This window comes from Pseudomonas sp. NY15356 (assembly GCF_048068175.1).
Taxonomy (GTDB): domain Bacteria; phylum Pseudomonadota; class Gammaproteobacteria; order Pseudomonadales; family Pseudomonadaceae; genus Aquipseudomonas; species Aquipseudomonas putida_K.
The window spans coordinates 1-56,001 of the sequence record NZ_JBLUPW010000030.1 but is presented as its reverse complement, the minus strand read 5'-3'; the positions used below and the strand labels follow the sequence as shown (position 1 = coordinate 56,001).

The window sequence follows — 56,001 nt, the reverse complement described above, 5'->3', positions numbered from 1 at the left end:
AGAATGGTGGCGAACAGCAGGTAGCCGGCCCAGCCGTGGGCCTGACGCAGCGCTGCGTACAGTTGCAGGTTGTGCGGGGCGATGGCCGGCAGTTGCAGCGGGCGCGGGTAGTCGCCGGCCGACAGCATGGCCCAGCCCAGCAGCGGCATGGCCAGCATCAGGGCATACAGCAGCAGGTGCGAGGCACCGGCGGCCAGGCGTTGGATCGCCGGCAGGTCATGTGGCAAGGGGGGATGGGGCAGCGCCAGGCGCAGGGCGATGCGCAACACCACCAGCACCAGCAAGGCCAGGCCCGTGGCCTTGTGCAGCTCGACCATCAGTGGATGGCGGGGCGACAGATCGCCGACCATGCTCACGCCGATGAACAGCATTGCCAGGATCAGCACGGCCATCAGCCAGTGCACCAGCCGGGCGAGGGGATGGAAGACAGTGACGGTCATGGACGGGCTCCGGTATCGAGGGACTCGCGGCTGCGGCGATTGAAGGACTCCGAGTACGCGGCCGAGCGGGCCGCCAGGATCGGGTCGGCGGAAGGCGTGATGCCCGGGGGCAGGATCAGCGGGTCGAAGTTGATGTCGCGGCAGGCGCCTTGCTCGGGCGCGTCGACCTGTTCGATGACCAGGGTGCCGGCATCGACGCGGCGCCTTGCGGCGGGCCAGGGGCGCGAGGCGTCGTCCTGCGGGTCGCCCGGCTCGGCGAGTACCAGGATCAGGCTCCAGCGCAGCGGGCCCTGGCTCAGGCGCTGTTGCAGATCGTGTTGCAGGAACTGCTTGTCGTCGATCTGCGCTGGCAGCGGGGCGAAGGGGGTCTGGGGCTCCAGCTGCCAGCGCACCGGATGGGCCTTGTCGCCGCCGTCCCTGAGCACGAAGGCATTGATGCTGTGATACTGGGTGCTGGCGAAGCTGTCGCTGGGTTTGTAGCTGGCGGCCCACTGACGGAAGGCCGCACTCTCCGGATGCGCAGCGAAGAAGGCTTGCAACTTTGCCGGGTTCGGTTTGCCAGTGGCCGGATCCGGCGCCATGGCCAGGACCTGTTCGTAGAACGCTTGCGGCGTGCCGATCGCGAGCACTGGCGGGTTGTTCATGCCGGTCCGCCAGATGTGTCCGTCATCGGTGCTGAACTGCAGGGCCAGGCTGCGTACCGGGATGCTGGTGTCCGGGGCGAACGGGTTGGCGCCACCGATGGCAAATCGGCCAATGACCGGCACCCGAGGCTGGCTGAACACCCTCGCGCTGGACAGCGGCTCGGCCAGCCCGCTGCTCTGGAAATAGCCGCTCACGCACAGGCCTTTGGCGTGGTTCTTGCGATAGCCAGGGTAATGGCCGGCCTGGGCTTCGAAGGTGTCGATGATGCGCTGAGGCGTCAGCGCCGGGGCGCCGATCCAGCCGGCGGCGTAGGCGAAGCCGGCGCCCAGGGCCAGCAGGGCCGCGCCGATGGCCGTCAGGCGCAAGGCCTTGGCCGGGCCGTGCAGAGGAGTGGTCATGGTCAGGTTCCACGCAGTGAATGAGCCGGTACGACGGGCTGGCCGGAGATTTATTCCCGCCGTGGGAATAAATGTCGTGCGGGCGCGTCTGCCCCTTTAGACTGACCCCCAAAGGCCCGGGACCTGACCATGCATGACCTGGATGAACAACAGTGGCGCGAACTGCTGCAACGGCTGCGCCGCTTCGCGTTGTGGCTGTGCCGTGAGTCGGGCAGCGCCGACGATCTGGTCCAGGCCACCGTCGAGCGCGCCCTGCGCCGCAGCGGGCAGCAGCGTGACGCCGACAGCCTGCGCGCCTGGCTGTTCACCATCCTCTATCGCCTGTTTCTCGACGGCAAGCGCCGCGAGCACCTGCATGCCCGCTGGCTGGCCTGGTTCGGGCGTGGCCAGGAGGACGCGGTGGGTGGCGAAACCGAGCGCATCGTCCTGGCCCATGCCGATCTTGCGGCTTTCGCCCGACTGTCCACCGAACAGCGTGCGTTGCTGTTGCTGGTGAGTGTCGAAGGGTTGAGCTACAAGGAGGCCGCCCAAGCCTTGGGCATCCCCATCGGTACGGTCATGTCGCGCCTGTCGCGTGCCCGTGCCGCCCTGCGCGACATGACCGAGGGCCAGCCCACGCCCCCGGCCTTGCGGAGACTGAAATGACCCTGTTGATTCCCACCGAACATGAGCTGCATGCCTACGTCGATGACCGGCTCGACCCGGTGCGCAGAGCCCAGGTTCAGGCCTGGCTGGCAGCCAATCCACAAGAGTCGGCGCGGGTGGACGCGTGGCGCAACGACGCCCGGCGCCTGCGCGCGGCCCTGGCCGGCTTCGAGCAGAACAGCACTACTACCGACTTGGACCTTGGCCAGTTCAGGCGGCGCTTGCGTCGGCGTCGCCAGCGGCAGTGGGCATCGGCTGCGCTGCTGCTTCTGGCGCTGGGCGTGGGTGGGTTCGGTGGCTGGCAAGCCCGTGAAGCGACGCTGGTGGTCGATACCCTGCCGATGGCGGACGCCGTGCAGGCCCATCGTCTGTTTGCAGGGGCGGCCACGCTGGATGTCCAGGCCGGCGACCCGCAGCGCCTGCAGGCTTGGCTCGAGCGCCACTTCGACCGCGTAGGGCAGTTGCCGGACCTCGGTGTCTACGGGTTCCAACCGGTGGGCGCCCGGTTGCTGAGCAACGAACAGGGCCCGGCGGCGCTGCTGGTGTTTCAGGACAACAAGGGGAAGCGCATCAGCCTGTTCCTGCGCTCGCCCAGCGAACGGTTTGCACGCATGCCCAGCGGGCAGCGGACGGAGGGGCAGCTCGAAGCGCGCTATTGGTCCCATGGCGCTTACAACTTTGCCTTGGTCGGCGCCGCCGACGATGGACGTGCCGATCAATTGCGTCAGGCGTTGGGTGTGAGCCTGTAGTCGCGGGCTCGCCAGGTGTAACTATTTAACGCGTGCCCCTGGACCGACCTCTCTAGCCTCACCGCTTCATTTCTCGGTGGGGGATTCGCGGTATGGGTAACGTCAGTGACAATGCGCAATCGACGGCGATGGACATGATGGCCATTGCGCAGCAGTTCCAGGATCAAATGATCGCCAAGCGTCTGCCCGACTGGATGGGCAAGGTCCGGACTTCTGATTTCACGCTATTGAGGGATGCGCTGGCCGAAGGGCTGCAAAGCCGTCAGCGATTGGCCAAGTGCTGGAGCAAGATCGAAAGCCTCGACAGCTTCTGCATCACGCGCTTGAACACTGCGCTGCAAGAGCAGTTCGACGCTGGTCTGGATGCAAAACAGCACTTCCTGCGCCAGTGGTATACCTACACGAGCCCTGAGCACAGTTATTACACCAGCCACTACCCGACGCCTGCGAGCGATTACTTCGACGTGTCACTGCTCAGCGCGGCAATGTCCAACTTCAGCAAGGCCCAGGCTGCCGAAGGCGGGCAGCATGTGCGTAACACGCTGGTCAATGGACCAGGTGTCACTGTCGAGACCCCCTCGGTAATGGAGTTTGCAAGGTTTTGCCGGGAACTGGACCTGGGGGGGCAGTACCAGAGCCACCTTGAAGCGGTACTCGAGGCCAAAGAGCAGCAGGAGGTCCAGGACTGCAAAGCCTTGCTGAAGATGCAATATCGCTCAAACCTCTTGGTGGATGCCTTCAAGGCTCACGCCGAAGGTGTGCTCAGGGACGCCGAGCTGGAATTGATCATCGGTCTGTATACCGACGGCAAGCTGGGGCGGCTCGAAGGCGCACCGGTGGTCGCCAAGCAGCTCAAGGCATTCGACTGTCACCTTCAGCAGATCGTGGTGTTGGACGTGATCGACGAAGGCCTGCTGCTCAACAGCAGCAAGCGGGTGCTGGTTTATATCCCAGGGGATCGACAAGGTGCCTGGTGCGTCGCCAAGGACCTGGAAAGCTTCGCCAGGAAGATCTTGGGCAAGCGCCTGCGTGATGAGAACTACCGGCAGTTCTTCGAGCGTTTCGTCCCCCAGCGCGACCGCCCAGCATTCTTTGCCAGCGTCAAACAGCGGGTGGGCGATGTGGCCGACTGGGCCACGCGAGAGCTGGACCAGCACATGAAGGCCTACCCGACGCCCTTGTTCGAGCACCTGGCGACGATGCGCATCCAGCAAATCAAGGACGATGCGGCAGTATTCGCCACACCCGTCGCGAGGATCGACGGTGATACTGCATTGGCCAAGAGCGAGCGCCGGCATGCGCAGGGAATGGCACTGTTGGCGCTTGCAGGGCTGTTCATCCCGGCCGTCGGTGCGGCCTTGCTGGCGGTGATGGCCTGGGAGCTGCTCAGCGAAGTGTTCCAGTCGGTCAAGGACTGGCGGGAGGGGGACACCAACGCGGCCCTGGACCATCTGGTGAACGTAGGTAAGGACATAGCCCTGCTGGCTGCTACGACTGCCGGGATCGCGGCGGCGCGGACGCTGTGGACGCGCAGCATCATCGTGGATGGTCTGGTACCGGCGATGCTCGAAGATGGCAGCGAAAAACTCTGGAACCAGGACCTGGCGCCTTACGTCAGCGAACCGCCACCTGCGCAGGCCATCGTCGATGAACGCGGGGTCTATCGCCTGGGCGAGCAATCCTGGATCGAGATGGAGGGGCATTACTACCCGGTCTACCAAGCGCAGGACAGCGAGGATTGGTACCTGGAGTCTTACGAGAACCATGCGCCACTGCTCGAACACAATGGTGCCGGTGCCTGGCGGCTGTGGAGCGAACGGCCTGCGGAATGGCGCGGCACCGAACGTATGTTTCGCAGGTTCGGTGCCACGTACGGCCGCCTGAGCGATCAGCAGATCCGACAGGCCCTGCTGGCCCATGGCCTGGAAGAGGACCATCTGCGGGCTGTGCATGTCTTTGCCACTGCCCCTGAGGCAGAACTGACCGATACGGTGCATCGCTTCGTGCTGACCAATCGCATCGTTGAGCTCAGGGATCGCTTGCAGGGAGGTGGAACTGTGACGGACCTGGCGCTGCTTCACGAAGCACTGGCCCTGCGAGGCGCGACAGGGCTGGAAGGCGAAGCCCTGGCCGAGTTGGTCTGGGATCAGCGACGGTTTTTGTTTCAGCGCCTTTACGACCAGAGCAATACGATCGAGGACGCTTCGGTGCAAGCGTTGCGTCGGGATTTCCCCAGCCTGCATCGGCTTGCTGCCGAGCAGCTCCTGAGTGAGGCAAGCGATGGTGACCGTGAGCTGTTGGCCCAGACCGGGCGGATCCCCTTGCTGATGGCCCAGGCTGCCCGGCAACGGGCGCTGCGTATTCGGGTGGCGCGGGTGTTCGAGGGGCTTTTCATCGACACACCGCAGACGCTCGATATGGCACGTGGCGTCATCAAACTGATTGATACCTTGCCGGGGGCGCCTCAAGGCCGGCATTGGGTGCTGTTCGAGGGGGACGGCCTGCTGGCGCCTCAGTCTACAAACGGGGCCATCGAGACGATCCACCTCAGCCACCAGGACGGCATGTTCGTATTGCGTGATGAGCGTGGCCATCCGCTTGACCAGCCCGGCGAGTTGTTCGACGTGTTGGCAGACGTGTTCACCCAAGCGCAGCGAGAGGCGATGAATATTGGCGAGCCGTTCGCCGAACAGCTTCGCGAGGCGTTGGCCAAGGACGTAGCCTCGCGCCGCCAGGACCTGGCCGAACTGATGGGGCGTGAACAGCCCACGCCTTCCTTCCTGGTGCCGTTTCGTCTGGACGATGGTCGGGTCGGTTATCCGTTGAGTGGAGGCCGGCGGCTCTTTGGTTTCGGCAGCCCCCGGTCGCTGAGGGCCAAGCTTCGGTACTTGTACCCCAGCTTCGGTGACAGGGATATCCAGGAATGGCTGCGAGCCATGCAGGAAGGTGGCAACAATCTACAGGATGCGCTTAACGACCTGGAGGATCAGCACGAACTGCTCACCACTACCCTGACGAGCTGGCAGCGAGAGGGGCTCCTTCACTATGAGCGCAACGCGCGCTACCTGATGCGTAAGGAACTGATCCGTTGCTGGCGCCAACTGATACCCGAGCAGCCCAAACCGTTGGAAGATCAGTTGCGTTACAGGTTTTCCCTCAGGGGGCTGGATGTGAGCCGTTTGCCGGGGCTTCCCGAGCCAATCAGTTTCCCACACGTTAGCGCGATCGACTTGCGTTCGATGGCGCTTGAACAGCTTCCCGACGGTTTCTTGAATGCTTTTCCGAACCTGCTTTCGGTGGAAATCACCCATTGCAAGCTGAAGCGGTTCCCGCAGATGACTGGTTTGCGGGGGCGCTTGCGAATTCTCGATCTCTCCGACAACAAGATCCGCCTGGATGCCGAGCAGGTAAAGCTGATCAACGAGTGCACAGCATTGGAATATCTGAACCTGTCACGCAACCCGCTGAAACTCCCATTTTCAATTACGGGAATGCCAAGGCTGACAACATTGATATTGCGTGATGCCCAGCTGGACTCAATGCCCGTTGGTGTGCAATCGCATCAAACGCTGTACGAACTGGACATGATGGGCAATAACCTTCTGGTGGTGCCTGAAAATCTTCGCGAGTCGCCGCTGTGGGACAAAGGCAGGGTACGTTTTTCAAGTAAGGCGCTGGAGCTTTGGGTGAAGCAAGTACGTGCCTGGTATCGGCCCGATGACGGCAGGGTTCCGGCGCGCTTGCTTTGGCTGGATCGTATCGATGCCAAGAACCGGGACGAAATGGCGCATCGCTGGCATCTACTGGTAAGCGATCCCGAATCCGAGGAATTCGTTCGGGTGTTGGAGCGCCTGGTGCAATCCAAGGACTTTGCCCTAGACCAAGCCTCACGCGACCTGGCTGACCGCATCTTCTCCCTGCTCGGCGCTATGGCCGAAGATGAAGCGCTGAACGCGCATTTGTTGGCACTGGCTCAGGAACCCAACTGTGGTGACAATGCCCTGTTGCGTTTCGTCGATCTGGAAAACTGGAAGCTGGCGTGGGACGCCGAGCATAATGAGTACGAAATCGATCCAGAACCTGGGCTGTTGCGCTTGGGGGGACAGCTTTGGCGGCAAAACGCGTTGGAGGAGTACGCCAGGCGTTTTGCCGCAAGCATGCCTGGTCCTGTGGATGAGGTCGAGGTGGTGCTCGCATTTCGGGTTCGTTTGTACAAGGACCTGAAGCTGCCGGGCCACCCCAGTCAAATACGTTTCGTAGAGGTGGTGGGCAACATTGAGGAAGGCGTCAAGAACGCCCGCGAAACCATTTTGGGAGGCCAGGACGAGGACACGCTTTCATTGTGGATGGTCAACCAGCCCTTCTGGAACAAGTACCTGGAGCATGCCTATGGGTCCAAACTCAAGCTGCCTCGAGAATACCGCAAGCAAGAGCAGGAGTTGTCCCGCCGCGGTGGGACCCGGCAGGAATTTGATGCGCTTCAGGCCCAAGTGAACCAATGGCGGCTCGACCAGCGCCTGGCGTTGACCAAGGCGGTGATGCGCCGACAGGCGTCGCAGTGGCAGCTCTCGACACCAGGCGAGCCGGTCTAGCCCAGCGTACGCTCCAGCGCGCCGAGCAACAGGCTCTGCATCAAGGCCAGCCCTTGGTCGCTGTCCAGCCCACGCCCGCTCAACTGCCCGGGCAGCTGATTGAGCAGCGTGGCCAGCACATGCCCGGTGGCTGCCAAGGCCTGGCCCTGCAACCGGGCCTGTGGCGCGATCAAGTGCAGCAGGCCCTTCTCGTAGCGTGCCCGTGCGCTGGCCAGACGGGCTTGCTGGTCTTCGTTCAGGCAGCAGAAATCCCGCTCGGCCAGGCGGAACTGCAGGGGGCGCTCCTCGTGCAACTGCCAATGTGCGGCAATCAAACAAGGCAGCACCGCCTGGCCGCGCGCGAGGGCGCGCCGGCCTTGATCAAGGGTCGCTTGCAGCTCTTCGTAGAGCTCCTCGATCAAGTCGTACAACAGGTCCTGTTTACTGGGGAAATGGTGATACAGCGAACCTGGGGTCAGGCCCACATGCGCCGCCAGCTCGCGCATGCTGACCTGACCAAAGCCTTTTTCGGCAAAGAGCGCCATGGCCTTCTCGCGGCGCTCTTCGAAGTTCGCACAGCGTAGGGCGGCGGTGACTGGCATGACGCACTCCCGATCAGTAGCTGAAGAAACCGCGACCGCTCTTACGGCCCAGGTAGCCGGCGGCGACCATTTCCTTGAGCAGCGGGGCTGGGCGGTACTTGCTGTCGTTGAAACCCTCGTGGAAGGCCTCCATGATCGCCAGCAAGGTATCCAGGCCGATCAGGTCGGCCAGGGCCAGCGGGCCGATCGGCTGGTTGCAGCCCAGGCGCATGCCGGTGTCGATGTCCTCGGCACTGGCCAGGCCTTCCTGGCGTACGAAGATCGCCTCGTTGATCATCGGCACCAGGATACGGTTGACCACGAAGCCTGGGCGGTTGCCGGCGGTGATGGGCGTCTTGCCCAGCTTCTCGGTCACCACCAGCGCCTGGGCATAGGTGCCGTCGCTGGTCTGCAGGCCGCGGATGATCTCCACCAGGGCCATCATCGGCACCGGGTTGAAGAAGTGCACGCCGATGAAGCGCTCCGGGTGCTCGATGCTGGCGGCAAGGGCAGTGACCGACAGCGACGAGGTATTGGTGGCGATCAGGCAATCATTGCGCACATGGGCGGCGACCTGCTTGAGGATGCGTTGCTTGAGCTCAAGGTTCTCGGTGGCTGCCTCGATCACCAGCTGCGTGCTGGCCAGCTCGGTGTAGTCGGTGCTGGTGCGGATGCGCGTCTTGGCCGCCTGGGCCTGGTCGGCTTCCAGGGTACCTTTGTTGACCTGGCGTTCCAGGCTCTTGCCCAGGGTCGCCACGCCGCGCTCCAGCGCCGCCTCGGACACATCGATCAGCAGCACCTGGTAGCCCGCTACGGCGCAGACCTGGGCGATGCCGTTACCCATGGTTCCGGCGCCGATCACGGCAATCTGTTGAATGTTCACGTCCAGGCTCCTCAAACGCGCTCGAAGACCACGGCGATACCTTGGCCGCCGCCGATGCACATGGTGGCCAGGGCATAGCGGCCCTGGGTGCGGTGCAGTTCATGGATGGCCTTGGTGGCGATGATCGCACCAGTGGCGCCGACCGGGTGGCCGAGGGAGATGCCCGAACCGTTCGGGTTGACCTTCTCCGGGTCGAAGTCCAGCGCGCGGGCCACGGCACAGGCCTGGGCGGCGAAGGCTTCGTTGGACTCGATCACATCCAGGTCATGAATGGCCAAACCGGCCTTTTCCAGCACCTTGCGCGTGGCCGGGATCGGGCCCAGGCCCATCAGCTCCGGCTCGACGCCAGCGTGGGCGTAGGCCACCAGCCGCGCCAAGGGCTTGAGGCCCAGGCGACGCACGGCGTCACCGGTGGCCAGGACCAGGCCGGCTGCGCCGTCGTTGATACCGCTGGCATTGCCGGCGGTGACGCTGCCGTCCTTCTTGAACACCGGCTTCATGCCGGCCAGTTGCTCGGCGGTCACCTCGGCGCGCACGTGCTCGTCGGTGCTGAACTGCACGCTGCCTTTGCGGGTTTTCAGCTCGATAGGGACGATCTGGCTGGTGAAACGGCCTTCGGCAATGGCGCGGGCGGCGCGGCGCTGGCTGGTCAGGGCCAGCTCATCCTGCATTTCCCGGGTGATGCCGTGCTTGGCCGCGACGTTTTCGGCAGTGATGCCCATGTGGAAGTGCTCGAAGGGGTCCTGCAACACGCCCACGGTATAGTCGATGCCTTGCAGGTCGCCCATGCGTGCGCCCCAGCGGGCTTGCGGCAGTAGGTAGGGGCCACGGCTCATGGATTCGGCGCCAGCGGCCAGGGCCACGTCGGCGTCGCCCAGCAGCAGCGTCTGCGCCGCCGAGACGATGGCCTGCAGGCCCGAGCCGCACAGGCGGTTGACGTTGAAGGCCGGGGTTTCCTTGGGCACGCCGGCATTCATCGAGGCGACGCGGCTGAGGTAGGCGTCACGCGGCTCGGTGGGGATGACGGTACCCATGACCACATGGCCGATGTCGGTGGCGGCCACCCCCGAACGCTCGATGGCGGCGCGGCTGATGGCGCTGGCCAGGTCTGCCAGCGGCAGGTCCTTGAGTGACCCACCGAAACCACCGATGGCCGAACGGACTGCGCTTACGACGTAGATCTCTGCGTTGCTCATGGAAGGCTCCGATTGCAAAGGCATGGCGGGACCGGCACAGGCTCTGCGAGAATGGCCGGCGTTCCCGGAATGGGTCGAGTCTAGGCAAACGCCTGGGCCGGGCCTATGCCGGATCTGTTCAGTAAACCTGGCATTTTTTGCCACCCAGCATAGACAGTGAAAACCAGCCATGCGCGATAGCGATTCGGTCGCGGTGTATTTCCTCAATGCCATGCTGCACAGCCTGCGCGAGCGCCCCGACGAGCGCGATGCCTACCTGCGCGCGGTAGGCATCGACCCGGCAGTGCTCGCGCAGCCCCAGGCACGGGTGCCGGCCAAGGCCTTCGCTCAGCTGTGGCTGGAGCTGATCCATGTGCTGGACGACGAGTTCTTCCATCTGGACAGCCACGGTATGCCCATCGGCAGCTTCGCGCTGATCTGCCGTGGCCTGATCCAGGAGCCCACCCTGGAAAAGGCCCTGCGCCAGTGCCTGGGCAATTTCGCCTTGTTCATGCGTGACCTGCGTGGCGCGTTCTCGGTGCGAGGTGGCCGGGTGGTGATCAGCGTGCAGTCGACCATCGCCGACCCGCTGACCCGGGTGTACGCCGAGGAGACCTTCCTGGTGCTGGTGGTCGGCTTGCTCTGCTGGCTCGCCGGGCGGCGCATCGCCATCGACCGTACCGAGCTTGCGGTGGCCCGCCCGGCCCAGGAGGACGACAGCCTGCTATGGGGGCCTGACCTGCGCCTGGGTAGCGGGCGTACCGAGGTGGAGTTCGACAGCGCCTACCTGCGCCTGCCAGTGGTGCAGGACCTGGCCGCCCTGAAGACTTTCCTGCGCAGCGCACCCCAGGGGCTGGTGATCCGCTTTCGCAACCAGAACGGCCTGGCGGCGGTGGTCTATCGCCACCTGCGTGCCCGGCGCTACGGCCAGTGGCCGACCCTGCAGGCCATGGCCGAACAGCAAGGCATCAGCGCCAGCACATTCCGTCGCCAGTTGGAGCGGGAAGGGCGCTCGTACCAGCAGATCAAGGACGAGGTGCGTCGGGCCATGGCCTTCGAGCGCTTGCGCGAAGGGGTACTGAGCATTGCCGAGATCGCCGAGCAGGCCGGCTTCCAGGAGCCCAGCGCCTTTCATCGAGCCTTCAAGAAGTGGACCGGGTACAGCCCGGGCAGCTATCGGGCGCGATTGGCCGGGCGTTAGGCGCAACGGCCTCGATGCGCCCGGGCGCGCGCCATCAGGCCGGCACCATGGCAAAGCCCACGCCGAAGCGGTTCCAGGCATTGATGGTGGCGATGGCCAGGGTCAGGTTGGCTACCTCTGCCGGTTCGAAGTGCGCTTGCAGGGCTTCGTACTCGGCCTGTGGCGCGCCCCGCTCGGGCAGACGGGTGAGGCTTTCCACCCAGGCCAGGGCTGCGCGTTCGCGTGGGGTGAAGTACTGGGTCTCGCGCCAGGCGCAGAGAGTCTGCAGGCGGGCTTCGGTTTCCCCGGCCTTGCGTGCATCGTTGGCGTGCATGTTGACGCAATAGGCGCAGCCGTTGATCTGCGAGGCGCGCAGGCGGATCAGTTCGAGCAGCGAGTTTTCCAGGCCGCTGTTGGCCAGGGCCTGCTCCAGGCCGATCATGGCTTTGTAGGCTTGCGGGGCGTGCTTGGCCCATTCGATACGGTCGTGCATGGTGGACTCCGGTGTGAGGGTGGATAGTGTTCTCGGCCGCGCTGCAACCGATCGCGGGACGAGCCCGCTCCCACTGGGACATACCTTAGCGCCGTGGCCATGGATCGCCCGATAGCCAATCTTCGGTTTTGCCAGGGGACCAATCGATCCATTCAGGTGGCCACTGACCTGCATCCAATCTCTTCATTTTGGCGCGCTTGGCCAAGGCGGGATAATGACCGGGTCTTGCACCCGGAGAGTCCAACGATGTCCGATGAACGTTTCATGCGCGAAGCCCTCGACCTGGCCCGCGCCAACATCCAGGCCGGCGGTCGCCCGTTCGGTGCCGTGCTGGTGTACCAAGGCAAGGTGCTGGCACGTGCCGTCAATGAGATCCACAGCACCCAGGACCCGACCACCCACGCCGAAATGCAGGCGATCCGCAAGGCTGCCCAGGCCCTGGGTCAACCCCGCCTGGAGGGCGCCGAGATCTATGCCAGCGGCCACCCATGCCCGATGTGCCTGGCCGCCATGCACCTGTGCGGCATCGAACGGGCCTGGTTCGCCTATGACAACGACGAAGGCGAGCCCTACGGCCTGTCCACGGCGGCCGTATACGCACAGATGGCGCGCCCGCCTCAGCAGCAGAGCCTGCCCCTGAAGCCGCTCAAGCCTGCCGGCGAGGCCGACCTGTACCTTCAATGGAAGCAGGCGCACCAGGCATGAGAGGCGCACTGAACCTGTTGTTGGTGCTGCTGTTGGCACTGAACCTGCGGCCGATCCTCACCAGTATCGGCCCGCTGCTGGAACCCATGCGCGCCAGTACCGGCCTTGGCTACCAGCAGGCTGCCCTGCTGACGGCGCTGCCGGTGCTGTGCATGGGCCTGATCCCCTTGCTGCAACCGTGGTTGCGCCGCTGGCTGAGCGAGCATGGCGGCATGCTCATGGGGCTGGTGGCGATCGCCCTGGCGTGCCTGTGGCGCCTGCAGCTCGACAGCGCCTGGGCGCTGATCGCCAGTGCGGTGTTGGCCGGGCTGGGGGTAGCTGTCGTCCAGGGCATGATGCCGGGCCTGGTCAACCGTTGGTTCCCCACGCGCTTGGCGACCACCATGGGCTTGTATTCGGCAGCCTTGATGAGTGGAGGCGGCCTGGCCGCGGTGCTCGGGCCTTCGATCAGCGAGGCCAGCGGCCGCTGGCAGGCCGGCCTGGGCGTCTGGGCACTGCCCGCTGTGTTGGCGGTGCTGGCCTGGCTGGTGCTCAGGCCACGGCACAACACGCCGAAGCTGGCCGGCGGCGGCGGTGGGCATTGGTTCGGCAACCGTCGGGCCTGGCTACTGGCCAGCTACTTCGGCCTGATCAACGGTGGCTACACCAGCATGGTGGCCTGGTTGCCGGCCTACCATATCGAGCATGGCGGCACCGCCCAAGGCGGTGGTGAGCTGGTGGGCCTGATGACCATCTTTCAGGTCACCGGCGCCCTGGGCCTGCCGCTGTTGCTACGTAGCCTGGCGGACCGTCGGCCAGGGCTGTGGCTGGCGTTGTCGATCCAGTTGCTGGGCTTCCTTGGCCTGCTGCTGGCACCGACCCTGGCCATGGGCGTGTGGGTGGCGATGATCGGCCTTGGCCTGGGAGCGTGCTTCAGCCTGAGCCTGACCTTGACCCTCGAGCACCTGAAGAAGGACCCCGCGCAAGCGGGCAGCCTGGCAGCGTTCGTCCAGGGCATCGGTTTCATCATCACCGGTGTCGTGCCGTACATCACCGGTTGGCTGCGTGATGTGACCGGGGACTTCCAGGCCTCCTGGACATTGCTGGCCATCACCGTGGTAGCGATGCTGCTGGTGACCGTGCGCTTCGTCCCTCGGGGCTATGCCAGCGCCATTGCCCGCCCTGGGCGAACGGTGCAGGCGACGGTCAGCTGAGGCCCTGCAAGGTATCGCGGACCCGGTCCAGAGCCGGGTCGATGTCCAGCAGTTCAATGGCCCCGAAGCCGAACAGCAGCCCCGGGCGCACCGGGGCTTCGCTGAAGAACGGGGCCAGTGAATAGAGACCCACTTCGACCTTGCGCGCCAGGGTTACCAGCAGCTCCACGTCTACCCCGGGCCTTGCCAGCGCACTGAGGTGAAAGCCTGCGTTGGCCGGCACCGCGGTCAGCCAGGGCGCCAGGTCGCTGCCCAGGCGTGCCAGGATCCGTTCGCGACGGGCGCTGTACACCTCATGGCAGCGGCGGATGTGTTTATTCAGGTGCCCCTCGCTGATGAAACGCGCCAATGCCCATTGCTGCAGCGGCGGGCTGTGCCAGTCGGTCAGGTGCTTGGCTGCACAGGCCGCTCGCAACACGCTTGGCGGCAGCACGGCATAGCCCAGGCGCAGCTCCGGTAGCAAGGTCTTGGAGAAGGTTCCGACATACGCCACCAGGCCGTGTCGGTCGAGCCGCTGCAAGGCATCGCTGGCAGGCCCCTGGTAGCGGAATTCACAGTCGTAGTCGTCTTCGATGATCAGGGCCCCAAGCTCGGCCGCGCGGGCCAGCAAGGCGGTGCGGCGCCGCTCGCTCATGGGCATGCCCAAAGGAAACTGGTGCGAGGGCGTCACGTAGATCAGCCGCGTGCCATCGGCGATCTCTTCCACGCACATGCCTTCATCGTCCACCGGCACCGCTTGCACGTGCGCGCCCAAGGCCAGGAACAGCTGGCGCGCCGGGGGGTAGCCGGGGTCTTCCATGGCCACCTGGCAGCCTGGTTCGATCAGCACCCGGGCGATCAGGTCCAGGGCCTGTTGGGCGCCGTTGCACACCAGTACATCCGCTGCACTGCAGTGCACGCCCCGGGCGAAGGCGATGTGGTGGGCGATGGCTTCGCGCAGTTCCGGCAGGCCCTGGGCGGGGAAGTGCCGCTGGGGGTGACGTTGGCTGCGCCGCAGGGCGTATTGCAGGCAACTGCGCCACTGGTCGAAGGGGAACTGCGCCTTGCTCGAGGCGCCGCCGACGAAGTCATGGCGCGAGGGCGCATCCTGGGCCTGCCCGGCCAGCACCGTGGCGCGCTGCTGCCAGCGTTGCAGCGTATCGGCGGCAGCCAGGGGGATGGGCTGGGCGTCGCTGGCCTGCAACGGCTTGCGCGGGGTGATGAAGGTACCGCGGCCGACCACGCCGCTGAGCAGGTTGTCGTAGGTCAGGCGCGAATAGGCTTCGGCCACGGTCTTGCGTGACACGCCCAGCTGTTCGGCGAGCAAGCGGGTGGGGGGCAACTGGGTGCCGGCGGCCAGGTGGCCGCTGTCGATGCCGGCACGTAACTGTTGGTAGAGCTGGTCGGCCAGGCCTTTGCGGCCTTGCAGGCGGATGTGCAGTTCCATAGGGGTGTCCGGAGTGCAGGATGATCGAAGCTTCGGGTTTTGCGGGCCTGGGTGCAAGAGGCCGGTCTACTCCCGTTCTGCTCCCAAAGGACTGCCTCACGCTGACATGGCGGGACTGGCCGGTCGTTCAAAGGGCAGCCTCGACGATTTCGATCCAATGGCGCACCGGTGTGCGCCCGGCACTGCCCAGGTGTGCCTGGCAGCCGATGTTGGCGGTGGCGATGACCTCGGGGTGGCCGCTTTCCAGGGCTGTGAGGCGCTCGTCTCGCAGCTGGCGCGCCAGGGTGGGCTGGGTCAGCGAATAGGTCCCTGCCGAGCCGCAACACAGGTGGCCGTCGGGAACCGGCGTCACGGTGAAGCCCAGGCGGGTCAGCAACTGCTCCACCGCGCCGCCGAGCTTCAGGGCATGCTGGAGCGTGCAGGGGCAATGGAAGGCCAGACGCTGTTCGGCGCACACGCCCAGGCGCTCGACCGGCTCGGCCTGTATCACTTCCACCAGGTCCCGGGCCAGGGCACTGACCCGGGCAGCCTTGGCGGCGTAGCGTGGGTCGTTTTCCAGCAAGTGGCCGTAATCGCGGACGAACGCCCCGCAGCCGCTGGCCGTCTGCACGATCGCCTCGACACCGGCTTCGATCGCCGGCCACCAGGCGTCGATGTTGCGGCGGGCACGTGCCAGCCCTCGTGCCTGGGCATTGAGGTGATAATCCACGGCGCCGCAGCAACCGGCGTCCCGGGCCGGCTCGACACTGATGCCCAGGCGGTCCAGCAGGCGTGCCGCGGCGGCATTGGTGTTGGGTGACAAGGTCGGCTGAACGCAGCCTTCGAGCAGCAATACGCGGCGGGCATGGCGCGGTGCCGGTCGTTCACCGGGGTGGGGCACCTGGCTCGGCAACTTTGCCTCGACCGTTGCTGGTAGCAGTGGGCGCAGAGCCTGCCCAGCGCGAACGAGCGCTGCGAACAGCGCAGGACGCGGTACCACGGCACGCAGGCCCTGGCGCAGCAGGCGTTCGCCCAAGGGGCGCGCGGCCTGTTGCTCCACCACGGAGCGGCCGATGTCCAGCAGGTCGTGGTACCTCACGCCCGAAGGGCAGGTGGTTTCGCAGTTGCGACAGCTCAGACAGCGGTCCAGGTGCAACTGTGTGCTGGCGCTGGCCGGCATGCCTTCGAGCACTTGCTTGATCAGGTAGATGCGCCCGCGTGGCCCGTCCAGCTCGTCGCCCAGCAACTGGTAGGTGGGGCAGGTCGCGGTGCAGAAGCCACAGTGCACGCAACTGCGCAGGATGCGCTCGGCTTCGTCGGCACGGGCCAGGCGCTTGGCGGCATCGCTCAGGTTGGTTTGCATGGTTTCGCCTCACAGGTCCGGGTACAGGCGCCCTGGGTTGAAGATCCCCTGGGGGTCGAGTTGGTGCTTGAGGGCGCGGTGGTAGCGCATCAAGGCCGGGGGCAAGGGCGACATGCTGTCGTCGCCGGGGGCGTAGGCAGTGGCATGGCCGCCGACCTTGGCGACCTGCTCGCGGATCAGCGTCGCGGGGGCCGAAGATTTCAACCAGCGCTGCGCGCCGCCCCAATCGATCAACTGCAGGCCAGGCAGGTCGAGTTCGCCGGTGATGGTCGGCAGCGATAGCCGCCACAACGGGGCGGGGTGGTCGAAGAACGGCAGCCGCTGCTCGCGCAAGTCTGTCCAGAACTGGCTCGCAACCGTCTCGCCTCCCAAGCGCTGGCTTGCCGACAGCACCGACCCTTCACCCCCCTCCAGGCGCAGGTAGAGTGCCTGGCCGTCGTGGCAGGCGGCACTGATCGGCAGCGGCTGCTGGCCCCATTCGGCCAACTTGGCCAGGGCCTGGCGTACCGTCATCTGCAGGCGCAGGCTCAGGCACTGACGGGGTCGCGGCAGCACCTTCAACGACACCTCGGTCAGCAGGCCCAGGCAACCGAAACTTCCCGCCAACAGCCGGGACACATCATAGCCAGCGACGTTCTTCATCACCTCGCCACCAAAGCGCAGCAGCTTGCCATGGCCGGTGATCACCCGGGTGCCCAGCACATAGTCCCGTACCGAACCGGCCCAGGGCCGACGAGGGCCCGACAAGCCTGCCGCGACCATCCCACCCAGTGTGGCGTCGGGGCCCAGGTGAGGGGGCTCGCACGGCAGCATCTGCCCAGCTTCGTGCAGCGCTGCTTCGATCTGACGCAATGGCGTGCCGCCGCGGGCGCTGATCACCAGTTCGGTAGGGTCGTAATGGACGATGCCGCGGTGCCCGCGGGTGTCGAGTATCTCCCCGGCGCCCGGGCGGCCGAGCATGGCCTTGCTGTTGCTCCCCTGGATGCGCAACGGGGTGTCCATCGCCAGGGCCTGGTTGACCTGCTCCAGCAGGCTTTCGCTCAGGTCACGATCCTGGTCCATCAGAAGCGCTCCAGGTCGGGGAAGGGCAGTTGTCCGTGATGCACGTGCATCGCACCGAATTCGGCGCAGCGGTGCAGGGTGGGGATGTTCTTGCCTGGGTTGAGCAAGCCGTTGGGGTCGAATGCCGCCTTCACCGCATGGAACAGGGTGATCTCGTCGTCATTGAACTGCACGCACATCTGGTTGATCTTCTCGCGTCCGACACCGTGCTCGCCGGTGATGCTGCCGCCCACCGCCACGCACAGCTCCAGGATCTTGCCACCGAGCGCTTCGGCGCGCTCCAGCTCGCCGGGCAGGTTGGCATCGAACAGGATCAAGGGGTGCATGTTGCCGTCGCCGGCATGGAACACGTTGGCCACCCGCAGGCCATAGGCCTCGGACAATGCGGCGATGCCCTCGAGCACCCTGGGCAGTTCTCGACGGGGGATGGTGCCGTCCATGCAGTAGTAGTCAGGCGAGATACGCCCTACCGCAGGGAAGGCGTTCTTGCGCCCGGCCCAGAAACGTGCGCGTTCGGCCTCGTCGCAGGCCAGGCGCACGTCACGGGCACCGGCCTGGCGCAGCACGGCATCGACCCGTTGGCAATCGTCCTGCACGTCGGCTTCGACGCCGTCCAGTTCGCATAACAGAATGGCCGCGGCTTCCACCGGGTAGCCTGCGTGGATGAAGTCCTCGGCGGCGCGGATCGCCAGATTGTCCATCATTTCCAAGCCTGCGGGGATGATGCCGGCGTCGAGGATGCCGGCCACTGCGCGGCCGGCGTCCTCGACCTTGTCGAAGCTGGCCAGCAGCACCCGCGCCACCTGGGGTTTGGGCAACAGCTTGACGGTGACTTCGATGACGATGCCGAGCATGCCCTCCGAGCCGGTGAACAGGGCCAGCAGGTCGAAGCCGGGGCTGTCCAGGGCGTCGCTGCCCAGGGTCAGATGTTCGCCTTCGAGGGTGAGGATGTCGACCTTGAGCAGGTTATGGACGGTCAGGCCGTATTTCAGGCAATGCACGCCACCGGCGTTTTCCGCGACGTTACCGCCGATCGAGCAGGCGATCTGCGACGAGGGGTCTGGCGCGTAGTACAGGCCATGTAGGGCGGCGGCCTGGGAAATGGCCAGGTTGCGCACACCGGGCTGGACCCTGGCGTAGCGGCCTTGCGGGTTGACCTCGAGGATGCGATTGAAGCGCGCCATCACCAGCAGGATGCCTTGCGCCAAGGGCAAGGCCCCGCCGGACAGCCCCGTGCCGGCGCCGCGCGCCACCACGGGGACGCCGCGCCGGTGGCACAGGCGCAGCAGGGCCTGGACCTGTTCGATGCGCTCGGGCAGTACCACCAGCAGCGGGACGGTGCGGTAGGCCGAGAGACCGTCGCACTCGTAGGGTTTGAGGTCTTCGGTGCGGTGGAGGACCTGAAGGTCCGGCAGGGTGTTGTGCAGTTCGGCCAGCAGTTGGGCCTTGTCGACCGTGGGCAACGGGCCATCGAGGCGGTCGTCGTAGAGGATGTTCATGTGTTGTTCGCCGATTTGTTCTTGTCATGGCTGTACCGGCCCTATCGCTGGCAAGCCAGCGCCCACAGGTACGGCGGTGCTCTGAAGCAGCGCTGGCCCCGGTGGGCGCCGGCTTGCCGGCGATTGGGCGGCTAGGCAACGCCCCTCACTGCGCTAGGCGCCGGATCATCGCCACTGTCAGGTACAGCCGTGGGGCGATGCTGGCGAGCTCGATGTATTCGTCCTCGGCGTGCAACCCGGCACCGACCACGCCCATGGTCTCCAGCACCGCCGGCTTGGCGCTGCCGGGCACATAGGCATAGCCGGCGTCGGTGCCGAAGCGCATGGCGATGGGTTCGAGGGTGTGGTCGATCTGGCTATACAGCTCCCGGGCCGTTTCGGCCAACTGGCGGGAGCCTTCGTTGCGGGCCAGGGGCGGGCGGCCTTTTTCCAGGGTCACGGTGGCCTGGGTGTCCTCGACCAGGTGTTTTTGTGCGATACGCTTGGCATCGGCCGCCACCCGCTCGGTTTCGCTGAGGTCCGAATAGCGCATGTCCGCTTCCGCGCTCGCCAGGGCCGGGATGATGTTGGCTTTCTCGCCAGCCTTGGCCAGGGTCCAGTTCACTGTGGTGCCTTTGCTGGCATCGCCCAGGTCTTTGAGCTGGAGGAGCTGGTGAGCCAGTTCGGTCAAGGCGTTGCGACCTTGCTCGGGGGCGGAGCCGGCATGCGAGGAGCGCCCTTTCACTTCGAGCTTGAGGCGGTTGATGCCGTTGGTGGCGACGGTCACCGCGTCTTTGTCTGGCGGCTCGTAGGAAAAGACATAGTCATGCTCGCGGGCGAGCTGTGCGATGAGCTGTTTCGAGCCTGCCGAGCCCATTTCCTCGTCCGGGTTGAACAGCACGGTGAGGGTGCGATAGCCCTTGAACTGCTGGTCCTGCAGCAGCTTGAGCGCATGCAGGATCATCGCCACGCCGCCCTTGGCATCGGCGACACCCGGGCCATAGGCGCGCTCGCCTTCCACCCGGAACGGTCGCTTGGCCACGGTGCCTGGGCCGAACACCGTGTCGTAGTGCACCATCAGCAGAAAATCCTTGCTGCCGTTGCCTTTGAACGTCCCGACGATGTTGTCGCCCACCGACGGCTTGGCCGGGCTGGTGTGCACCTCGGCACCTAGCGCCTTCAGGCGCTTGGCCAGTTCGGCGCCGATCTGGGCCAGGCCGGCTTGCGTACCGGTACCGGTATCGACCGACACCAGGGTCTTGAGGGTGGCGAGGTAGGCCGGTTGCTCGGCCTGGGCCTGCGTGAGCAGGTACTGGGGGGAGGATTCGGCGGCGAGCGCCGGGGAGCAGGCGATGCACAGCGCCAGGGCCATGGCATAGGGCGGGCGTGACAAAAGCATGGGCTTGGGCCTCTTTTCCTTGTGGTCAAGAGGTACAGCCTAGACCACTGCGCGCGGTGCCGGCCCGTAGGCGAGCACCGGCGCAGTCGGTGTTACAGGTCGAGCACCAGGCGGGCGCTGCGGGCGCGGGACACGCACAGCATCATGGTTTGCTGCGAGGCTTTTTCCTCATCGCTCAGATACTGGTCGAAATGCTCGGCCTCGCCTTCGAGAATGGCCGTCTCGCAGGTGCCGCATACGCCTTCACGGCACAGGCATTCGACCTTGGCAGCCTTGGACTTCTCGATGGCCTGGAGGATGGTCATGCCTTCCTCGACCTGGAGTTCCGTGCCGGACTTGGCCAGTACCACGGTGAAGGCGGCACCGGCGGCAGGTGCTGCAGCGGCGAACTGTTCCCAGTGTACGCGCGATTCGTGGATGCCTGCGGCGGCGGCAGTGGCGATCACCGCATCGATCAGCGGCTTGGGCCCGCACACGTACAGGTGCGCATTATCGGCCAGGCCCGTACATAGGCCGGCCAGGTCCAGCTTACGGTCCAGGCTGTCGATGTAGAAACGGGTGCTTGGCGCATGGGGACCGTTTTCCAGATCAGCCTGGAAGGCGCCATGTTCCGGCGCGCGGAAGGCGTAGTGCAGTTCGTAGGGGGTATCGCTGCCTTCGAGTTCATGCAACTGCGCCAGGAACGGGGTGATGCCGATGCCGCCGGCGATCAGCACATGGCGGCCAGCCGACGGGTCGAGGGCGAACAGATTGTTGGGGGTGGAGATAGTCAGCTCGCTGCCCACCTCGACCTGGTTGTGCATGAACGCCGAGCCGCCCTTGGACTGCTCCTCCAAGCGCACACCGATCTGGTAGCGGGAGAGGTCGCGCGGGTCGCTCATCAGCGAATAGGCGTTGCTGAACTGATTGCCGCAGGCCGACTGCATCTGCACGATGACGTGGCTGCCGCCGGTGAAGGCGGGCAGGGCGGTGCCGTCTTCGCGGGCCAGGGTGAAGCGCTTGATCAGCGGCGTGGCCTGTTCCACGTCGGTGACTCGCACCTTGAACATTTCGTATTGCTTGGCCATGGTTCACCTCGACTTGCAGCGCACGCGGCAGGCCCTGCCGCGTGGCACGGATACTGGCCCGCTCAAACGGCGAGGCACAGGTACTTGATTTCCAGATAGTCCTCGATGCCGTACTTGGAGCCTTCGCGGCCCAGGCCCGATTGCTTGACGCCACCGAAGGGTGCGACCTCGTTGGAGATCAGCCCGGTGTTGATGCCGACCATGCCGTACTCCAGGCGCTCGGCCACGCGGAACACGCGGGCCAGGTCGCGGCTGTAGAAGTACGCCGCCAGGCCATATTGGGTGGCGTTGGCCAGCGCGATCACTTCGTCGTCGGTGGTGAAGCGCACCAGCGCGGCCACCGGGCCGAAGATCTCTTCCTGCAGCAGCTCCATGCCGGGGGCGATGTCGGCCAGCACGGTCGGTTCGAAGAACTGCCCGCCCAGCCCGTGGGCCTTGCCACCGAGCAGCACGCTGGCACCTTTGCCAACGGCGTCGTCGATCAGGCTGCGCACCTTGGCCACGGCCTTGTCGCTGATCAGCGGGCCGATCTGCGTGCCTTCGGCATTGCCGTGGCCGACCGCCAGGGCGCGCACGCGCTCGACGAAGCGCTGGGCGAAACGCTCGTAGACGCTGTCGTGCACATAGAAACGGTTGACGCACACGCAGGTCTGCCCGGCGTTGCGGTACTTGGCGATCAGCGCGCCGTCGACCGCAGCGTCGATGTCGGCGTCATCGAAGACGATGAACGGCGCATTGCCGCCCAGCTCCAGGCTGACCTTCTTGATGGTTTCTGCGCATTGGCCCATGAGCAGGCGGCCCACCGGCGTGGAGCCAGTGAAGCTGAGCTTGCGCACGCTCGGGTGGCCGGTGAATTGCGCGCCGATGGCCGGGGCATCGCCGGTGACCACGCTGAACACGCCGGCCGGGATGCCGGCGCGCTCGGCCAGCTCGACCAGGGCCAGGGCACTGAACGGGGTTTCGTTGGCCGGCTTGACCACGATGGTGCATCCGGCGGCCAGGGCCGGGGCGACCTTGCGGGTGATCATCGCCGCCGGGAAGTTCCATGGGGTGATCGCGGTGCACACGCCGATGCCTTGCTTGATCACCAGCAAGCGCTTGTCGTTGGCAGGGCTTGGGATCACATCGCCATAGACGCGCTTGCCTTCTTCGGCGAACCACTCGACGAAGGAGGCGGCGTAGCGGATCTCGCCCAGAGCCTCATGCAACGGCTTGCCCTGTTCGTGGGTCATCAGCAGGGCGAGGTCCTGCTCGTGCTCGAGCAGCAATTCGTACCAGCGGCGCAGAATGTTCGCCCGTTCCTTGGCCGTACGGCCACGCCAGTCGGCCAGGGCCGCCTCGGCCGCTTCGATGGCGCGCACGGCTTCGGCGGCGCCCATCAGCGGTACATGGCCGAGCAGCTCGCCACTGGCCGGGTCGTTGACCGCCAGGGTCTGCTGGCCGTCGGCATCGCACCAGCGCCCGGCGATATAGGCCTGCTGGCGGAACAGCTTGTTGTCTTGAAGTTTCACGCAAGGCTCTCCGAAGGCCGCCGCCCGTTGGGCCGGCGGCCGGGTGCATCAGTCCAGGTGGGCGACGGCAATCAGGTTGTGGAAATGGGCGATACCGTGTTCGCTCACACCGCTGCGCTGCTGGTCGACCATGATCCGGCCCTGGCCGCGGTAGCCGCGGGACTTGAGGCCTTTCTGAACGCTTTCCACCAGGCGCAGGTCTTCCGGGCGGAAGACTTCGCGGTACCAGTCGATCAGCTTGAGCTGCTCTTCGGTGAGGTCCTTGTTCAGGAAGTAGATGTCATAGTGTTGCAGGGTGGTTTCGGCATCGACCGGGAATTCATAGATCACGGTCATGAAGTTCGCCCCTGGCGGCACGTTGAACATGGTGCACGGCCAAGCCCAGAAGCCGGCGAAGGACGGGTCCTTGACCGATTCGTCGAACTTGAACGACTGCTCCGAAGGCTTGGCCAGGCCGTACTGCAGGGTCCAGTTGCCATGCAGGCTGTGGTTGTACTGGCCGACGTCCACCGAGTCGGAGAAGCCTGGGTGGGCCGGGGCGCAGTGGTAGCACTCCAGGTAGTTGTCGACGATCGATTTCCAGTTGGCCGGGGTGTCGCTGACGAAGCGCGCGGCCAGGTGCAGGTCGTCGATCACGGCGCAGGCTTCGCGCATGCGCTTCTGCAGGCCTGGCAGCTGGTCTTCGACGATGCCGGCATCCATGTCCATGTTGATGAAGATGAAGCCTGCGTATTCTTCGACGCGCAGCTGCACCAGGGTGGAGTTTTCCTTGTCGAAGTTGGCGACGTTCTCGCAGTTGCGGGCGTGCGCCAGTTCGCCGTCGAGTTTGAAGGTCCAGGCGTGGTATGGGCAGGTGATCACGTTCTTGGCCTTGCCGCTGCCTTCGAGCAACTGGTGGCCACGGTGCGGGCAGACGTTGTAGAAGGCCCGCAGCACGTCATCGCGACCACGCACGACGATGATGCTTTCACCGATCACCTCACGGGTGATGTAGGCGTTCTTTTCAGCGACTTCGCTGCGGTGACCGACGCAGATCCAGCTCTTGGCGAAGATCGCCTCCTTCTCGTGCTCGAACACCGCGGCCTGGGTGTAGAAATTGGCCGGAAGGGTGAAGGCTACTTCAGGGTTGGCGCAGAAATCGGCGGGCAGGCGTTTGAAATCGTTCATGGCTCTATCTCGGTTTTACTTATTGGTTAACGCGTATCTGTTAGTTAACAGTTCGGGCAAAAAAATTTGGAACTTGCAGGCTGCTTTATGGGCAACGACGTCTTGCCTGCACTGACCCTATCGCTGGCAAGCCAGTTTCCACAGGACACCTGCTTCCCACAGGAGTGGCGGGTGCCGAGGCCCTGTGGGAGCCGGCTTGCCGGCGATAGGGGGCGGTACTTCCCTTAATGCACGGCAGCGGTGCTGCGTGGTGCTTGCTCGGCCGGCTCCTCGCCAGCCAGGCGCGCGGCCTCTTCCTCGATCCGGTAGGCCGGAACCTGGCCGTAGTCGGCGGCCAGCCACTTGAAGAAGCCGTAGATCTTCACCAGCAGGATCAGCATGAAGGGGATGGCGGTGAGCACCACCGCGGTCTTCATGGTCGACAACGATGCCTTGGCGAACAGCATGGCCAGCGGCACCAGGGTCAGCACGATGCACCAGAACAGGCGCAGGGTCGGGCTCGGGTCCTCGCCTTCGCGCAGATTGCGGGTGCTGGTAGCCGCCACAGCATAGGCCGCCGCGTCCATGTGCGAGGCGCAGAACACCGCCATGATGAACAGGTACACCGCCAGGAACAGCGTGCCCCATGGCAAGGCCAGCAACAGGTCGGTCACCGCTGCTTCGCCACCGACGGTGCTGAGCAACTTCGGTACATCGATCTGGCCATTGATGAATTGGTGCATGCTGTAGCTTTCCAGGGCGCCGAAGAAGAACCAGCACCCGAAGCTGCCACCCATCAGCAGGGCGAACACCACTTCCTTGATCTGCCGGCCGCGCGACACGCGGGCGACGAACATGGCCACGCCCGGTGCATAGGACACCCACCACAGCCAGTAGAAAACGGTCCAGTTACGGGTGAAGGCACCATCGCCGGCAGGGTCGGTGAACAGGCTCATGTGTACGTATTGCTGGATCATCAGGCCAATGGCATTGGCGGTGTTGTTGACGGTGAACTGGGTCGGGCCGACCAGCAGCACTACCACGGCGAACAGCAGGGCGCCCACGCAGACCATCTTCGACAGGCGTTGCAGGCCGCCGTCGATACCGATGTAGGAGCTGAGCGAGAACAGCAGCGCCACCGCACCGATCACCATCAGTTGCACGGTGAAGGTATTGGGGGTGCCGGCAAGGTCCGACAGGCCGCGGGTCAGGGTGGAGGCGGTCAGCGCCAGGGAAACGGTCAGCGCGCCCATCATGGTCAACAGGAAGATCAGGTCCACGGTGCGGCCGATGGGGCCGGTGGCCTTGAAGCCGGTGACTGCCTCGATGATCGAGGCCAGGTTCAGGCCGCTCTTCTTGCGTACATGGAAGTGGTAGGCCATGGCAAGGGACGCCAGGGCATAGATCGACCAGGCGCTGATGCCCCAATGGAAGAAGGAGTAGCTGACGCTGTATTCCAGCGCCTGGGCCGACATCGGCGCGATGTTCAGGCCGGGCGTCTGGTAGTAGTAAGCCCATTCCATGACGCCCCAGTACAGGGTCGAGGAACCCATGCCGGCGCAGATGAACATGAACACCCAGGTCGCGGTGGAATATTCGGGCTTGCCGGCGCCCAGGCGGATATTGCCGTACTTGCTGAACGCCAGGTACAGCACGGCCAGGGAGCTGCCGAAGACCAGCACCTGGACGCTGGTGCCGAAGGTACGGGTGGACAGTTCGAACAACTGGTTGGCCATGCTTTCCGATTGCACGGGGAAGGCAGCAAGGCCGATGACGGTGAGCAGTACGGCGATCAGGCTCACAGTGATCAGGAATACATCAATCTTTTTATTCTTGTGGGACATCAATTGTCTCCTGGAGCGTTTGGAATGCTAAGCGCTTGGGAAATCCTTGTCAGGTATAGCTTTTTCCTCATTCGTTAACCAAAAGTTAACGCATATCTTTTGGTTAACGAAGTGTGCATTGAATTGTCACGTACTGCAAGCCGACTGTCTGACAATCTTGACAGTCGGCCCAGGTTTATCGATTAAGCGCCCAGCAGTTCGGCAATGGCCTGACCTACTTCCTTTGTCGAACGGCTGCCGCCCATGTCGCGGGTGGTGTCGCCGTTGGCGATGACTGTCTCGATGGCCTTGAGGATGTCGTCGTGGGCGGCCTGGTAGCGGGTGTCGTCGCCGTCCTTGCCGAGGAACTCGAGCATCAGTGCGCCGGACCAGATCATGGCGATCGGGTTGGCGATGTTCTTGCCGTAGATGTCCGGTGCCGAACCATGGACCGGTTCGAACAGCGACGGGAACTTGCGCTCGGGGTTGAGGTTGGCCGACGGCGCGATGCCGATGGTGCCGGCGCAGGCTGGGCCCAGGTCGGAGAGGATGTCGCCGAACAGGTTGGAGGCGACCACCACGTCGAAGCGCTCCGGTTGCAGCACGAAGCGGGCGCAGAGGATGTCGATGTGCTGCTTGTCCCAGCTGATCTCTGGGTAGTGTGCGGCCATCGCGGCGGTGCGTTCGTCCCAGTAAGGCATGCTCACGGCCATGCCGTTGGACTTGGTCGCCGAGGTCACGTGCTTGCGTTCGCGAGTCTGGGCCACGTCGAAGGCGTACTTGAGGATGCGGTCGACACCGCGGCGGGTGAACACCGACTCCTGCAGCACGAACTCGTTCTCGGTGTTCTCGAACATACGACCGCCCAGGGACGAGTACTCGCCCTCGGTGTTTTCGCGAATCACCACGAAGTCGATGTCGCCAGGGGCCTTGTTTGCCAGCGGGCAGGGTACGCCAGGGAACAGGCGCACCGGGCGGATGTTCACGTACTGGTCGAAGTCGCGGCGGAACTTGAGCAGCGAGCCCCACAGGGAGATATGGTCAGGTACCTTGTCCGGCCAGCCGACAGCGCCGAAATACAGGGCGTCGAAGCCCTTGAGCTGCTCGAACCAGTCGTCGGGCATCATCTTGCCGTGGGCCAGGTAGTAGTCGCAGCTGGCCCACTCGAAGTATTCGATCTCAAGGTTCAGGCCGTGCTTGCGCGCGGCCGCTTCGACCACGCGGATGCCTTCGGGGAGGACTTCGTTGCCGATGCCGTCTCCGGGGATGGCGGCGATTTTGAAGGTCTTGCTCATAGGGCGCACTCGCTGTTCTGGGTAACGGATGCAGGCCATGCTATAAGGACGTGTTCCGGAGATAATCCGGTGATTAATCAATTCTTGGTGCACGAATCGTGAATAATCTGCCGAACCTGGACGACCTCGATATCTTCCTGCAGGTGGCGCGCCGCGCCAGCTTCGCCGCGGTGGCGGATGAGCGGGGGATGTCTGCGGCCTTCGTCAGCAAGCGCATCCGCCTGCTCGAGGAAAACCTCGGCGTACGCCTGTTGCACCGCACCACCCGACGGGTGACGGTGAGCGAGGAGGGCGAGCGGGTGTACCAATGGGCGCAGCAGATCTTCGAAGCCCTGCAGCGTATGGACGACGACCTCAATGCCGGCCAGCGCGAACCTGCCGGGCAACTGCGTATCGCCAGCAGCCTGGGCCTGGGCCGGCGCTTCGTGGCGCCAGCGCTGTCGGAGCTGGCGGCGCGCTACCCGAAGCTTGACATCCGCCTGGATGTGCACGACCGCCTGGTGGACCTGATCGCCGAAGGAGTGGACCTGGACATCCGGGTCGGCAACGTCATCGCCCCGAACCTGATCGCCAAGCCCCTGGCACGCAACCGCCGGGTGCTGTGCGCGGCCCCTCGGTACCTGGCACGGCGCGGTACGCCGAAAAGCCTGGCGGACCTGGCCAGCCATGACTGCCTGGTGATCAAGGAACGTGACCACCCCTTCGGTGTGTGGCACCTGGAGGGCCCTGATGGCGAAGAGAGCGTACGGGTGACCGGCGCGTTGTCGAGCAACCATGGCGAGGTGGCGCACCAATGGTGCCTGGATGGGCGGGGCATCCTGCTGCGTTCATGGTGGGACGTGCACGACAACATCGCCGACGGGCGCCTGGTGCATGTGTTGGAGGGTTATCAGCAGGCAGCGGATATCTGGGCGGTGTACACCTCACCGCTGGCCGGCTCGGCCAAGGTGCGGGTGGCGGTGGAATTCTTCCGGCAATACTTTGCCGAGCGGTATCGGTTGCCTGCGTAGGCAGTTGGTTTTTCCGTTGCTTTCACCGCTCCATCGCGGGACAAGCCCGCTCCCACAAAATACAGCGCAAGCTTCAAGAAATGCGCTGCCCCTGTGGGAGCGGGCTTGTCCCGCGATGGGGCGATGTGATCAATGGGCGCCCGCGGCCTTGTTCAAGTCGCTTTCGGCCCACTCGGTGTAAGTGCAGGCGTCGGCCACTGCCCAACGCACCTTCACGCTATCGCCAGGCTGCATCGCCATTCCCGCCGCCGACAGGGCCTTTACGGTCATTTCCGTGCCTCCTGCGGTCACCACATGGCAGGTCTGGCTTTCGCCGAGGAACAGGACTTCCGCCACCTTGGCCGAGACCTCGTTCCAACCCGCCGGCAATACCTCGCGCGTCGCCTGGTCGGCCGTCAGGGCCAGGGCCTTCTCCGGGCGCACCATGATCAGCGCATCCTGGCCGACCGTCAGCCCGGCGGTCAGGCGGATCGCCAACGATTGCCCCTCGAAGCTGGCCGCGCCGTTGCTGGTGGCCTTGACCCGAAGGAAGTTGGAATTGCCCAGGAACGAGGCGACGAAGGCATTCGGTGGGTTCTGATACAGGTCGAAGCCGCTGCCCAGGCCGACGATCTTGCCATGGCTGAAGATCGCGATGCGCTGGGACAGGCGCATGGCTTCTTCCTGGTCGTGGGTCACGTAGACGATGGTGATGCCCAGGCGCCGGTGCAGTTGGCGCAGCTCGTCCTGCAGGTCTTCGCGCAGTTTCTTGTCCAGGGCGCCGAGGGGTTCGTCCATCAGCAGGATGCGTGGCTCGTACACCAGCGCCCGGGCAATGGCCACACGCTGCTGCTGGCCACCGGAAAGCTGCGCGGGGCGGCGATGGGCGAACTGCTCGAGCTGCACCAGCTTGAGCATGGCGTCGACCCGCTTGGCCGTCTCGGCGGCGCTGTGCTTGCGGATCGCCAGGGGAAAGGCGATGTTGTCGCGTACCGACAGGTGCGGGAACAGCGAGTAGCGCTGGAACACCATGCCGATGTCGCGTTTGTGCGGCGGTACCTTCACCAGCGACTGGCCGTCGACCAGAATCTCGCCGCTGCTGGGGGTCTCGAAGCCGGCCAGCATCGACAAGGTGGTGGACTTGCCCGAGCCGCTGGAGCCGAGGAAGGTCAGGAACTCACCGTCCTGGATGTCCAGGCTGATGTTGTCCACGGCGGCAAATTCACCGTAGTGCTTGTTCAGGTTGCGCAGGCTGACCAGGGTCTTGGCGGGCGCGGCATCTTTGATCACTGCACTCATTGTTATTGTCTCCGAGCGCTCAGGCGCTGACTTCGTTGCGCCGGCGCAAGGCGGCGGCGATGACCATGACCAGGACCGACAGGCCGATCAGCAACGTCGAGGCGACGGCGATCACCGGGGTCAGGTCCTGGCGCAAGGTGGTCCACATCTTCACGGGCAGGGTCTGCAGGGTGGGGCTGGCCATCATCACGCTGAGCACCACCTCGTCCCAGGAGACCAGGAAGGCGAACAGGCCGCCGGCGATCATCCCCGGGCGGATCGCCGGGAAGGTCACCTTGAAGATCGCCTGCAAGCGCGAGGCGCCGCAGATCACCGCAGCGTCCTCGATCGATTGGTCGAACAGCTTCAGCGAGTTGATGATCGAGATGATGGTGAACGGCAGGGCGACGATCACGTGGCTGACCACGAAGGAAAACAGCGTGCCGGTGTAGCCGAGCTTGAGGAACAGGGCATACACCGCTACGGCGATGATCACCAGCGGCACGATCATCGGCAGGGTGAACAGGCCATAGAGCAACTCGCGGCCCGGGAAACGCCCGCGTACCAGGGCGAAGGCTGTGGGCAGGCCCAGCAGCACGGCGCACACGGTGGTGAGCACGGCGACCTTGAGGCTGGCCAGAGCGGCGTCCATCCACTCGGGGTTGGCGAAGAACTGTTCGTACCATTTGAAGGTCCAGCCCGGAGGCGGGAATACCAGCCACTGGGACGAGCCGAACGACAGCAGCACGATGAACAGGATCGGCAGCAGCAGGAAGGCCGCGATCAACCCGGTGGTCAGGTACAGGCCAGTGCGCAGCGGTCGGCCCATGGCGTTGGGAGTCAGGAGCATGGCATTTACCTCGCGTTGCCGACCGGGGATTCCGGCTGCAGCTTCAGGTAGAAGTAGAAGAGCACCAGGGTGATCAGCACCAGCAACGCGGCGGCGGCGCTGGCCAGGCCCCAGTTGAGGAACGACTGCACCTGCTGGACGATGAATTCAGGCAACATCATGTTCTGCGCGCCGCCGAGCAGGGCGGGCGTCACGTAGTAACCGAGCGACATGACGAACACCATCAGCGCACCGGAGAACAGGCCCGAGCGGCACAGCGGGATGAACACTTTCCAGAAATTGGTCCAGGGGCTGGCACCGCAGATGGAGCCGGCTTGCAGCACCATCGGGTCGATGGCCTGCATGGTCGCCTGCAACGGCAGCACGATGAACGGGATCATGATGTAGCTCATGCCGATCACCACGCCGGTGAGGTTGTGCACCATCTCCAGCGGCGCATCGATGATGCCGAGCGCCATCAGCACCTTGTTGATCACCCCCGAGGCCTGCAGCAGCACCAGCCAGGAGTAGGTGCGGGCCAGCAGGCTGGTCCACATCGACAACAGCACGATGTTCAGCAACCAGCGGCCCCAGCCTCGTGGCACCAGGGTGATCGCCCAGGCCAGTGGAAAGCCCAGCAGCACGCTGATCACGGTCACCAGGCCGGCCACGGAAAAAGTGTTGAGCAACACCCGCGTATAGGCCGAGTTGGCGAACAGCTGTTCGTAGTTGCCCAGCCCCGGTACCGGTTCCAGCACGCCGCGCAGCAACAGGCCGATCAACGGCGCGAAAAAGAACAGGCCAAGGAACGCCAGGGCCGGCAGCAGGTTGCGGCTGCCGCGCCAGCGTTGGCTCAAGGTGGGGCGGCGCACGGCCGCCCCCGGCGTGCCGGTGCCGCTGGGGGCGCCTTGCGCGTTGTGCAGGGCATTGATGGCGACTTTCATTTGACCAGCCACTCATTCCAGCGGGCCGCGATGGCCTGGCCGTTCTTCGCCCAGTAGGCGAAGTCGAGGGTCACCTGGTCCTGGGCATAGGCAGTCGGCAGGTTCGGGGCGAGCTCGGGCTTGAGCTGGGCGATGCTGTCAAGGTTGACCGGGGCGTAGGCGGTCAGGTTGGCGAAGTCGGCCTGGCCCTTGGCGCTGCTGGCATTGGCCAGGAACTTCATGGCCGCATCCTTGTTCTTGGCGCCCTTGGGGATGACCAGGAAATCGGCCATGACCAGGTTCTGCTTCCAGCTCACACCCACGGGTGCGCCATCCTGCTGCAGGGCGTAGACCCGGCCGTTCCAGAACTGGCCGAGGGAGGCTTCGCCTGAGGCCAGCAACTGCTGGGACTGGGCGCCACCGCCCCACCAGACGATGTCCTTCTTGATGGTGTCGAGCTTCTTGAAGGCGCGGTCCAGGTCCAGCGGGTAGAGCTTGTCGGCCGGTACGCCGTCGGCCAGCAGGGCCAGCTCGAGCACACCAGGGCTTGGCCACTTGTACAGGGCGCGTTTGCCGGGGTAGGTCTTGGTGTCGAACAGTGCCGTCCAGTCGACCGGCTTGTTGGCGCCGAGCTTGCCCTCGTTGTAGCCGAGCACGAAGGAGAAGAAGAACGAGCCCACGCCATGGTCGGAGACGAAGCGTGGGTCGATGCGATCACGCTGGATGGCGGTGAAGTCCAAGGGCTCGAGCAGGCCCTCGCTGGCGGCGCGCAGGGCGAAATCGGCTTCGACGTCGACCACGTCCCATTGCACGTTGCCGCTCTCGACCATGGCCTTGAGCTTGCCGTAATCGGTGGGCCCGTCCTGCACGACCTTGATCTTGGTGCTGTCGCTGAAGGGTTCGGCCCATGCCTGTTTCTGGGCGTCCTGGGTGGTGCCGCCCCAGCTGACGAAATTCAGGCTGTCGGCGGCCAGGGTGGCTTGGCAGGCCAGGGACAGCAGGCTGGCGGACAGCACAGTGGTGACTCGTTTGCTTAACAGCATGGTTGACGCCCTCATGATCTTGTTATTCGAGCGGGCTTCCTGTCGCCCGCCATGTAGTGGGGGAGCAGCTATCCAACGATGTCGCTTGGCCATTTGTTGTCAGTGTAGGTGGCCAAGAATTCAAGGTCTACGGGATATCATATTATGGTATTCCAAACTTTTCGCAAGAGGTTGAGGGCGACCGGCCATCACTAAAAACGTATGTCCAGACAGCAGTACGCCACGCTTCCCCTGTAGGAGCGGGCTTGTCCCGCGATTGCGTCAGTCGTCACAACAATGTTGTGTTGCCTGGCCCAATCGCGGGACAAGCCCGCTCCTACAGGGGAAGCGTGGCGTCTTTAGGTTCAGATGGCCCCGGCAGGCTCGAACGGAATGCTCTGCACCACCTCCAGCTCATACCCGGCAAGCCCCGCGTACTTCAACGGCGGGCCGAGGTGGCGCAGCTTGCCCACACCCAGGTCCTGGAGAATCTGTGCGCCGGTGCCGACTTCCGAGTACACCTTCGATTGGCCACGTTGGAACGGCTTGGCCGGCTGGGTCAGGTGCGGCACACGTTCGAGCAACGCCTGGGAGGATTCGTGGTTGGCCAGGATCACCACCACGCCCGCGCCTTCGGCGGCGATCTTCTGCAGTGCCGCCCACAACGTCCAGTTGGCGGGGCCTGCATATTCGGCGCCGACGAGGTCGCGCAGCGGGTCGATCACGTGCACTCGCACCAAGGTCGGCTGGTCGCGGCGGATATCGCCCATCACCATGGCCATGTGTACGCCGCCCTCGATGCGGTCTTCGTAGGTCACCAGGCGGAACGTGCCATGCACGGTGGGCAGTTCGCGCTCGCCGATGCGCTTGATGGTCTGCTCGGTGCTCAGGCGGTAGTGGATCAGGTCGGCGATGGTGCCGATCTTGATGCCGTGGTGTTCGGCGAACAGCTCCAAGTCCGGGCGCCGGGCCATGGTGCCGTCGTCGTTGAGCACTTCGACGATCACCGAGGCGGGGGCGAAGCCGGCCAGGCGGGCCAGGTCGCAACCGGCCTCGGTGTGCCCGGCACGGGTCAACACGCCGCCTTCGCGGGCGCGCAGGGGGAAGATATGGCCAGGCTGCACCAGGTCTTCGGGGCGGGCGTCGGGGGCCATGGCTGCCGCCACGGTCCGGGCCCGGTCGGCGGCGGAGATCCCGGTGGTGACGCCTGTGGCGGCCTCGATGGACACGGTGAAGGCGGTGCTGAACACGCTGCCATTGGCCGGCACCATCTGTTCCAGGCCCAGGCGCTGGCAATGCTCGTCGGTCAGGGTCAGGCAGATCAACCCGCGCGCGTGGCGGGCCATGAAGTTGATGGCCTGGGCGTCACAGCGCTCGGCGGCGATCAGCAGGTCGCCCTCGTTTTCACGGTCCTCGTCGTCCACCAGCAAGACCATCTTGCCGTGCCGGTAGTCCTCGAGGAGTTCTTCGATGCTGTTGAAAGCCATGTTGCACACTCGCTGTGGTAGGGTGGTTTTTATGGTATACCATCATACATAAATAACCTTTTTCAGGAGAGTGATGGATGAAGGCCTACTGGATCGCCCACGTGGATGTCACCGACCCCGAGCAGTACCAGCAGTACACCCAACGCGCCCCGGCGGCCTTCGCTGCGTTTGGCGGCCGCCTGCTGGCCCGTGGCGGGCGCAGCGAGGCGATGGAAGGAAGGCCTACCCCACAGCGTAGCGTGGTGATCGAGTTCGACTCGTACGAGCAGGCGTTGGCGTGCTACCGGTCCGAGGCGTACCAGGAGGCGTGCGGGTATCGGCAAGGTGTGGCGAGGGCTGAGGTGATCATTGTCGAGGGCGTCGCGCCCTGAGAATGCCATGGGGCCGGGTTCGGTCCTTTCGCGACGCAAGGTCGCTCGCCGCACAGAAAGACTCGTGCAACGGCCTTTCAGTCGATGTATCCTTCATTTGATGCTTTTTTATCACCAAATGAGGTGAACATGATCGAGACGACCAAGAAGGCACCTGCCCGTCGTGCGCGTTACGCCACGATCGAAGGCGGGCGCAAGGCAGCGCTCGAGGTCCGCGAGGCGGGCGGTGTGTTTTGGGGCTATTCCAAGGCCCACGATCAGTTGACCGAGGCCCAGCGTCTGGTACAGATCCGCGACGGTTTGCCGGCCAAGCTTTATCAGGAGGTCAAGCGCCTGTTCAGCCTGCCGGAAAAACAGTTGGCGGCGCTGTTCAATGCATCGATCTCGACCCTCGAGCGCCGTGTGCGCGATAACCAGCCGCTCGATGCCGTGGCCTCCGAGCGCCTGGACCGCATCGCCGAAATCACCCATCAGGCGGTGGCGGTCTTTGAAGGCGAAGCGCCGGCCGTGGCGTGGATGTCTCGGCCCAACGATGCGCTTGGCGGTATGGCCCCGGTAATGCTGTGCGAGACCGAGATCGGTGCCAAGCAGGTACGCCGGGCGCTGGTGGCCCTGGAATGGGGTGGCGTCGTCTGATGCTGGCCTGGCGCGTCGCCAAGGCTTCCCGGGCAGATGACCTCAGTGGCAGGGGCGCGGCGATCGTGGGTGGGCGCTGGAACCAGATCGACGTGCCGGCGCTGTACATGGGCTTGTCGCCGGCGATCTGTACGCTGGAGACCTTCGTTCATGCGGCCGGTCGCCCGCAGTTTCCACTCAAGATCACCTGTTTCGAGCTGCCCGATGATCCGGCACTGTACCTGGAGCCTGCAGCCGGCGAGCTGCCTGCCGGCTGGGATGCGCTGCCGGCCGACAGCCCCAGCATGCTGTTCGGCACGCGCTGGCTCGAAGCGCGCAGCCACCTGGGGCTCATCGTGCCTTCGGTCGTGCTGCAACTGGAGCGCAACCTGGTGGTCAACCCGCTGCACCCGGCGGTACGCGAGGTCCGTGTGCGCGAGGTGTTCGATTTCGCCTATGACGAGCGAATGTTCAAGGTGCGCACGGGTTGACCCGGCCCAATCGCCGGCAAGCCGGCTCCCACAGGTACGACGGTGCCTCTGAAAATAGCGCAGGCAGGTGGGAGCCGGCTTGCCGGCGATCAGGCCGCAGCGCAGCCCTACAATTTGGCAACCTATCAGCGGATGAAGTGCACCTTGCCGGTATCGTCGTTGCCCATGTAGATGCCATACACCCCCGCCTGGCGCTCGAGGATGTAGCGCTCGAGGATCTGGCGGATAGCGGGGTAGTAGATCTCGTCCCAGGGAATCTCGTCGGGTGCGAAGAAGCGGTAGGCGAGGGTCTCGGGACCGTACTGGCCGGTCTCTTCCGTGGCGATGGCGCGGAAGATGATGTACACCTCGCTGATCTTGGGCACGCTGAAAATCGAATAGGGCGAGACGATCTCGCCGCGTACGCCGCTTTCTTCCCAGACCTCGCGCAAGGCGGCCTGTTCGGTGGTCTCGCCGGCCTCCATGAAGCCGGCCGGCAAGGTCCAGGTGCCGGGGCGAGGGGGGATGGCGCGTTGGCACAGCAGGTACTTGCCATCGCGCTCGATGATGCAGCCGGCAATGATCTTGGGGTTGATGTAGTGGACATAGCCACACCCGGCGCAATGCAGACGCTCATGGGTGTCGCCGCTGGGAACGCCCCGGGCGAGCTCCGTTGTGCAGTGCGGGCAATAGCGCGGGGCGGAGGGCATGGTCAGCGGCCTATGCGGGGGTCTTTGAGGGGCAGGGGTTCGACGATGTCGCGGACTTTGGTGTTGTCTTCCTGCTTCTGGCGCAGGTAGTCCAGGGCTACCTTGGCGGCGGCGCGTACATGGTCGACCGAGGCCTGGTGCGCACGCTGCGGGTCGCCGCTCTTGATCGCCTCGACGATCTTTTCCATTTCCTGGTTGCTGGCGCCGCGACGGTTTTCCTGGGATACCGACGTGGCACGCAGGTAGCTGATGCGGGCCTGCAACTGGCGCAGCTGCTGGGCGGCGACCTGGTTGCCGGAGCCTTCCAGAAGGACGTCGTAGAACCCTTGCACCGACTCCAGCACCTGTTGCAGCTCGCCTTCCTCCAAGGCTTGGCGGTTGACTTCCAGGGCACGTTCCAGCGCGCGGATGTCCTTGGCCTTGGCATTGAGGGTGAACAGCTGGACGATCAGCCCTTCGAGCACGCAGCGCAGCTCATAGATGTCGCGGGCGTCTTCCAGGGTGATGATCGCCACCCGCGGGCCCTTGGCGTCGGCGAACTCCACCAGGCCCTCGGATTCGAGGTGGCGCAGCGCTTCGCGGACCGAGGTGCGGCTGACCCCGAGGCGGTCGCAGAGGTCGCGTTCGACCAGGCGATCGCCGGGCAGCAGGTGGAAGTTCATGATCGCCCCGCGCAGTTTGTCGAGCACGATTTCGCGCAGGGTAACGGGGTTGCGGTTGACCTTGAAGCTGTCGTCGAGGGGCTGGCGTTTCATCGAGTGCGCTCTGAATGAGGCTGCCCGGCCGCGATCAGGGGAGCACCACGAACCTGGGGCGCTCTCCTTGCGTGGTTCGAACAGCCCGCTGTTAACGGGTTGACTCCGCATCGGCTTCGGCGAACGCCTCGCGGGCCAGGCGGAAGCTGTCCACCGCCGCGGGTACGCCGCAATAAATGCCGACCTGGAGCAGGATCTCGCGAATTTGTTCACGGCTCAGGCCATTTCGCAAGGCGCCGCGGATGTGCAGCTTGAGCTCGTGGGGCCGGTTGAGCGCGGAAATCATGGCCAAGTTTATCATGCTGCGCTCTTTGAGCGACAAGCCTTCGCGGCCCCAGACATGGCCCCAGCAATATTCGGTGACCAGCTCCTGCAAGGGCCTGGTGAAGTCGTCGGCGTTCTGGATCGAACGATTGACATAGTCCTCACCCAGCACCTGGGTGCGGATCTGCAGGCCTTTTTCGTATTTCTCGTTGCTCATGCGCCGTGCTCCTGCGTGAAAAAAGGGGGCCGCAACCGAAGGTGAGGGGGATGCGCGGCCCCCGGAAACAGTGAGGCTGCTGCGCAGCCCATCGCAGGCTCCCACAGCCGACCATGTAGGAGCTGGCGAAGCCTGCGATGGGCCGCGTCGCGGCCCCGTGATTCAGCCTAGCGTTGGCAGCGCGCCGAGCTTGCCCTTGTGATACACCATCGGGGTCACCGGCTCGGTGGGCAGGATCAGGTTCTTCACCTGGCCGACGATGATCGCATGGTCGCCACCGTCGTACTCGCGCCACAGCTCGCACTCGATGATCGCCGTGGCCTTGGCCAGCAGCGGGTTGCCCAGCTCGCTCAGTTGCCACTGCACACCTTTGGCCTTGTCCCTGCCCTTGCCGGCGAACGCATAGGCCTCGGCGGTCTGGTCGGCAGACAACAGGTGGATGGCGAACTGCTTGCTGTCACGCAGGACCGGGTAGGTGTCGGAGGCGTAGTTGGGGCAGAACAGCACCAGCGCCGGGTCGATCGACAGCGCGCTGAAGGCACTGGCGGTGATGCCGACGATGGCGCCGTCGGCGTCCAGGGTAGTGACCACCGTGACGCCGGACGGGAAGGAGCCCATCACGTCTTTGTAGATGCCTGGTTCGATCATCTTCGTGCCCTCGGTCAACGCATCACGAACGGGTCGGGCATGGGGGCGGTGGAGAGGTTGATCCACACCGTCTTGAGCTCCGTATAGGCGAGCACCGAATCGATGCCGCTTTCGCGGCCATAGCCGCTGTTCTTGAAGCCACCGATCGGAGCCATGGCCGAGACCGCGCGGTAGGTATTGACCCAGATGATGCCTGAGCGCACGTCGCGGGCCAGGCGGTGGGCACGGCCCAGGTCACGGGTCCAGATACCGGCGGCGAGGCCGAACTGCGAGTCGTTGGCGATGGCCAGGGCCTCTTGCTCGGTCTTGAAGCGGATCACCGCCGCCACCGGGCCGAACACTTCCTCCTGCATGATCTTCATCGAATTGCTGTCGCACTCGAACAGGGTCGGCTCATAGAACCAGCCATCACCCTCGACCTCGGCGCGCTTGCCGCCCAGGTGCAGCTTGGCGCCCTCGGCCTTGGCCGCGGCGACTAGGCCTTCGACCACGGCCAGCTGTTGGGCGGTGGCCATCGGGCCCATCTCGCTGGCGTCATCCTGGGGGTTGCCGATGCGGATGCGCTTGGCACGCTCCACCAGGCGAGCGACGAACTCATCGAAGATTTCGTCCTGCACCAGCAGGCGCGAACCTGCCACGCAGCTTTGTCCGGAAGCGGCATAGATGCCGGCGACGGCGCCGTTGATGGCGCTGTCCAGGTCGGCGTCGGCGAAGATGATGTTCGGCGACTTGCCACCCAGTTCCAGCGACAGCTTGGCGAAGTTCTCGGCGCTGCTGCGCACCACGTGGCGGGCGGTTGCCGCGCCGCCGGTGAAGGCGATCTTGCGCACCAGTGGGTGACGGGTCAACGCCGCACCAGTGCTAGGGCCGAAGCCTGTGACCACGTTGACCACACCTGCCGGGAAGCCGGCTTCATGGGCCAGCCGCGCCAGCTCCAGGATGGTCGCCGAGGCATGCTCGGACGGCTTGAGCACGATGGTGTTGCCGGCGGCGAGGGCCGGGGCCAGCTTGATCGCGGTCAGGTACAGCGGGCTGTTCCAAGGGATGATCCCGGCCACCACACCGATGGGTTCGTGCACGGTGTAGGCGAACAGGTCCGGCTTGTCCAGGGGCAGGGTGCCGCCTTCGAGCTTGTCGGCAAGGCCTGCGGTGTAGTGGAAGAACTCGGGCAGGTAGCCGACCTGGCCGCGGGTTTCGCGGATCAGCTTGCCGTTGTCACGGCTCTCCAGCTGGGCCAGGTGCTCCTTGTTCTCGGCGATCAGGTCGCCCAGGCGGCGCAGCAGCTTGCCTCGCGCAGTGGCGGTCAGGCCACGCCAGGCTGGGTTTTCGAAGGCACGCTGGGCGGCCTGTACGGCCAGCTCGACATCGGCTTCATCGGCATCGGGCAGCTGCGCCCAAGGGCGCGCGGTCGCCGGATCGAGGCTGTCGAAGGTCTTGGCGCTCTGCGCATCGCACCATTGGCCGTCGATGCACATCTGGAAACGTACGAGGGTCATGCCACTATCCCCTTGGCGGATTCGGTGAACGTGCGGGCTTGCTTGAGGAAGTCCAGCAGCATCTTGTTGACTTCGCGCGGCGCCTCCACCGGCATCATGTGCCGCTGCTCGGCCAGCACCACGCTGCGTGCCCCTGGGATACGCGCCGCCAGCTGGCGGGCCATGTCCGGGGTCGAGCCCAGGTCGTGCTCGCCGGTGGCGATCAGTGCCGGTACCTGGATGCTGCCCAAGTCCTCGGCGCGGTACATGTCCTGGGTGGCAAACAATTTATAGGTGGTCAGGTAGCCCTGCGGGTCGTTGCCGGCCAGGGTCTGACGAATGGCCGCGACCTGGGCCGGGTTGGCTGCCTGGTACTCACGGCTGAACCAACGCGCCAGCGCCGCTTCGGCATTGGCGTCGGGGCCGTGCTCGGCGGCCTGGGCGGCACGGGCGATGACACCGGCGCTCTGCTCGGGGCTGCGGTTGAACACACTGTTGAGCACCACCAGAGCCGCCAGGCGCTGCGGGTGGTGCAGGGCGAAGGCTCGGGCGACCAGGCCGCCCATGGAAAAACCGATGACCGCAGCTTGCGCAATCTGCAGGTGATCAAGCAACTCGGCCAACTGTGCGGCGTAGCCTGCAAGGTCGGTGTCGGCGGCAGGGCGCGGGCTCTGGCCGTGGCCAAGCATGTCGTAGGCGATGACGCGGTAGTCGCTGGACAGGCCGACGAACTGCCCGCCCCACATTTCCTTGTTAAGGCCCACGCCGTGGATCAGCACCACGGGCTGGCCCTGGCCGAGGCTCAGGTAGCTGGTCCCGGCGGGTGTACGTTCAGCAACAGGCTGAATCATGGAGGGCGCTCCTCGAAGGGCGGGCGTGGCGCCAGTGCTTGCGCGCAACGCCCCGGCCCGTCTGGTTGTTGTTATTGAGCGTTGGCCTTCTCGGCGGCCAGTTCTTCCAGGTCGATGTAGCGGTTGCCGATGCGAGGGTGCAGGCGGCCGCCGTCGGCTGCGCCCAGGACCACGACGATCTCGTCGGCGCGCGGGGCGTCTTCGATCTGCATCTCCAGGGTGATGTAGTGCGAACGCAGGCCTTCGTCGTCCTTCTGCATCATCGGAATCTGGATCGAGGTGCCCGGGCCGCCGCGCTTGTTGGTGAAGCTCAGGTAGCTCTTGGCCTGGACAGCTTCGCGGTAGTGATTGCCGAAGCGCAGGGTGTGGATGACGGCCGACGCGTGCTCGATCTCACCGTCGGCACCGACCACGGCCGCCTTGCCATAGGCTTCGATCTTGTCGGCACCACCGATGGCCGCGCACAGGCGCTCGACCATCAGCGCACCGAGGTCGGAGCAGTTGGCGCGGATTTCCGGCTTGAGGTCCTCGACGAAACCGCGACCGGCCCATGGGTTCTTGATCACCACGGCCAGGCCGACCATGGTCACCGGCTTGTCGGTGGCCTTGCCGCCTTCGATACGGGTCTCTTCGGAGTAGGTGACGATCTTGCGGATTTCGAAACTCATGGAGGGCTCCAGGTGAGGGTTATCAGCTCTTGTTGTCTGATGGTATACCATAATATCAGTAGTGCAAGAGGTTGCCTGAAATTTATGTGGCGGGGCGGATGAAAGGCGGGTTGGGGGGATTTGCTGCGCCTGGAAAATCGAGCGCAGCCCGCGCGGCGCATCGCGAGCTGCGCCCCAACTAACAAAACTCAGGCGAACGCCGGCACCACTTCCTTGATGAACAGCTCCAGCGACTTCTTCTTCTCGGCATGGGGCAGGCTGTTGTCACACCAGAAGCTGAATTCGTCGACGCCCAGTTCCTGGTAGTACTTGATGCGCGCGATGATCTGCTCGGGCGTACCGATCATGGTGTTCTTGCGGATGTTCTCCAGCTCGAACGCTGGTACCTCGGCGAACTTCGACTCTGGGCTGGGCTCCAGGAAGCCGTTGACCGGGGTGGTCTTGTTGCCGAACCAGGCATCGAAGGTACGGTAGAAGCGCGAGATGGCCTGGGCGCCGACTTTCCAGCCCTCGGGTTCGTCCGGGCTGTGCACATGGGTGTGGCGCAGCACCATCAGTTGCGGGCGAGGCACCTCGGGGTTGTTGTCCAGGGCTGCCTGGAATTTGTTCTTCAGGTCCAGGACCTCCTCGTCACCCTTCATCAGCGGGGTGACCATGACGTTGCAGCCGTGCTTGACCGCGAAGTTGTGCGAGTCCGGGTCGCGGGCGGCAATCCACATCGGCGGCATGCCTGGCTGTACCGGCTTGGGCACGCTGGTGGAGGTCGGGAACTTGTATACCTCGCCTTCGTGGGCATAGTCGCCCTGCCACAGCTGGCGTACCGCCGGAACCATTTCGCGCAAAGCCTTGCCGCCGTCTGTGGCGGGCATGCCGTTGGCCATGCGGTCGAACTCGAACTGGTAGGCGCCCCGGGCCAGGCCCACTTCCATGCGCCCGTTGCTGATCACATCGAGCAGGGCGCATTCGCCGGCCACGCGGATCGGGTTCCAGAACGGCGCGATGATGGTGCCGGCGCCCAGGCGGATGGTCTCGGTGCGCGCGGCCAGATAGGCGAGCAGCGGCATGGGGCTGGGCGAAATGGTGTATTCCATGGCGTGGTGTTCGCCGATCCATACAGTGCTGAAACCGCCGCGCTCGGCCATCAGGGTCAGTTCGGTCAGGTCTTCGAACAGCTGGCGGTGGCTGACCTGCTCATCCCAACGTTCCATGTGCACGAACAACGAAAATTTCATGGGGGTTTTCCTCGGAGCTTGTTGTTATCGCCTGCCGGAGCAGGCGGTCAGATCTGATGCACGACAAGCGGGCAATCCCGCTGGTGATTCAGGCGAAGGCCGGCAGGCTGGCCATCTTGCCGCGGCAATACACCATTGGCCGTGGTGCTTCCTCGGGCACGATCAGGTTATGCACCTTGCCGACCATGATGGCGTGGTCGCCGCCCTCGTATTCACGCCACAGCTCGCACTCGATGATCGCGGTAGCGTTGGCCAGCAGCGGGTTGCCCAGCTCGCTCAGCGACCACTCGATGCCGGCGGCCTTGTCCTTGCCTTTCTTGGCGAACGCGTAGGCCTCGGCCTGCTGCTCACCGGAAAGCAGGTGGATGGCGAAGCGCTTCTGCTTGATCAGCACGGGGTAGGAGTCGGAGCTGTAGTTAGGGCAGAACAGCACCAGCGGTGGGTCCATGGACAGGGACGAGAAGGCACTGGCAGTGAGGCCGACGATCGAGCCGTCGTCGTCCAGGGTGGTGATGACCGTGACGCCGGACGGGAAGGAGCCCAGGACGTTCTTGTAGACGGTTGCGTCGATCATGGCGTGTTCCTCGGGTAGGGCAGCGGTGGTCCGCATTTTTATCGTTGATGTGTCTGATGGTATACCGTAAGACATCGATTGCAAGCAGAATTTTTTCTGCGGGCTCATAGGCGATAAACGGTAAAGGCCCCGAATTCAGTGGGTTTGTCAGCCAGACGGAAACTTCGAGACGGGGCGTGAGGCAGATCAGATGCGCTGAAAAAGCGCGGTGCAGTGTTGTCAAAAGCTTGGAATACCATAATATGGTGCGCAGCTGAGAGGCCGCCTCGAGCGGTTTCCTACAAAGATAAAAAACGACCTTTCGAGCTGAAAACCATGTCCCAACCGTCGTCGCAACACCAGTTTGTCGAAAATCACACGGTCGATTACGTTCCACCTGCCGAGCGCCATGGGAAGGCGCGTGACCTGTTCACCCTCTGGTTCAGCACCAACATCGCGCCGCTGCCCATCGTCACCGGTGCCATGGTGGTCCAGGTGTTCCACCTGAACCTGGTGTGGGGATTGGTCGCCATCGTGCTGGGGCATCTGCTGGGTGGCGTGGTCATCGCCCTGGCCTCTGCGCAGGGGCCGCAGTTGGGCATCCCGCAGATGGTGCAGAGTCGCGGGCAGTTCGGGCGTTACGGCGCCTTGCTGATCGTGTTCTTCACCGCGTTGATCTATGTCGGGTTCTTCATTTCCAACATCGTGCTGGCGGGCAAGTCGATCCATGGCATCGCCCCCAGCGTGCCGATGCCCACGGCGATCGTCATCGGCGCCCTGAGCGCCACGGCCATCGGCGTGATCGGCTACCGCTTCATCCATACCCTCAACCGCATCGGTACCTGGGTGATGGGTTCGGCGCTGTTGGCAGGCTTCATCATGATGTTCAGCCAGGCGCTGCCGACGGACTTCTTCAGCCGAGGTGCGTTCAACCTGTCCGGCTTCGTCGCCACCGTGTCGTTGGGGGTGATCTGGCAGATCAGCTTCTCGCCCTATACCTCCGACTATTCGCGCTATCTGCCACGTGAAGTGGGCATCGCCAAGCCGTTCTGGGCCACCTATTTCGGCGCCACCCTGGGGACCATCCTGTGCTTCACCTTCGGGGCAGTGGCGGTGCTGTGCGTGCCGGAGGGCACTGACGCCATGGCGGCGGTGGAGCAGGCGACGGGGTGGCTGGGGCCGGTGTTGATGGTGCTGTTCCTGTGCAACATCATCAGCCACAACGCGCTCAACCTGTACGGTGCGGTGCTGTCGATCGTCACCGCCATCCAGACCTTCGCGGCCCAGTGGACGCCAAGCGTCAAGGTGCGGGTGATGCTGGCCACGGTGATCCTGGCGGCGTGCGGGCTGGTGGCGCTCAACGCCTCGGCCGACTTCATCGGCCAGTTCATCGGGCTGATCCTGGCGCTGCTGCTGGTGCTGGTGCCCTGGGCGTCGATCAACCTGATCGACTTTTACCTGATCAAGAAGGGCGTGTACGACATTGCCTCGATCTTTCGCGCCGATGGCGGCATCTATGGGCGCTTCAACCACCACGCGATCATTGCCTATGCCTGCGGCATCCTGGTGCAGTTGCCGTTCGCCAACACGTCGTTGTATGTCGGGCCGTATTCGAACCTGGTGGAAGGGGCGGACCTGTCGTGGCTGTTCGGATTGCTGGTGACGTGCCCGCTGTATTACTGCCTGGCGACCCGGAGCAAGAAACCGAGCGGTGTGGTGCGGGCCGTGCGTGTGAATGACTGATACCAGGGGCTGCCATGCAGCCCAATCGCCGGCAAGCCGGCTCCCACAATGGGCTGGACTTCGCCTCTGTGGGAGTGGGCTTGCTCCGCGAGAGGGCCGCAGCGCGGCCCCGCTGGCTCACAGCTTGAACTGAGCCACCATCGCGTTCAACTCCACCGCCAACCGCGACAGGTCCTGGGCTGCGGCGCTGGTCTGGTTGGCTCCCGCCGACGTCTGCATGGCCAGGTCGCGGATATTGACCAGGTTGCGGTCCACCTCGCGGGCCACCTGGGCCTGTTCTTCCGAGGCGCTGGCGATCACCAGGTTGCGTTGGTTGATCGAGGCGATGGCCTCGGCGATCACTTCCAATGCCTGGCCAGCCGATTGGGCCACCTCCAGCGTACCGTTGGCGCGGCCCTGGCTGGTGTGCATGGCACTCACCGCGCGCTCCGTGCCGGACTGGATACCACTGATCATCTGCTCGATTTCCGCAGTGGACTGCTGGGTACGGTGGGCGAGGGCGCGCACTTCATCGGCCACCACGGCGAACCCGCGACCGGCCTCGCCGGCACGGGCCGCTTCGATGGCCGCGTTGAGCGCCAGCAGGTTGGTTTGCCCGGCGATGGCACCGATCACATCCAGCACCCGGCTGATCTCGTTGGCGTTGCTGGCCAGTTGTTCGATTTCCTCGGAGGTCCCGGTTACGTCGTTGACCAGGTGTTGGATAGACGCCAGCGCCTGGTTGACCTGGTCACGGCCGTCGCGGGTGGTCTGGTCGGCGCCCTTGGACGCATCGGCGGTGCTCACCGCGTTGTTGGCCACTTCCTCGACGGCGGCGGTCATCTGGTTGACTGCCGTGGCGGCCTGGTCGATTTCGGCGCTTTGCTGGTGCAGCCCGCGGCTGGTGTCTTCGGTGACCGTGTGCAGCTCCTCGGAGGCAGAAGCCAGCTGGTCGGAGGAGGCGGCGATCTTGCGCAGCGTCTCGCGCAGGCTCTGTTGCATGCGGCCCAGGGCGCGCAGCAGTTGTGCCGGCTCGTCACGGCCGTCCACTTGAATATCGCGGGTCAGGTCGCCGGTGGCCACCCGTTCGGCGACCTGCACGGCGTCGGCCAGGGGCAGGACGATGCTGCGGGTGAGCAGCAGGGCGATGGCGACCAGGGCGAGCAGAATCACCACCAGGGTGCCCACGATCAGCGCGAAGGCTTCATCGGACGCCGTGCTGCTGCGCAGGGACGACTGTTCGGCGTTGTGGGCGTTGTACTGGATGAGCGCACCGAGTGCCTTCATCATACTGTCGGCGTATTCGGCCATAGGGCCATTGATCAGCCGGCGTGCGTCGTCGAGCTGCCCGGCGGCGACGGCGTCACGAATGGATCGCTGCTGGCCATGGTAGCGCTCGCTCAGCTGCATGAACGTGTTGAACAAGGCACGGTCTTCGTCGACGACGATGGTACCTTCGTACACCTTCAGGTCTTTCTCAAGTTTCTGGTTGATCTCGACGATCTTGTCCAGGACGACCTTGCGCGCGGCGGGTTGCTCTTCCAGAGCGCTGCGCAGGGTCAGCGCCCTGGCCCGCCCCAGGCCATTGCTGATATCGCCCAGCGAGATGATTGCCGGCAGCCAGTTCACACGGATCTCGTCCGTGGCGCTGTCCATCTTGCGGGTTTCGTAAAGCGCGATCAGGCCCATGGCCAGGACCAGAAGACCCAACAGGGCGAATACGCCGGCTGCCCGTATGCCGATTTTCAGATTCCGTAGTTGCATGTGAGATTTCCTTGGCGGTAGCGGCATCAAGAGCACGGACAAGACGGCACGGGTCGGGTATTTGCACTCATGATGCGCTGAGAGTTGAAAATAAATCCTTACCATCCTTATTGTTTTTAGCAGAATGATGACATATGGCCATCATTTATGGGTAGGCGCTCAACGACGCTTTGGTACCCCCAAAACGACCTCGACGAAAGTCCTTGCGCCATTGACCAGGCCCTGTGTCAGGCGGACAGGGCGACGCCTGGTCGACGCATGGCTTATGCTGACTATTCAGTTTGCCGAAGGAGCCTGTCATGACGTGGTCCGCTACCCAATATTCCCTGTTCGAGGACGAGCGCACCCGCGCTGTGCGCGACCTGCTGGCCGCAGTGCCGCCACGCCCGGTGCGTCACGCCACCGACCTTGGGTGCGGCCCGGGCAACTCCACCGAAGTGCTGCGTGGCCAACACCCCGATGCCATGGTGGTGGCCCTGGACAGCGATCCCGACATGATCGACAAAGCGCGTCAGCGGCGGCGCCTGTGCGTACCCCAGGTGCGCTGCGAAATCGGTGACATCGCCAGCTGGACAGCCAGCGAGCCGCAGGACCTGATCTTGGCCAACGCATCGCTGCAATGGGTACCCGACCATGGCACCTTGTACCCACATCTGGTGCGGCAATTGACCGAAGGCGGGAGCCTGGCCGTGCAAACACCGGACAACATCGATGAACCGGCCCATCGGCAATTGCGCGAGATCGCCAGCCAAGGGCCATGGGCGGGCAAGTTCGCCGACTTTTCGCTGCCGCCACGGCATAACGCGGCGTTCTACTACGACCTGCTCAGCCCCCTGTGCACCCGAGTAGATGTGTGGCGCACGACCTACCATCACCCGATGGCCGGTGGTGCCGAAGCGGTCGTGGAGTGGTTCAAGGGCTCGGCCCTGCGCCCGTATCTGGCACGGCTGGATGAACGGGAGCAGGCGGATTTCCTGCAGCTCTACCTGCAGGCGATGCAGCAGGACTACCCGCCTGCCAGCGATGGCAAGGTGCTGTTGCCGTTCCCACGGTTGTTCGTGGTCGCTACCCGCTAGCACGGCGCCAGCGCCAGGCCACGTAGCCATATACGGCCAGGTTCAGCAGCAGTACGAACATGCCCAGCAGGAGCTGGATTTGCGGCGTCAGCCCGGCGGGGTAGATCAACGGCCAGATGTAATGCTCGATGAAGCCGCCCGGGTAGCCGGCCTGGCCCGCGGCGGCACGCAGGCGGTTTTCCCAGACAGTCAACGGGCAGCCCAGGTGCAGGCATTCCACAGCCAGGCCCCAGGCCATGGCCGGCAGGTGAATGAACAGGGCAGGGCGCCACTTGAGCGTCAGCAGGCCGCCGAACAACACCAGCAGGATGAAGGCCAGGTGCAGGAGGACCAGGGCGTCGGCGGCGAGGCGGGGGAGCATGCTGGGAGTCCGCGAAGAAGCGTTACCTGAGCATAGGTCTCTTGCCAGTACGATGGAAATTGTGTCTGGCCTATCGCTGGCAAGCCGGCTCCCACAGGTCTGGCAGTGTCTCTGATACAGCGCAGGACAAGTGGGAGCCGGCTTGCCAGCGATGAGGGCTCAGGGGTGTTCACGCACCATTTCCAGGAAGGTCGCCACCACCCGCCGGGTGCGCTGTTCGCTCAGGCATACCAGGGTCTCGGTCAGGTGCCGTTGGCAGTCGAGGATCGGCAGTGCGCATACCCGGGCATCGGCGCCGAACTCGGCGGCCGACACCACACCCACGCCAATGCCTACCACCACTGCTTCCCGTGCGGCCTCGCGGCCTTCGACCTGGATCGCCGGGCGGATGCGCAGGCCGGCACGTTGCATTTCCTCCTCAAGCGTCTGGCGGGTCACCGAACCCGGTTCGCGCAGCACCAGCGGGGTATCGTCCAGGTCGGCGAGGGTGATCGAGCTGCGGCTGGCCCAGGGATGGTTGCGTGAGACGAACGCCACCATCGGGTCGCGGCGCATGGGGACGCAGAACAGCCGCTCGTCATCGACATCGCGCCCGAGCAAGGCCAGGTCGGCCTGGTAACTGAACAGGCGGGCCAGGGATTCGTCGGTGTTGCCCGTTTCGATCTTCACTTGGATACCTGGGTAGCGCTGGCAGAACCGGGCGATCTGCGGCAGTACGTGGACCGGGGCGTCCACGGCCAGCACCAGGCTGCCGGTATGCAGGGCGCGGGAGTCCTGCAGCAGCTCCACCGCCTCGGTTTCGCAGGCGAACAGCCGCTGGGTGACACCCAGCAGGCGCTCGCCCAGGTCGGTCAGTTGCACCGAACGTTTGTTGCGATGGAACAGCAGCACACCGAAACGTTCCTCGAGCTTGCGCACCTGGTCGGAGACTGCCGGCTGGGTGAGGAACAGTTTTTCCGCAGCACGGGTGAAGCTGCCTTGCTCGGCAACTGCGTGAAAGGCCTTGAGTTGAGCGTGGGAGACCGACATGACCACTCCGTAACAAGCTGAGCTTATGTGTGAAATACGATAAATCGATTTTATTTATCAGTCACCAACTGGTTCCATGTTCGACAGCCCAGCGGCGTTGCCAAAAGCAACCACCGGAGGCCATGGCACTTCCCCGGTCACGCCCGACCGCCGTGCCATCTGACCAATGACGGTCCTACTCGTCATGCAGTGCGCAACACAACAACAAAACAGGCGTTTTTTCACATTCTGCCGGCACACTCGAGCAAGAGGTCAGAGTCAAATGAATCAATCCCTAGCGGCCATGAAGCGCTGGCGCGTCCAGATCTTCGCAATCACCTGGCTGGCATATGCCGCCTTCTATTTCACCCGCAAGGCCTTCTCGGTCGCCAAGCTCGGCATCGGCGAAGATCCCTCGTTCATGCTCGACAAGGCCGCCATGGCCAACCTCGATGCGATCTACCTGGCGGCCTACGCCGTGGGCCAGTTCACCTGGGGCATGCTTGCCGACCGCTTCGGCCCGCGCGTGGTGGTGCTCGGCGGCCTGCTGATCTCGGCCGCCGCGGCAGTGGTGATGGGCAGCTACGCGACTTTCCCGATCTTCGCCACCTGCATGCTGGTCCAGGGTCTGGCCCAGTCCACCGGGTGGGCGGGGCTGTGCAAGAACATCGGCAGCTTCTTCCCGGCGGTGCAACGCGGGCGGGTGCTGGGCCTGTGGAGTTCGTGCTACGCCTTCGGTGGCCTGGTGGCGTCTCCGTTCGCCGGCTGGTGGGCCTATACCCTGATCGGCACCTGGCACGCGGCGTTCTTCTCCAGCGCCGCAGTGGTGGCGGGCGTGGCGGTCTTGTTCTTCATCTTCCAGCGCAACAAGCCCGAAGACGTCGGCCTGCAGCCGGTGGAGCCCGAGCCACAGAGCATGGCGCCGGGCTCGAACCTGTGCAGCGTCTGGGCGCCGTTGAAGGAGATCCTGCGCAACCGCACGGTGCTGACCCTGGGGCTTGCCTACTTCATGCTCAAGCCGGCGCGCTACGCCATTCTGCTGTGGGGCCCGGTGATCGTCTTCGAACACATGCCGTCGGTGGGCAAGGTGGGGGCCGCCATCATTCCGACTGCCTTCGAGCTGGCGGGCCTGCTCGGGCCGATCATCATCGGCGTTGCCTCCGACAAACTGTTCGGGGCACGGCGCATGCCCGCCTGCGTGATCAGCCTGGTACTGCTGACCCTGGTGCTGGCGGGCTTCATGGGCGCCATGCAAACCGGCAGCGTGGTCCTGGTCGTAGCCCTGCTGTTCGTCATGGGCCTGACCCTGTACGGGCCTGACTCGATGATCAGCGGCGCGGCCGCGATCGATTTCGGCACGGCCAAGGCCGGTGCTACCGCGGCAGGCTTCGTCAACGGTTGCGGCTCGGTGGGCGCGGTACTCGGCGGCCTGCTGCCTGGCTACTTCGACAGCGTCACGGTGTTCATCATCTTTGCCTGCACCGCGCTGTTCTCCGCCCTTGTGCTCCTGCCGCACTGGAACAGCCGTCCGGCCAGCCTCGTGGCGGCCAATGACGTGGCCCCGAACACTGCAATGGCGATCAAGCCCGCACGCACCTGAGGAATGCAATAGATGAGACCCTTCTGGCTGCAACAGGCCCTGGACATCGAAGGCGAGGCACCATGCCCGCCGCTCGCCGGTGACGCGCGCTGCGACGTGTGCATCGTCGGGGGTGGCTACACCGGCCTATGGACCGCCTTGATGATCAAGGAACAGGCACCCTCGCTGGATGTGCTACTGATCGAGGCGGATATCTGTGGTGCCGGGGCCAGCGGCCGGAACGGCGGGTGTGCATTGTCATGGTCGGCCAAGTATTTCACCCTCGAGCGGCTGTTCGGGGCGGCCGAGGCGGTGCGTCTGGTGCGTGAGTCGGAGCGCAGCATCACCGCCATCGGTGAGTTCTGCGCGGCCAATGGCATCCAGTGCGACTACCGCCTGGACGGCACCTTGTATACTGCGACCAACCAGGCTCAGGTCGGCAGCACCGATGCGGTGATCGCTGCCCTGGAGAACAAGGGGATCAATTCGTTCCAACGCCTGCCGCTGGAACAGGTGCAACGCCTCGCCGGGTCCACCCGGCACCTGGAAGGCTGGTATTCGCCGGCTGCCGCCACGGTGCAACCGGGCCGGCTGGTGCGCGGCCTGCGGCGGGTGGCCTTGGCACGGGGGGTACGGATCCACGAAGGCACGGCGATGACGGGCCTGGAGCATGGCGCACCGGTACAGGTGCACACCCGCCAGGGGACCATTCGCGCCGACCGTGTGGTGCTGGGCCTCAATGCCTGGATGGCGCGGGCCTTCCCGCAGTTCGAGCGCAGCGTGGCGATCGTCTCCAGCGATATGGTGATCACCGAGCCGTGCCCGGAACTGCTGCGTGAAATTGGCCTGGTCAGCGGTGTGAGCGTTCTCGATTCACGGATTTTCGTGCACTACTACCACAACACCAGCGACGGGCGGCTGATGCTCGGCAAAGGGGGCAACACCTTCGCCTATGGCGGGCGTATGTTGCCGGTGTTCGACCAACCATCGCCTTACCGGCCACTGCTGCGCGAGAGCCTCGGCGCGTTTTTCCCGGCGCTGGCCGACGTGCCGCTGGCGGCCAGTTGGAACGGCCCGTCTGACCGCTCGGTGACCGGCCTGCCGTTCTTCGGCCGGCTGGATGGGCAGGGCAATGTGTTCTATGGCTTTGGTTATTCCGGCAGTGGCGTGGGGCCATGCCACATGGGTGGGCAGATCCTGTCGTCGCTGGCCCTGGGGCAGGACAACCCCTGGACCCGTTCACCGCTGGTCAAGGGGCCGCTGGGCCAGTTCCCGCCGGAGCCGATCCGCTATCTGGGGTCGTTGATGGTGCGCAATGCCATCCGTCGCAAGGAGCGCGCCGAGGACCGCGGTGTACGGCCACGGCACCTGGACGTGCGCCTGGCGCGGTTCGCGGCGGCGGCGGGCAAGGCCGACAAAGCCTGATTTTCTGCCCTGATCGCGGGGCCTGTGTCGAGATTTCTTGTCGATCCAACCGGCGAGGGCGTATAAACTGCTCCCACTTTTTGGCCGGTCGCTTCCTGAACCGGCCGCTGAAACAAAGAGAGTCGACATGGGCGCACAGTGGAAAGCCAAGCATAAAGAAGCCGCAGCCAATGCCAAGGGCAAGATCATGGGCAAGCTGGCCAAGGAAATTCAGATCGCTGCCAAGTCCGGCGCCGACCCGGACATGAACCCGCGCCTGCGCCTGGCCGTGGAACAGGCCAAGAAGGCCTCGATGACCCGTGAAACCCTCGAGCGCGCCATCCGCAAGGGCGCAGGCCTGGACGGCGACTCGGTGCAGTATCACGCAGTGACCTACGAAGGGTTCGCCCCGCACCAGGTGCCGCTGATCGTCGAATGCCTGACCGACAACATCAACCGTACCGTCGCCGAGATCCGCGTGGCCTTCCGCAAGGGCCAGCTCGGTGCCAGCGGCTCGGTCGCCTGGGACTTCAACCATGTCGGCCTGATCGAGGCGACACCCAACGGCGATGCCGACCCTGAACTGGCCGCCATCGAGGCCGGTGCCCAGGACTTCGAGGAAGGCGAGGAAGAGGGTTCGACCCTGTTCATCACCGACACCACCGACCTGGACGCCGTGCAGAAGGCCCTGCCGGAGCACGGCTTCACCGTAATCTCGGCGAAGATCGGCTACACCCCGAAGAACCCGGTCAGTGCAGCCAGCCTGAGCGCCGAGGCCCTGGCCGAGGTCGAGGCCTTCCTCGAGGCCATCGACAACCATGACGACGTGCAGAACGTCTATGTCGGCCTGACTGACTGATCCACGGGCCCCCATCACGGGGCAAGCCCGTTCCCGCAGGTCTACTGCAGCCCTTGCGGGAGCGGGCTTGCCCCGCGATCGAGGGCGCCGCCCTCGCCGGACCCCTCATCGATGAATCCCACCTTCGCCTCTCTCAGCCTCGCGCACCTGCGCACCCTCGACTGCCTCCTGCAGCTGAAGAACCTCAGCCACGCCGCCGAGCGTCTGGGCTGCAGCCAGTCGGCCTTGAGCCGGCAATTGGCCAACCTGCGCGACGCCTTCGACGATCCCTTGCTGGTACGCCAAGGCCGCGGCTACGTGCTCAGCGAGCATGCCGAGTCGTTGGTCGAGCCCCTGCGCCAAGTGCTGGAAGAACTGCAAGCCCTGCGCCAACCGGCGGTCTTCGATCCGGCGCGCTGCGAGCGACGTTTTTGCCTGGCGGCCTCGGACTATGTGGCCGAGCACATGCTGCCCTTGCTGGTAACAGCCCTGGAGCGCGAAGCGCCCGGCGTCACCCTGGAATATCGCACCTGGCAGGCGGGGCAGTACGCCTTGCTGGCCAGCGGCGAGATCGACCTGGCCACCACCTTGTTCGACGAGTCGCCGCCCAATCTGCACGGGCGCCTGCTGGGCGAGGACCGGGCGGTGTGCCTGATGCGCCAGGATCACCCATTGACCGCCTGTGCCAGTGTGAGCCAGGACGACTACCTGGCGTTCAAGCATGTGCGCATTTCAGGCGGCGGCGACAAGGACAGTTTCATCGACCGGCACCTGCGCGCTCAGGGCCTGCAACGACGGATCGGCCTTCAGGTGCCGTTCTTCTGCGCCGCGGTGCAAGTGATCGGCAATGGCCAGGCCCTGGCCACGGTGCCCGAGCACATTGCCCGTCAGCTGTGCCGCTTGCACCCGCTGGCCTGGCGGCCACTAGGTTTCATTGCCCATACCCAGCGCTACTGGGTGGTCTGGCACCAGCGGCTGCAGGCCTCGGCCGAGCACCGTTGGTTGCGCAACCGGGTGTTCGAGTTGTGGCGCCAGTCGCAGTTCGGTGTGCACGGCGGGCATGCGCCTTCGCCATAGCAGCTATGCACCAAGCGGGGTTCTTTGCGCAGGGAGAGGGCGCCTAGACTCTCCGGCATGACGCAGGTCCAATCGCGGGACAAGCCCGCTCCTACAAACGAATCGCTGCCCCCATGGGTCGGCCGCCGGTTTTTTGTAGGAGCGGGCTTGCCTCGCGATTGGGCCTGCACTGACCACCAAGATGCCCAGGAGCGCGCCCATGACCCCAGAAGACTTCCGCAAATACGGCCACCAACTGATCGACCTGATCGCCGACTACCGCCAAGGCGTCGCCGAGCGTCCGGTCATGGCCCAGGTCGAGCCAGGCTACCTCAAGGCCGCGTTGCCCGCGGCGGCTCCGCAACAGGGCGAGCCGTTCGAGGCGATCCTCGCCGATGTCGACAAGCTGCTGATGCCTGGACTGTCCCACTGGCAACATCCGGACTTCTACGGCTATTTCCCCTCCAACGGTACCTTGCCGTCTGTGCTGGGCGATTTTCTCAGCACCGGCCTGGGCGTGTTGGGCCTGTCGTGGCAGTCCAGTCCGGCGCTGAGCGAGCTGGAGGAAACCACCCTCGATTGGCTACGCCAGCTGCTGGGGCTCTCCGCGCACTGGAGCGGGGTGATCCAGGACACCGCGTCCACCAGCACCTTGGTCGCGTTGATCTGTGCCCGTGAGCGGGCCACCGACTACGCCCTGGTGCGTGGTGGGTTGCAGGCCCAGGAGAAACCCCTGGTGGTCTATGTCAGTGCTCATGCCCATAGCTCGGTGGACAAGGCTGCGCTGCTGGCCGGCTTCGGTCGCCAGAACATCCGCCTGATCCCCACCGACGAACGTTTCGCCATGCGTCCGGAGGCGCTGCAGGCCGCTATCGAGGAAGACCTGACCGTTGGTAACCAACCCTGTGCCGTTGTCGCCACGACCGGTACCACGGCCACCACCGCGCTCGACCCATTGGCCGCGATCGGTGCCATTACCCAGGCGCACCAGCTGTGGTTGCATGTCGATTCGGCCATGGCGGGCTCGGCGATGATCCTGCCCGAATGCCGTTGGATGTGGGCGGGCATCGAGCTGGCCGACTCGGTGGTGGTCAATGCCCACAAGTGGTTGGGCGTGGCCTTCGATTGCTCGATCTACTACGTGCGCGACCCGCAGCACCTGATTCGGGTGATGAGCACCAACCCCAGCTACCTGCAGTCGGCAGTGGACGGGGAGGTGAAGAACCTGCGTGATTGGGGGATCCCCTTGGGGCGTCGGTTCCGTGCCCTGAAGCTGTGGTTCATGCTGCGCAGTGAAGGTGTCGAGGCCCTGCAGCAACGTTTACGCCGCGATCTGGACAACGCTCGCTGGCTGGCCGAGCAGGTCGAGGCCGCACCCGAATGGGAGCTGCTGGCGCCGGTGCAGTTGCAGACCCTGTGTATCCGCCACCGGCCAACAGGGCTGGAAGGTGAAGCCCTGGATGCACATACCCGCGCCTGGGCGGATCGGCTCAATGGTTCCGGCAATGCCTATGTGACGCCGGCGACTCTGGATGGACGCTGGATGGTGCGAATATCGGTGGGCGCGCTGCCCACCGAACGGGCTCATGTGGAACGGTTATGGGCGAATCTGCAGGGTATCGTCAAGGCTTGAGTCCACACGCTCGTGTTGTGGCCTGATAGCGGGCATGAGCATCAGGTTGGCCTTGTGATCGGGCTGTGCAGCGGCCCGGTCACCTCACAGCCATTTCCCGTGCGGCGACGACGTTATCTGCAACTGGAAAGACGATGCTTCAACACACCTATTACTTCTGCCAGTTAGTACCAGTGCTGTCCTTGGCTACCATCCACATCGCTGGTTGAGAGGTTAAATGTAGCGGCTCAATGCAGGGAAGAACGGGCAGTTCGATGCCCGGTTTAATTGTATGGACGAGTGAGAGGATATGTGATCAGGATGAACTAGCGCCCCGCGTACTTCACATGGGAAACATCTAAATGTTTTGACCAGCACCGTCAGCGGTGTTGTCCTTTCTTCGCCCCCGCCTTTTTCCTCCGTTGTAATGTCTGGTGTGTGCGACGGAACTGCGCCTCCTTCAATAAAAATTACTTGCTTCAGGCGAGCGCTTTGCCTGTACAGGGTCGACACATTGTTGGGCTTCGGCCGACGACCGTGTCAGGGGGCGCGCCTGCTCATGATTAAATGAGGCTGGATATGTCGCGAAAAGAATTTGATGTTCCTGCTGCCGTCAAACTGACGGCGGCGGCTGGGCTGCGCTCTTGCGCAGAACTGCATACCGAGCTGGGTGCGGAACTCACCTTGTGTCAGGTGCAAGCGTTGCATCAGGCTGCCCGCAAGGCATGCAACGATGCGCTGATAAACGAAAAAAAGATCCTGACTCGCGCCTCGCCCCTATTGCCCCAGGCGATCAGGCGCGGCATGGCATCTCCCGATGCAGCGGTGCACGACTACAAAGAATGGTTCGGCGGCCGCGCAGCGAAGTTTGCCGCCCCAGGCAGCGTCGCCTCGATGTTCTCGCCGGCCGCCTACCTGGCAGCCCTGTACCGGGAAGCGAAAAAACTCTACCCCGCAGGCAATGCCTGGCATATCGACACACGTCGCCCTGACCTGAAGAACCTGGTGCTCAGCCAG

Annotated in this window: 51 protein-coding genes and 1 pseudogene (1 of these 52 only partly in view); 18 read left to right on the top strand and 34 right to left on the bottom strand. The window is 64.6% G+C overall.

Annotated features, from left to right (window positions below):
• On the bottom strand, positions 1-440 hold the 5' portion of the coding sequence (locus tag ACNFCI_RS20100; protein ID WP_084853598.1) for a cytochrome b. Its footprint begins 94 nt before the window's first position; the window shows 440 of its 534 coding nt (coding positions 1-440); it begins with the start codon at positions 438-440; its stop codon lies beyond the left edge, outside the window.
• Positions 437-1,489, bottom strand: a complete 1,053-nt coding sequence (locus ACNFCI_RS20095; RefSeq protein WP_084853596.1) for a catalase family peroxidase — start codon at positions 1,487-1,489, stop codon at positions 437-439. The genes ACNFCI_RS20100 and ACNFCI_RS20095 overlap by 4 nt, the downstream gene beginning before the upstream one ends.
• Before the next feature lie 123 nt (positions 1,490-1,612).
• Between ACNFCI_RS20095 and ACNFCI_RS20090 the strand changes: the two genes are divergently transcribed.
• The 3 genes from ACNFCI_RS20090 (at position 1,613) to ACNFCI_RS20080 (ending at position 7,469) form a co-directional block, all read left to right on the top strand.
• The gene (locus ACNFCI_RS20090) at positions 1,613-2,128 is read left to right on the top strand and encodes a sigma-70 family RNA polymerase sigma factor (protein WP_368830222.1); all 516 of its coding nucleotides are present in this window, start codon (positions 1,613-1,615) and stop codon (positions 2,126-2,128) included.
• Positions 2,125-2,877 (top strand): anti-sigma factor, encoded by a 753-nt coding sequence (locus ACNFCI_RS20085; protein WP_368830221.1) that lies wholly within the window; start codon positions 2,125-2,127, stop codon positions 2,875-2,877. Before ACNFCI_RS20090 ends, ACNFCI_RS20085 begins: the two co-directional genes overlap by 4 nt.
• A 92-nt stretch (positions 2,878-2,969) precedes the next feature.
• On the top strand, positions 2,970-7,469 hold the full coding sequence (locus ACNFCI_RS20080) for an NEL-type E3 ubiquitin ligase domain-containing protein (RefSeq protein ID WP_368830220.1): 4,500 nt from the start codon (positions 2,970-2,972) through the stop codon (positions 7,467-7,469).
• Here ACNFCI_RS20080 and ACNFCI_RS20075 read toward each other — a convergent pair.
• From ACNFCI_RS20075 to ACNFCI_RS20065, 3 genes are read right to left on the bottom strand one after another with little or no spacing between them, the layout of a single operon-like run.
• Entirely contained in the window at positions 7,466-8,050 is a 585-nt protein-coding gene (locus ACNFCI_RS20075) for a TetR/AcrR family transcriptional regulator (protein ID WP_084853587.1), read from the bottom strand. The two genes, ACNFCI_RS20080 and ACNFCI_RS20075, sit on opposite strands and share 4 nt — an antisense overlap.
• A gap of 13 nt (positions 8,051-8,063) precedes the next feature.
• Entirely contained in the window at positions 8,064-8,912 is an 849-nt protein-coding gene (locus ACNFCI_RS20070) for a 3-hydroxybutyryl-CoA dehydrogenase (RefSeq protein WP_084853585.1), read from the bottom strand.
• 11 nt (positions 8,913-8,923) lie between these two features.
• On the bottom strand, positions 8,924-10,108 hold the full coding sequence (locus ACNFCI_RS20065; RefSeq protein ID WP_084853583.1) for an acetyl-CoA C-acyltransferase family protein: 1,185 nt from the start codon (positions 10,106-10,108) through the stop codon (positions 8,924-8,926).
• 169 nt (positions 10,109-10,277) lie between these two features.
• Between ACNFCI_RS20065 and ACNFCI_RS20060 the strand changes: the two genes are divergently transcribed.
• Complete coding sequence (locus tag ACNFCI_RS20060; RefSeq protein WP_084853582.1) at positions 10,278-11,288, top strand: AraC family transcriptional regulator; 1,011 nt, start codon at positions 10,278-10,280, stop codon at positions 11,286-11,288.
• A gap of 34 nt (positions 11,289-11,322) precedes the next feature.
• Here the strand turns inward: ACNFCI_RS20060 and ACNFCI_RS20055 are convergent, their stop codons facing one another.
• Positions 11,323-11,760, bottom strand: coding sequence for a carboxymuconolactone decarboxylase family protein (locus tag ACNFCI_RS20055; RefSeq protein WP_084853580.1), 438 nt, complete (start codon positions 11,758-11,760; stop codon positions 11,323-11,325).
• A 246-nt stretch (positions 11,761-12,006) separates the two neighbouring features.
• Here ACNFCI_RS20055 and ACNFCI_RS20050 point away from each other — a divergent pair, with 246 nt between their 5' ends.
• Entirely contained in the window at positions 12,007-12,465 is a 459-nt protein-coding gene (locus ACNFCI_RS20050; protein WP_084853578.1) for a nucleoside deaminase, read from the top strand.
• Entirely contained in the window at positions 12,462-13,658 is a 1,197-nt protein-coding gene (locus ACNFCI_RS20045; protein WP_368830219.1) for a CynX/NimT family MFS transporter, read from the top strand. The genes ACNFCI_RS20050 and ACNFCI_RS20045 overlap by 4 nt, the downstream gene beginning before the upstream one ends.
• Here the strand turns inward: ACNFCI_RS20045 and ACNFCI_RS20040 are convergent.
• The 10 genes from ACNFCI_RS20040 to ACNFCI_RS19995 form a co-directional block, all read right to left on the bottom strand.
• Complete coding sequence (locus ACNFCI_RS20040) at positions 13,651-15,084, bottom strand: PLP-dependent aminotransferase family protein (protein WP_084853576.1); 1,434 nt, start codon at positions 15,082-15,084, stop codon at positions 13,651-13,653. The genes ACNFCI_RS20045 and ACNFCI_RS20040 overlap by 8 nt on opposite strands.
• Positions 15,085-15,211: 127 nt before the next feature.
• Positions 15,212-16,426 (bottom strand): glycolate oxidase subunit GlcF, encoded by a 1,215-nt coding sequence (glcF, locus tag ACNFCI_RS20035; RefSeq protein ID WP_368830218.1) that lies wholly within the window; start codon positions 16,424-16,426, stop codon positions 15,212-15,214.
• 9 nt (positions 16,427-16,435) lie between these two features.
• Entirely contained in the window at positions 16,436-17,488 is a 1,053-nt protein-coding gene (gene glcE / locus ACNFCI_RS20030) for a glycolate oxidase subunit GlcE (RefSeq protein WP_368830217.1), read from the bottom strand.
• Positions 17,488-18,987: a glycolate oxidase subunit GlcD gene (gene glcD, locus ACNFCI_RS20025; protein ID WP_368830216.1), complete on the bottom strand. Its 1,500-nt coding sequence runs from the start codon at positions 18,985-18,987 to the stop codon at positions 17,488-17,490. Before glcD ends, glcE begins: the two co-directional genes overlap by 1 nt.
• A gap of 145 nt (positions 18,988-19,132) precedes the next feature.
• On the bottom strand, positions 19,133-20,365 hold the full coding sequence (locus ACNFCI_RS20020; protein WP_084853569.1) for a M20/M25/M40 family metallo-hydrolase: 1,233 nt from the start codon (positions 20,363-20,365) through the stop codon (positions 19,133-19,135).
• A gap of 92 nt (positions 20,366-20,457) precedes the next feature.
• A complete protein-coding gene (locus ACNFCI_RS20015) occupies positions 20,458-21,432 on the bottom strand; it encodes a 2Fe-2S iron-sulfur cluster-binding protein (RefSeq protein WP_368830215.1) in 975 nt (324 codons plus the stop codon).
• 62 nt (positions 21,433-21,494) lie between these two features.
• Positions 21,495-22,943 carry an NAD-dependent succinate-semialdehyde dehydrogenase gene (locus ACNFCI_RS20010; RefSeq protein WP_368830214.1) on the bottom strand — a complete coding sequence of 483 codons (1,449 nt, stop codon included), beginning with the start codon at positions 22,941-22,943 and terminating at the stop codon, positions 21,495-21,497.
• Positions 22,944-22,991: 48 nt separating this feature from the next.
• Positions 22,992-24,110, bottom strand: a complete 1,119-nt coding sequence (locus tag ACNFCI_RS20005) for an aromatic ring-hydroxylating dioxygenase subunit alpha (protein ID WP_368830213.1) — start codon at positions 24,108-24,110, stop codon at positions 22,992-22,994.
• A gap of 224 nt (positions 24,111-24,334) precedes the next feature.
• Entirely contained in the window at positions 24,335-25,933 is a 1,599-nt protein-coding gene (locus ACNFCI_RS20000; RefSeq protein ID WP_084853561.1) for a BCCT family transporter, read from the bottom strand.
• Positions 25,934-26,115: 182 nt separating this feature from the next.
• Positions 26,116-27,207 (bottom strand): tartrate dehydrogenase, encoded by a 1,092-nt coding sequence (locus ACNFCI_RS19995; protein ID WP_084853559.1) that lies wholly within the window; start codon positions 27,205-27,207, stop codon positions 26,116-26,118.
• A 98-nt stretch (positions 27,208-27,305) separates the two neighbouring features.
• On the opposite strand from ACNFCI_RS19995, the gene ACNFCI_RS19990 reads away from it, so the two are divergent.
• Positions 27,306-28,217, top strand: a complete 912-nt coding sequence (locus tag ACNFCI_RS19990; protein WP_084853558.1) for a LysR family transcriptional regulator — start codon at positions 27,306-27,308, stop codon at positions 28,215-28,217.
• 129 nt (positions 28,218-28,346) lie between these two features.
• Here the strand turns inward: ACNFCI_RS19990 and ACNFCI_RS19985 are convergent, their stop codons facing one another.
• The 5 genes from ACNFCI_RS19985 to ribBA all read right to left on the bottom strand — a co-directional run bounded on the left by ACNFCI_RS19985 (position 28,347) and on the right by ribBA (position 33,735).
• Positions 28,347-29,495, bottom strand: coding sequence for an ABC transporter ATP-binding protein (locus ACNFCI_RS19985; protein ID WP_368830212.1), 1,149 nt, complete (start codon positions 29,493-29,495; stop codon positions 28,347-28,349).
• Between the two features lie 19 nt (positions 29,496-29,514).
• Positions 29,515-30,324 carry an ABC transporter permease gene (locus tag ACNFCI_RS19980; protein ID WP_084853554.1) on the bottom strand — a complete coding sequence of 270 codons (810 nt, stop codon included), beginning with the start codon at positions 30,322-30,324 and terminating at the stop codon, positions 29,515-29,517.
• Positions 30,325-30,329: 5 nt separating this feature from the next.
• A complete protein-coding gene (locus ACNFCI_RS19975; protein ID WP_324817342.1) occupies positions 30,330-31,247 on the bottom strand; it encodes an ABC transporter permease in 918 nt (305 codons plus the stop codon).
• Positions 31,244-32,269 carry a polyamine ABC transporter substrate-binding protein gene (locus tag ACNFCI_RS19970; protein WP_324817345.1) on the bottom strand — a complete coding sequence of 342 codons (1,026 nt, stop codon included), beginning with the start codon at positions 32,267-32,269 and terminating at the stop codon, positions 31,244-31,246. Before ACNFCI_RS19970 ends, ACNFCI_RS19975 begins: the two co-directional genes overlap by 4 nt.
• 344 nt (positions 32,270-32,613) lie before the next feature.
• Positions 32,614-33,735 carry a bifunctional 3,4-dihydroxy-2-butanone-4-phosphate synthase/GTP cyclohydrolase II gene (ribBA, locus tag ACNFCI_RS19965; RefSeq protein ID WP_324815958.1) on the bottom strand — a complete coding sequence of 374 codons (1,122 nt, stop codon included), beginning with the start codon at positions 33,733-33,735 and terminating at the stop codon, positions 32,614-32,616.
• Between the two features lie 77 nt (positions 33,736-33,812).
• Between ribBA and ACNFCI_RS19960 the strand changes: the two genes are divergently transcribed.
• The 3 genes from ACNFCI_RS19960 (at position 33,813) to ACNFCI_RS19950 (ending at position 35,212) form a co-directional block, all read left to right on the top strand.
• A complete protein-coding gene (locus ACNFCI_RS19960; protein WP_084853547.1) occupies positions 33,813-34,106 on the top strand; it encodes a DUF1330 domain-containing protein in 294 nt (97 codons plus the stop codon).
• A gap of 129 nt (positions 34,107-34,235) precedes the next feature.
• The gene (locus ACNFCI_RS19955; RefSeq protein WP_084853545.1) at positions 34,236-34,742 is read left to right on the top strand and encodes an antitoxin Xre/MbcA/ParS toxin-binding domain-containing protein; all 507 of its coding nucleotides are present in this window, start codon (positions 34,236-34,238) and stop codon (positions 34,740-34,742) included.
• Positions 34,724-35,212: an RES family NAD+ phosphorylase gene (locus ACNFCI_RS19950; RefSeq protein WP_324815952.1), complete on the top strand. Its 489-nt coding sequence runs from the start codon at positions 34,724-34,726 to the stop codon at positions 35,210-35,212. The genes ACNFCI_RS19955 and ACNFCI_RS19950 overlap by 19 nt, the downstream gene beginning before the upstream one ends.
• A 125-nt stretch (positions 35,213-35,337) precedes the next feature.
• Here the strand turns inward: ACNFCI_RS19950 and ACNFCI_RS19945 are convergent, their stop codons facing one another.
• From ACNFCI_RS19945 to ACNFCI_RS19905, 9 genes are all read right to left on the bottom strand, one after another.
• On the bottom strand, positions 35,338-35,901 hold the full coding sequence (locus ACNFCI_RS19945; protein WP_324815949.1) for an NUDIX hydrolase: 564 nt from the start codon (positions 35,899-35,901) through the stop codon (positions 35,338-35,340).
• A gap of 2 nt (positions 35,902-35,903) precedes the next feature.
• Entirely contained in the window at positions 35,904-36,656 is a 753-nt protein-coding gene (locus tag ACNFCI_RS19940) for a GntR family transcriptional regulator (RefSeq protein ID WP_084853540.1), read from the bottom strand.
• Between the two features lie 91 nt (positions 36,657-36,747).
• Complete coding sequence (locus tag ACNFCI_RS19935) at positions 36,748-37,137, bottom strand: carboxymuconolactone decarboxylase family protein (protein ID WP_046617259.1); 390 nt, start codon at positions 37,135-37,137, stop codon at positions 36,748-36,750.
• 162 nt (positions 37,138-37,299) lie between these two features.
• Positions 37,300-37,785 (bottom strand): flavin reductase family protein, encoded by a 486-nt coding sequence (locus ACNFCI_RS19930; protein ID WP_368830287.1) that lies wholly within the window; start codon positions 37,783-37,785, stop codon positions 37,300-37,302.
• 14 nt (positions 37,786-37,799) lie between these two features.
• Complete coding sequence (locus ACNFCI_RS19925; protein ID WP_084853537.1) at positions 37,800-39,281, bottom strand: aldehyde dehydrogenase; 1,482 nt, start codon at positions 39,279-39,281, stop codon at positions 37,800-37,802.
• The gene (locus tag ACNFCI_RS19920) at positions 39,278-40,111 is read right to left on the bottom strand and encodes an alpha/beta fold hydrolase (RefSeq protein ID WP_084853536.1); all 834 of its coding nucleotides are present in this window, start codon (positions 40,109-40,111) and stop codon (positions 39,278-39,280) included. The genes ACNFCI_RS19925 and ACNFCI_RS19920 overlap by 4 nt, the downstream gene beginning before the upstream one ends.
• A gap of 71 nt (positions 40,112-40,182) precedes the next feature.
• Complete coding sequence (locus ACNFCI_RS19915) at positions 40,183-40,779, bottom strand: amino acid synthesis family protein (protein WP_084853534.1); 597 nt, start codon at positions 40,777-40,779, stop codon at positions 40,183-40,185.
• 188 nt (positions 40,780-40,967) lie between these two features.
• Positions 40,968-42,011 carry an LLM class flavin-dependent oxidoreductase gene (locus ACNFCI_RS19910; protein ID WP_084853533.1) on the bottom strand — a complete coding sequence of 348 codons (1,044 nt, stop codon included), beginning with the start codon at positions 42,009-42,011 and terminating at the stop codon, positions 40,968-40,970.
• A gap of 88 nt (positions 42,012-42,099) precedes the next feature.
• Entirely contained in the window at positions 42,100-42,585 is a 486-nt protein-coding gene (locus ACNFCI_RS19905; RefSeq protein WP_196143078.1) for a flavin reductase family protein, read from the bottom strand.
• A gap of 315 nt (positions 42,586-42,900) precedes the next feature.
• Here ACNFCI_RS19905 and ACNFCI_RS19900 point away from each other — a divergent pair, with 315 nt between their 5' ends.
• On the top strand, positions 42,901-44,307 hold the full coding sequence (locus tag ACNFCI_RS19900; RefSeq protein WP_368830286.1) for a cytosine permease: 1,407 nt from the start codon (positions 42,901-42,903) through the stop codon (positions 44,305-44,307).
• 117 nt (positions 44,308-44,424) lie between these two features.
• On the opposite strand, the gene ACNFCI_RS19895 is transcribed toward ACNFCI_RS19900, so the two are convergent.
• Entirely contained in the window at positions 44,425-45,288 is an 864-nt protein-coding gene (locus ACNFCI_RS19895) for a methyl-accepting chemotaxis protein (protein WP_416768150.1), read from the bottom strand.
• Positions 45,280-46,050, bottom strand: a pseudogene (locus ACNFCI_RS19890) (MCP four helix bundle domain-containing protein); the annotation flags it as partial. The pseudogene ACNFCI_RS19890 and the gene ACNFCI_RS19895, both read right to left, overlap by 9 nt.
• Positions 46,051-46,349: 299 nt before the next feature.
• Here ACNFCI_RS19890 and tam point away from each other — a divergent pair.
• Positions 46,350-47,126 (top strand): trans-aconitate 2-methyltransferase, encoded by a 777-nt coding sequence (tam, locus tag ACNFCI_RS19885; protein WP_084853525.1) that lies wholly within the window; start codon positions 46,350-46,352, stop codon positions 47,124-47,126.
• Here tam and ACNFCI_RS19880 read toward each other — a convergent pair.
• Complete coding sequence (locus ACNFCI_RS19880; RefSeq protein WP_084853523.1) at positions 47,116-47,487, bottom strand: DUF2784 domain-containing protein; 372 nt, start codon at positions 47,485-47,487, stop codon at positions 47,116-47,118. The two genes, tam and ACNFCI_RS19880, sit on opposite strands and share 11 nt — an antisense overlap.
• A gap of 159 nt (positions 47,488-47,646) precedes the next feature.
• On the bottom strand, positions 47,647-48,516 hold the full coding sequence (locus ACNFCI_RS19875) for a LysR substrate-binding domain-containing protein (RefSeq protein WP_368830285.1): 870 nt from the start codon (positions 48,514-48,516) through the stop codon (positions 47,647-47,649).
• 262 nt (positions 48,517-48,778) lie between these two features.
• On the opposite strand from ACNFCI_RS19875, the gene ACNFCI_RS19870 reads away from it, so the two are divergent.
• The 6 genes from ACNFCI_RS19870 to ACNFCI_RS19845 form a co-directional block, all read left to right on the top strand.
• Complete coding sequence (locus ACNFCI_RS19870) at positions 48,779-50,095, top strand: MFS transporter (RefSeq protein WP_324815927.1); 1,317 nt, start codon at positions 48,779-48,781, stop codon at positions 50,093-50,095.
• A 12-nt stretch (positions 50,096-50,107) separates the two neighbouring features.
• On the top strand, positions 50,108-51,499 hold the full coding sequence (locus tag ACNFCI_RS19865; protein ID WP_324815924.1) for an FAD-dependent oxidoreductase: 1,392 nt from the start codon (positions 50,108-50,110) through the stop codon (positions 51,497-51,499).
• A 127-nt stretch (positions 51,500-51,626) separates the two neighbouring features.
• Positions 51,627-52,337, top strand: a complete 711-nt coding sequence (locus ACNFCI_RS19860) for a YebC/PmpR family DNA-binding transcriptional regulator (RefSeq protein WP_084853516.1) — start codon at positions 51,627-51,629, stop codon at positions 52,335-52,337.
• Between the two features lie 111 nt (positions 52,338-52,448).
• Positions 52,449-53,393 carry a LysR family transcriptional regulator gene (locus ACNFCI_RS19855; RefSeq protein WP_324815918.1) on the top strand — a complete coding sequence of 315 codons (945 nt, stop codon included), beginning with the start codon at positions 52,449-52,451 and terminating at the stop codon, positions 53,391-53,393.
• A gap of 199 nt (positions 53,394-53,592) precedes the next feature.
• Positions 53,593-55,005: a DOPA decarboxylase gene (locus ACNFCI_RS19850; RefSeq protein WP_368830284.1), complete on the top strand. Its 1,413-nt coding sequence runs from the start codon at positions 53,593-53,595 to the stop codon at positions 55,003-55,005.
• Between the two features lie 558 nt (positions 55,006-55,563).
• Positions 55,564-56,001 (top strand): Tc toxin subunit A (locus ACNFCI_RS19845; protein ID WP_416768148.1); only part of this gene is annotated, 438 nt, incomplete at its 3' end.

Coding starts and splice junctions, on each gene's coding strand:
- ACNFCI_RS20090 (WP_368830222.1), top strand. CDS start 1,613: ATGCATGACCTGGATGAACAACAGTGGCGCGAACTGCTGCAACGGCTG.
- ACNFCI_RS20085 (WP_368830221.1), top strand. CDS start 2,125: ATGACCCTGTTGATTCCCACCGAACATGAGCTGCATGCCTACGTCGAT.
- ACNFCI_RS20080 (WP_368830220.1), top strand. CDS start 2,970: ATGGGTAACGTCAGTGACAATGCGCAATCGACGGCGATGGACATGATG.
- ACNFCI_RS20075 (WP_084853587.1), bottom strand. CDS start 8,050: ATGCCAGTCACCGCCGCCCTACGCTGTGCGAACTTCGAAGAGCGCCGC.
- ACNFCI_RS20065 (WP_084853583.1), bottom strand. CDS start 10,108: ATGAGCAACGCAGAGATCTACGTCGTAAGCGCAGTCCGTTCGGCCATC.
- ACNFCI_RS20060 (WP_084853582.1), top strand. CDS start 10,278: ATGCGCGATAGCGATTCGGTCGCGGTGTATTTCCTCAATGCCATGCTG.
- ACNFCI_RS20055 (WP_084853580.1), bottom strand. CDS start 11,760: ATGCACGACCGTATCGAATGGGCCAAGCACGCCCCGCAAGCCTACAAA.
- ACNFCI_RS20050 (WP_084853578.1), top strand. CDS start 12,007: ATGTCCGATGAACGTTTCATGCGCGAAGCCCTCGACCTGGCCCGCGCC.
- ACNFCI_RS20045 (WP_368830219.1), top strand. CDS start 12,462: ATGAGAGGCGCACTGAACCTGTTGTTGGTGCTGCTGTTGGCACTGAAC.
- ACNFCI_RS20040 (WP_084853576.1), bottom strand. CDS start 15,084: ATGGAACTGCACATCCGCCTGCAAGGCCGCAAAGGCCTGGCCGACCAG.
- glcF (WP_368830218.1), bottom strand. CDS start 16,426: ATGCAAACCAACCTGAGCGATGCCGCCAAGCGCCTGGCCCGTGCCGAC.
- glcE (WP_368830217.1), bottom strand. CDS start 17,488: ATGGACCAGGATCGTGACCTGAGCGAAAGCCTGCTGGAGCAGGTCAAC.
- glcD (WP_368830216.1), bottom strand. CDS start 18,987: ATGAACATCCTCTACGACGACCGCCTCGATGGCCCGTTGCCCACGGTC.
- ACNFCI_RS20020 (WP_084853569.1), bottom strand. CDS start 20,365: ATGCTTTTGTCACGCCCGCCCTATGCCATGGCCCTGGCGCTGTGCATC.
- ACNFCI_RS20015 (WP_368830215.1), bottom strand. CDS start 21,432: ATGGCCAAGCAATACGAAATGTTCAAGGTGCGAGTCACCGACGTGGAA.
- ACNFCI_RS20005 (WP_368830213.1), bottom strand. CDS start 24,110: ATGAACGATTTCAAACGCCTGCCCGCCGATTTCTGCGCCAACCCTGAA.
- ACNFCI_RS20000 (WP_084853561.1), bottom strand. CDS start 25,933: ATGTCCCACAAGAATAAAAAGATTGATGTATTCCTGATCACTGTGAGC.
- ACNFCI_RS19995 (WP_084853559.1), bottom strand. CDS start 27,207: ATGAGCAAGACCTTCAAAATCGCCGCCATCCCCGGAGACGGCATCGGC.
- ACNFCI_RS19985 (WP_368830212.1), bottom strand. CDS start 29,495: ATGAGTGCAGTGATCAAAGATGCCGCGCCCGCCAAGACCCTGGTCAGC.
- ACNFCI_RS19980 (WP_084853554.1), bottom strand. CDS start 30,324: ATGCTCCTGACTCCCAACGCCATGGGCCGACCGCTGCGCACTGGCCTG.
- ACNFCI_RS19975 (WP_324817342.1), bottom strand. CDS start 31,247: ATGAAAGTCGCCATCAATGCCCTGCACAACGCGCAAGGCGCCCCCAGC.
- ACNFCI_RS19970 (WP_324817345.1), bottom strand. CDS start 32,269: ATGCTGTTAAGCAAACGAGTCACCACTGTGCTGTCCGCCAGCCTGCTG.
- ribBA (WP_324815958.1), bottom strand. CDS start 33,735: ATGGCTTTCAACAGCATCGAAGAACTCCTCGAGGACTACCGGCACGGC.
- ACNFCI_RS19960 (WP_084853547.1), top strand. CDS start 33,813: ATGAAGGCCTACTGGATCGCCCACGTGGATGTCACCGACCCCGAGCAG.
- ACNFCI_RS19955 (WP_084853545.1), top strand. CDS start 34,236: ATGATCGAGACGACCAAGAAGGCACCTGCCCGTCGTGCGCGTTACGCC.
- ACNFCI_RS19950 (WP_324815952.1), top strand. CDS start 34,724: ATGGGGTGGCGTCGTCTGATGCTGGCCTGGCGCGTCGCCAAGGCTTCC.
- ACNFCI_RS19945 (WP_324815949.1), bottom strand. CDS start 35,901: ATGCCCTCCGCCCCGCGCTATTGCCCGCACTGCACAACGGAGCTCGCC.
- ACNFCI_RS19940 (WP_084853540.1), bottom strand. CDS start 36,656: ATGAAACGCCAGCCCCTCGACGACAGCTTCAAGGTCAACCGCAACCCC.
- ACNFCI_RS19935 (WP_046617259.1), bottom strand. CDS start 37,137: ATGAGCAACGAGAAATACGAAAAAGGCCTGCAGATCCGCACCCAGGTG.
- ACNFCI_RS19930 (WP_368830287.1), bottom strand. CDS start 37,785: ATGATCGAACCAGGCATCTACAAAGACGTGATGGGCTCCTTCCCGTCC.
- ACNFCI_RS19925 (WP_084853537.1), bottom strand. CDS start 39,281: ATGACCCTCGTACGTTTCCAGATGTGCATCGACGGCCAATGGTGCGAT.
- ACNFCI_RS19920 (WP_084853536.1), bottom strand. CDS start 40,111: ATGATTCAGCCTGTTGCTGAACGTACACCCGCCGGGACCAGCTACCTG.
- ACNFCI_RS19915 (WP_084853534.1), bottom strand. CDS start 40,779: ATGAGTTTCGAAATCCGCAAGATCGTCACCTACTCCGAAGAGACCCGT.
- ACNFCI_RS19910 (WP_084853533.1), bottom strand. CDS start 42,011: ATGAAATTTTCGTTGTTCGTGCACATGGAACGTTGGGATGAGCAGGTC.
- ACNFCI_RS19905 (WP_196143078.1), bottom strand. CDS start 42,585: ATGATCGACGCAACCGTCTACAAGAACGTCCTGGGCTCCTTCCCGTCC.
- ACNFCI_RS19900 (WP_368830286.1), top strand. CDS start 42,901: ATGTCCCAACCGTCGTCGCAACACCAGTTTGTCGAAAATCACACGGTC.
- ACNFCI_RS19895 (WP_416768150.1), bottom strand. CDS start 45,288: ATGCAACAGAGCCTGCGCGAGACGCTGCGCAAGATCGCCGCCTCCTCC.
- tam (WP_084853525.1), top strand. CDS start 46,350: ATGACGTGGTCCGCTACCCAATATTCCCTGTTCGAGGACGAGCGCACC.
- ACNFCI_RS19880 (WP_084853523.1), bottom strand. CDS start 47,487: ATGCTCCCCCGCCTCGCCGCCGACGCCCTGGTCCTCCTGCACCTGGCC.
- ACNFCI_RS19875 (WP_368830285.1), bottom strand. CDS start 48,516: ATGTCGGTCTCCCACGCTCAACTCAAGGCCTTTCACGCAGTTGCCGAG.
- ACNFCI_RS19870 (WP_324815927.1), top strand. CDS start 48,779: ATGAATCAATCCCTAGCGGCCATGAAGCGCTGGCGCGTCCAGATCTTC.
- ACNFCI_RS19865 (WP_324815924.1), top strand. CDS start 50,108: ATGAGACCCTTCTGGCTGCAACAGGCCCTGGACATCGAAGGCGAGGCA.
- ACNFCI_RS19860 (WP_084853516.1), top strand. CDS start 51,627: ATGGGCGCACAGTGGAAAGCCAAGCATAAAGAAGCCGCAGCCAATGCC.
- ACNFCI_RS19855 (WP_324815918.1), top strand. CDS start 52,449: ATGAATCCCACCTTCGCCTCTCTCAGCCTCGCGCACCTGCGCACCCTC.
- ACNFCI_RS19850 (WP_368830284.1), top strand. CDS start 53,593: ATGACCCCAGAAGACTTCCGCAAATACGGCCACCAACTGATCGACCTG.